Origin of the sequence: Halorubrum sp. SP9, assembly GCF_005435015.1 — an archaeon.
GTDB lineage: Archaea > Halobacteriota > Halobacteria > Halobacteriales > Haloferacaceae > Halorubrum > Halorubrum sodomense.
On the sequence record NZ_SGXU01000011.1, the window covers coordinates 1 to 55,347 of the forward strand.

Annotated in this window: 54 protein-coding genes and 1 other RNA gene (1 of these 55 only partly in view); 14 read left to right on the forward strand and 41 right to left on the reverse strand. The window is 69.6% G+C overall.

Going from position 1 to position 55,347, the window contains the following annotated elements; all coding sequences use genetic code 11:
- Positions 1-199: 199 nt before the first annotated feature.
- Positions 200-511, reverse strand: an RNA gene (gene ffs, locus EXE45_RS08175) — signal recognition particle sRNA.
- Positions 512-582: 71 nt separating this feature from the next.
- Positions 583-996, reverse strand: coding sequence for a hypothetical protein (locus EXE45_RS08180; protein ID WP_092921185.1), 414 nt, complete (start codon positions 994-996; stop codon positions 583-585).
- Positions 997-1,148: 152 nt separating this feature from the next.
- On the opposite strand from EXE45_RS08180, the gene EXE45_RS08185 reads away from it, so the two are divergent.
- The gene (locus tag EXE45_RS08185) at positions 1,149-1,607 is read left to right on the forward strand and encodes a hypothetical protein (RefSeq protein ID WP_092921184.1); all 459 of its coding nucleotides are present in this window, start codon (positions 1,149-1,151) and stop codon (positions 1,605-1,607) included.
- An 88-nt stretch (positions 1,608-1,695) separates the two neighbouring features.
- Here the strand turns inward: EXE45_RS08185 and EXE45_RS08190 are convergent, their stop codons facing one another.
- Both EXE45_RS08190 and EXE45_RS08195 read right to left on the reverse strand, forming a co-directional pair.
- Positions 1,696-2,721 carry an aldo/keto reductase gene (locus EXE45_RS08190; RefSeq protein ID WP_092921183.1) on the reverse strand — a complete coding sequence of 342 codons (1,026 nt, stop codon included), beginning with the start codon at positions 2,719-2,721 and terminating at the stop codon, positions 1,696-1,698.
- A gap of 84 nt (positions 2,722-2,805) precedes the next feature.
- Entirely contained in the window at positions 2,806-3,450 is a 645-nt protein-coding gene (locus tag EXE45_RS08195; RefSeq protein ID WP_137694024.1) for an FAD-dependent oxidoreductase, read from the reverse strand.
- A 346-nt stretch (positions 3,451-3,796) separates the two neighbouring features.
- Between EXE45_RS08195 and EXE45_RS08200 the strand changes: the two genes are divergently transcribed.
- The 4 genes from EXE45_RS08200 (at position 3,797) to EXE45_RS08215 (ending at position 9,047) form a co-directional block, all read left to right on the forward strand.
- Positions 3,797-5,554 carry a 2-oxoacid:acceptor oxidoreductase subunit alpha gene (locus EXE45_RS08200; RefSeq protein WP_092921181.1) on the forward strand — a complete coding sequence of 586 codons (1,758 nt, stop codon included), beginning with the start codon at positions 3,797-3,799 and terminating at the stop codon, positions 5,552-5,554.
- A 3-nt stretch (positions 5,555-5,557) separates the two neighbouring features.
- A complete protein-coding gene (locus EXE45_RS08205; RefSeq protein WP_092921180.1) occupies positions 5,558-6,421 on the forward strand; it encodes a 2-oxoacid:ferredoxin oxidoreductase subunit beta in 864 nt (287 codons plus the stop codon).
- A 128-nt stretch (positions 6,422-6,549) separates the two neighbouring features.
- The gene (locus tag EXE45_RS08210) at positions 6,550-7,785 is read left to right on the forward strand and encodes a digeranylgeranylglycerophospholipid reductase (protein ID WP_092921179.1); all 1,236 of its coding nucleotides are present in this window, start codon (positions 6,550-6,552) and stop codon (positions 7,783-7,785) included.
- Positions 7,786-7,883: 98 nt separating this feature from the next.
- Positions 7,884-9,047 (forward strand): acyl-CoA dehydrogenase family protein, encoded by a 1,164-nt coding sequence (locus tag EXE45_RS08215; protein WP_137694025.1) that lies wholly within the window; start codon positions 7,884-7,886, stop codon positions 9,045-9,047.
- A gap of 58 nt (positions 9,048-9,105) precedes the next feature.
- Here the strand turns inward: EXE45_RS08215 and citZ are convergent, their stop codons facing one another.
- The 5 genes from citZ to alaS form a co-directional block, all read right to left on the reverse strand.
- Positions 9,106-10,248 (reverse strand): citrate synthase, encoded by a 1,143-nt coding sequence (gene citZ, locus EXE45_RS08220; protein WP_092921177.1) that lies wholly within the window; start codon positions 10,246-10,248, stop codon positions 9,106-9,108.
- Positions 10,249-10,426: 178 nt separating this feature from the next.
- Entirely contained in the window at positions 10,427-12,316 is a 1,890-nt protein-coding gene (locus EXE45_RS08225) for a PINc/VapC family ATPase (protein ID WP_137694026.1), read from the reverse strand.
- 100 nt (positions 12,317-12,416) lie between these two features.
- Entirely contained in the window at positions 12,417-13,133 is a 717-nt protein-coding gene (locus EXE45_RS08230; protein WP_137694027.1) for a type 1 glutamine amidotransferase, read from the reverse strand.
- Positions 13,134-13,229: 96 nt separating this feature from the next.
- Positions 13,230-14,033: an alpha/beta fold hydrolase gene (locus EXE45_RS08235; RefSeq protein ID WP_137694028.1), complete on the reverse strand. Its 804-nt coding sequence runs from the start codon at positions 14,031-14,033 to the stop codon at positions 13,230-13,232.
- A gap of 21 nt (positions 14,034-14,054) precedes the next feature.
- Positions 14,055-16,835 (reverse strand): alanine--tRNA ligase, encoded by a 2,781-nt coding sequence (alaS, locus tag EXE45_RS08240; RefSeq protein WP_092921173.1) that lies wholly within the window; start codon positions 16,833-16,835, stop codon positions 14,055-14,057.
- Between the two features lie 253 nt (positions 16,836-17,088).
- On the opposite strand from alaS, the gene EXE45_RS08245 reads away from it, so the two are divergent.
- From EXE45_RS08245 to EXE45_RS08255, 3 genes are read left to right on the forward strand one after another with little or no spacing between them, the layout of a single operon-like run.
- The gene (locus EXE45_RS08245; RefSeq protein WP_137694029.1) at positions 17,089-19,059 is read left to right on the forward strand and encodes an ATP-binding protein; all 1,971 of its coding nucleotides are present in this window, start codon (positions 17,089-17,091) and stop codon (positions 19,057-19,059) included.
- Between the two features lie 59 nt (positions 19,060-19,118).
- Positions 19,119-19,397 (forward strand): signal recognition particle subunit SRP19, encoded by a 279-nt coding sequence (srp19, locus tag EXE45_RS08250; protein ID WP_092921171.1) that lies wholly within the window; start codon positions 19,119-19,121, stop codon positions 19,395-19,397.
- Between the two features lie 2 nt (positions 19,398-19,399).
- Positions 19,400-19,630 carry an H/ACA ribonucleoprotein complex subunit GAR1 gene (locus EXE45_RS08255; RefSeq protein WP_137694030.1) on the forward strand — a complete coding sequence of 77 codons (231 nt, stop codon included), beginning with the start codon at positions 19,400-19,402 and terminating at the stop codon, positions 19,628-19,630.
- A gap of 15 nt (positions 19,631-19,645) precedes the next feature.
- Here the strand turns inward: EXE45_RS08255 and EXE45_RS08260 are convergent, their stop codons facing one another.
- The 17 genes from EXE45_RS08260 to EXE45_RS08345 all read right to left on the reverse strand — a co-directional run bounded on the left by EXE45_RS08260 (position 19,646) and on the right by EXE45_RS08345 (position 36,621).
- Entirely contained in the window at positions 19,646-19,936 is a 291-nt protein-coding gene (locus EXE45_RS08260; protein ID WP_092921384.1) for a hypothetical protein, read from the reverse strand.
- A gap of 138 nt (positions 19,937-20,074) precedes the next feature.
- Positions 20,075-21,577, reverse strand: coding sequence for an NADH-quinone oxidoreductase subunit N (locus EXE45_RS08265; RefSeq protein ID WP_092921170.1), 1,503 nt, complete (start codon positions 21,575-21,577; stop codon positions 20,075-20,077).
- Entirely contained in the window at positions 21,570-23,084 is a 1,515-nt protein-coding gene (locus tag EXE45_RS08270) for a NuoM family protein (RefSeq protein WP_092921382.1), read from the reverse strand. Before EXE45_RS08270 ends, EXE45_RS08265 begins: the two co-directional genes overlap by 8 nt.
- A gap of 14 nt (positions 23,085-23,098) precedes the next feature.
- Positions 23,099-25,147, reverse strand: a complete 2,049-nt coding sequence (nuoL, locus tag EXE45_RS08275; protein ID WP_137694031.1) for an NADH-quinone oxidoreductase subunit L — start codon at positions 25,145-25,147, stop codon at positions 23,099-23,101.
- 1 nt (position 25,148) lies between these two features.
- Positions 25,149-25,469: an NADH-quinone oxidoreductase subunit NuoK gene (nuoK, locus tag EXE45_RS08280; protein ID WP_092921168.1), complete on the reverse strand. Its 321-nt coding sequence runs from the start codon at positions 25,467-25,469 to the stop codon at positions 25,149-25,151.
- On the reverse strand, positions 25,466-25,825 hold the full coding sequence (locus tag EXE45_RS08285; RefSeq protein WP_092921167.1) for a hypothetical protein: 360 nt from the start codon (positions 25,823-25,825) through the stop codon (positions 25,466-25,468). The genes nuoK and EXE45_RS08285 overlap by 4 nt, the downstream gene beginning before the upstream one ends.
- A complete protein-coding gene (locus EXE45_RS08290) occupies positions 25,822-26,088 on the reverse strand; it encodes an NADH-quinone oxidoreductase subunit J (protein WP_008440357.1) in 267 nt (88 codons plus the stop codon). The genes EXE45_RS08285 and EXE45_RS08290 overlap by 4 nt, the downstream gene beginning before the upstream one ends.
- Positions 26,089-26,137: 49 nt before the next feature.
- Entirely contained in the window at positions 26,138-26,599 is a 462-nt protein-coding gene (locus tag EXE45_RS08295; RefSeq protein WP_004596401.1) for an NADH-quinone oxidoreductase subunit I, read from the reverse strand.
- 1 nt (position 26,600) lies between these two features.
- Positions 26,601-27,674 (reverse strand): complex I subunit 1 family protein, encoded by a 1,074-nt coding sequence (locus tag EXE45_RS08300; protein ID WP_092921166.1) that lies wholly within the window; start codon positions 27,672-27,674, stop codon positions 26,601-26,603.
- On the reverse strand, positions 27,674-29,338 hold the full coding sequence (locus EXE45_RS08305; RefSeq protein WP_092921165.1) for an NADH-quinone oxidoreductase subunit D: 1,665 nt from the start codon (positions 29,336-29,338) through the stop codon (positions 27,674-27,676). Before EXE45_RS08305 ends, EXE45_RS08300 begins: the two co-directional genes overlap by 1 nt.
- The gene (locus EXE45_RS08310; protein ID WP_006629677.1) at positions 29,335-30,033 is read right to left on the reverse strand and encodes an NADH-quinone oxidoreductase subunit B; all 699 of its coding nucleotides are present in this window, start codon (positions 30,031-30,033) and stop codon (positions 29,335-29,337) included. The genes EXE45_RS08305 and EXE45_RS08310 overlap by 4 nt, the downstream gene beginning before the upstream one ends.
- Positions 30,033-30,449: an NADH-quinone oxidoreductase subunit A gene (locus EXE45_RS08315; protein ID WP_004596397.1), complete on the reverse strand. Its 417-nt coding sequence runs from the start codon at positions 30,447-30,449 to the stop codon at positions 30,033-30,035. Before EXE45_RS08315 ends, EXE45_RS08310 begins: the two co-directional genes overlap by 1 nt.
- Before the next feature lie 665 nt (positions 30,450-31,114).
- The gene (purE, locus tag EXE45_RS08325) at positions 31,115-31,723 is read right to left on the reverse strand and encodes a 5-(carboxyamino)imidazole ribonucleotide mutase (RefSeq protein ID WP_137694033.1); all 609 of its coding nucleotides are present in this window, start codon (positions 31,721-31,723) and stop codon (positions 31,115-31,117) included.
- 453 nt (positions 31,724-32,176) lie between these two features.
- Positions 32,177-33,349 (reverse strand): 5-(carboxyamino)imidazole ribonucleotide synthase, encoded by a 1,173-nt coding sequence (locus EXE45_RS08330; protein ID WP_137694034.1) that lies wholly within the window; start codon positions 33,347-33,349, stop codon positions 32,177-32,179.
- A gap of 96 nt (positions 33,350-33,445) precedes the next feature.
- Positions 33,446-34,180, reverse strand: a complete 735-nt coding sequence (locus tag EXE45_RS08335) for a hypothetical protein (protein WP_092921162.1) — start codon at positions 34,178-34,180, stop codon at positions 33,446-33,448.
- Positions 34,181-34,257: 77 nt separating this feature from the next.
- Positions 34,258-35,409 carry a cell division protein FtsZ gene (locus EXE45_RS08340; protein ID WP_137694035.1) on the reverse strand — a complete coding sequence of 384 codons (1,152 nt, stop codon included), beginning with the start codon at positions 35,407-35,409 and terminating at the stop codon, positions 34,258-34,260.
- 108 nt (positions 35,410-35,517) lie between these two features.
- Positions 35,518-36,621, reverse strand: a complete 1,104-nt coding sequence (locus EXE45_RS08345; protein WP_092921160.1) for an AI-2E family transporter — start codon at positions 36,619-36,621, stop codon at positions 35,518-35,520.
- A 117-nt stretch (positions 36,622-36,738) separates the two neighbouring features.
- On the opposite strand from EXE45_RS08345, the gene EXE45_RS08350 reads away from it, so the two are divergent.
- Positions 36,739-37,236 (forward strand): NYN domain-containing protein, encoded by a 498-nt coding sequence (locus EXE45_RS08350; RefSeq protein ID WP_137694036.1) that lies wholly within the window; start codon positions 36,739-36,741, stop codon positions 37,234-37,236.
- Between the two features lie 28 nt (positions 37,237-37,264).
- Here the strand turns inward: EXE45_RS08350 and EXE45_RS08355 are convergent, their stop codons facing one another.
- The 8 genes from EXE45_RS08355 to EXE45_RS08390 all read right to left on the reverse strand — a co-directional run bounded on the left by EXE45_RS08355 (position 37,265) and on the right by EXE45_RS08390 (position 45,084).
- Positions 37,265-38,518, reverse strand: a complete 1,254-nt coding sequence (locus tag EXE45_RS08355) for a M20/M25/M40 family metallo-hydrolase (RefSeq protein WP_137694037.1) — start codon at positions 38,516-38,518, stop codon at positions 37,265-37,267.
- Complete coding sequence (dapF, locus tag EXE45_RS08360; protein WP_137694038.1) at positions 38,515-39,480, reverse strand: diaminopimelate epimerase; 966 nt, start codon at positions 39,478-39,480, stop codon at positions 38,515-38,517. Before dapF ends, EXE45_RS08355 begins: the two co-directional genes overlap by 4 nt.
- Positions 39,477-40,892: a diaminopimelate decarboxylase gene (lysA, locus tag EXE45_RS08365; RefSeq protein WP_137694039.1), complete on the reverse strand. Its 1,416-nt coding sequence runs from the start codon at positions 40,890-40,892 to the stop codon at positions 39,477-39,479. The genes dapF and lysA overlap by 4 nt, the downstream gene beginning before the upstream one ends.
- Positions 40,889-41,728, reverse strand: coding sequence for a 2,3,4,5-tetrahydropyridine-2,6-dicarboxylate N-succinyltransferase (locus EXE45_RS08370; RefSeq protein ID WP_092921155.1), 840 nt, complete (start codon positions 41,726-41,728; stop codon positions 40,889-40,891). The genes lysA and EXE45_RS08370 overlap by 4 nt, the downstream gene beginning before the upstream one ends.
- A 57-nt stretch (positions 41,729-41,785) precedes the next feature.
- Positions 41,786-42,586 (reverse strand): 4-hydroxy-tetrahydrodipicolinate reductase, encoded by an 801-nt coding sequence (gene dapB, locus EXE45_RS08375; RefSeq protein ID WP_137694040.1) that lies wholly within the window; start codon positions 42,584-42,586, stop codon positions 41,786-41,788.
- The gene (gene dapA, locus EXE45_RS08380) at positions 42,583-43,584 is read right to left on the reverse strand and encodes a 4-hydroxy-tetrahydrodipicolinate synthase (RefSeq protein ID WP_092921153.1); all 1,002 of its coding nucleotides are present in this window, start codon (positions 43,582-43,584) and stop codon (positions 42,583-42,585) included. Before dapA ends, dapB begins: the two co-directional genes overlap by 4 nt.
- A 345-nt stretch (positions 43,585-43,929) precedes the next feature.
- Positions 43,930-44,388 carry a hypothetical protein gene (locus tag EXE45_RS08385; protein ID WP_137694041.1) on the reverse strand — a complete coding sequence of 153 codons (459 nt, stop codon included), beginning with the start codon at positions 44,386-44,388 and terminating at the stop codon, positions 43,930-43,932.
- Between the two features lie 12 nt (positions 44,389-44,400).
- Positions 44,401-45,084, reverse strand: a complete 684-nt coding sequence (locus tag EXE45_RS08390) for a haloacid dehalogenase type II (RefSeq protein ID WP_137694042.1) — start codon at positions 45,082-45,084, stop codon at positions 44,401-44,403.
- Positions 45,085-45,230: 146 nt separating this feature from the next.
- Here EXE45_RS08390 and EXE45_RS08395 point away from each other — a divergent pair, with 146 nt between their 5' ends.
- Both EXE45_RS08395 and EXE45_RS08400 read left to right on the forward strand, forming a co-directional pair.
- Positions 45,231-46,139 carry an HD domain-containing protein gene (locus tag EXE45_RS08395; RefSeq protein ID WP_137694043.1) on the forward strand — a complete coding sequence of 303 codons (909 nt, stop codon included), beginning with the start codon at positions 45,231-45,233 and terminating at the stop codon, positions 46,137-46,139.
- A 202-nt stretch (positions 46,140-46,341) separates the two neighbouring features.
- Positions 46,342-46,851: a PUA domain-containing protein gene (locus EXE45_RS08400; protein WP_137694044.1), complete on the forward strand. Its 510-nt coding sequence runs from the start codon at positions 46,342-46,344 to the stop codon at positions 46,849-46,851.
- 491 nt (positions 46,852-47,342) lie between these two features.
- On the opposite strand, the gene EXE45_RS08405 is transcribed toward EXE45_RS08400, so the two are convergent.
- From EXE45_RS08405 to EXE45_RS08430, 6 genes are all read right to left on the reverse strand, one after another.
- On the reverse strand, positions 47,343-48,359 hold the full coding sequence (locus EXE45_RS08405) for a presenilin family intramembrane aspartyl protease PSH (RefSeq protein WP_092921148.1): 1,017 nt from the start codon (positions 48,357-48,359) through the stop codon (positions 47,343-47,345).
- Positions 48,360-49,109: 750 nt separating this feature from the next.
- Complete coding sequence (locus tag EXE45_RS08410; protein ID WP_137694045.1) at positions 49,110-49,916, reverse strand: nitrilase-related carbon-nitrogen hydrolase; 807 nt, start codon at positions 49,914-49,916, stop codon at positions 49,110-49,112.
- Positions 49,913-50,344 (reverse strand): CoxG family protein, encoded by a 432-nt coding sequence (locus EXE45_RS08415; RefSeq protein WP_092921146.1) that lies wholly within the window; start codon positions 50,342-50,344, stop codon positions 49,913-49,915. The genes EXE45_RS08410 and EXE45_RS08415 overlap by 4 nt, the downstream gene beginning before the upstream one ends.
- 91 nt (positions 50,345-50,435) lie before the next feature.
- Entirely contained in the window at positions 50,436-50,663 is a 228-nt protein-coding gene (locus EXE45_RS08420; RefSeq protein ID WP_092921145.1) for a hypothetical protein, read from the reverse strand.
- A gap of 73 nt (positions 50,664-50,736) precedes the next feature.
- The gene (locus EXE45_RS08425) at positions 50,737-50,919 is read right to left on the reverse strand and encodes a hypothetical protein (protein WP_092921144.1); all 183 of its coding nucleotides are present in this window, start codon (positions 50,917-50,919) and stop codon (positions 50,737-50,739) included.
- 88 nt (positions 50,920-51,007) lie between these two features.
- Entirely contained in the window at positions 51,008-52,039 is a 1,032-nt protein-coding gene (locus tag EXE45_RS08430) for a phosphate uptake regulator PhoU (RefSeq protein WP_092921143.1), read from the reverse strand.
- A gap of 171 nt (positions 52,040-52,210) precedes the next feature.
- On the opposite strand from EXE45_RS08430, the gene EXE45_RS08435 reads away from it, so the two are divergent.
- A complete protein-coding gene (locus EXE45_RS08435) occupies positions 52,211-52,570 on the forward strand; it encodes a response regulator (RefSeq protein WP_137694046.1) in 360 nt (119 codons plus the stop codon).
- Between the two features lie 24 nt (positions 52,571-52,594).
- On the opposite strand, the gene EXE45_RS08440 is transcribed toward EXE45_RS08435, so the two are convergent.
- On the reverse strand, positions 52,595-52,975 hold the full coding sequence (locus EXE45_RS08440; protein WP_092921141.1) for a hypothetical protein: 381 nt from the start codon (positions 52,973-52,975) through the stop codon (positions 52,595-52,597).
- A gap of 181 nt (positions 52,976-53,156) precedes the next feature.
- Between EXE45_RS08440 and aglJ the strand changes: the two genes are divergently transcribed.
- Positions 53,157-54,113 (forward strand): S-layer glycoprotein N-glycosyltransferase AglJ, encoded by a 957-nt coding sequence (gene aglJ, locus EXE45_RS08445; protein WP_092921140.1) that lies wholly within the window; start codon positions 53,157-53,159, stop codon positions 54,111-54,113.
- A gap of 424 nt (positions 54,114-54,537) precedes the next feature.
- Positions 54,538-55,347, forward strand: partial view of an ABC transporter substrate-binding protein gene (locus EXE45_RS08450; RefSeq protein WP_092921139.1) — the 5' portion only. The gene runs 1,116 nt beyond the window's last position; the window shows 810 of its 1,926 coding nt (coding positions 1-810); the start codon lies at positions 54,538-54,540; the stop codon falls past the right edge of the window.

The following is a 55,347-nucleotide window of genomic DNA, read 5'->3' on the forward strand; positions in this document are numbered from 1 at the left end:
CTCGAACGACAGCGAGCGTGCGCCCGCCTCGCGACTGGGGCCTCCGGCGGTGTTCGTCGCCGATCTACTGTCGTTCATTCACAAACAGAACTCCGACCAGACAGTATTCAGTTATAAATAACTGCTCGTGAGGTCGACGCTCACGCCGGCGACCGCAACGACGTAGCGCGACCGCTCACCGAACGAAACGAAGTATGAATGACGGACAGGCGGGGTAGCCCGGCGTTCCGGCACGGGGTATCCCGATTGCCTCCTCCACCCCGCGACCCGACGAGCGACGGGCGTTCGGCGGTGGGCTGCTCGCTTCCGCGCCTGACCCGGTGCCGCCGACGAACCGCGACGGACCGCTCCTGCGAGCGGGCGCCGCGGACCGCTGTCCCCGGCGGACGAGGCTTCCACGTTGGCTCTCGGGGCCCGTGCCGGTCTGACCGGACGTGCCCGCTGTTCGGTCCCCGCTGAAGACTACCTCGCGGGTTACGAGCGGGGCCTAACCGCCCGACCTAGTCCGTTCGACGCTACTCGGGTGTCCCATAAGGGCCTTTCGTTCGGAGACCGTCGCCGCCGCGGCGCCGTTCCGGCGACCTACGACAGCAGGTCCCACGCGTACGCCGTCGCGGCGAGCGGGACGGGAACGGACAGCGCGACGACCGCGCGCGCGTGCCACACCAGCCAGAGGTGGTCGCGGAACACCGGGCTCGGCTCGACCGCCAGCGCCCAACTCGCCGCGCTCACGGTCGCCGCGAGCCCGAGAACGACCGCAACGCCGGCGAGCGTTCCGGGATCGACGTTTCCCCGTTCAACGGAGGCGATGACGACCGCGGACAGCAGCGCGAACAGCGCGATGCCGCCCCAGCCGACGACGCCGGAGGCGTAGTACGCCGCCAGCTGGCTCGCGTACTCCGGCCCCGAAATGACCGCGTACGGGGCGACGAGCGCGACCACGGTGACGACGGCGGCGGCGATCCCGACCCGACGCGAGACGGCGCGGAGGTCCATACGCGCACTCGGACCGGCGCCGCGGTAAAAGGACCGGATCGGGCGCGGCGTCGCCGGACGCAGGGGCAACGACGTCGCCGGACGCGTGGGCAACGGCGTCGCCGCTAACCCGTTCCCGTAGCGTTTTGCCGCGTCGGCACGCATACCGGAGCATGTCACTCGACGTCGACCCGCCGGAGCCCCCCGAACTCGCCGCCGTCGACCCGAACGAGTACGAGGACGCCGAGGTGGCGGGCGGGGAGTACCGCCGCGACGACCTGGAGGCGCTCCTCCGCGAGGGAGCGTGGGAGGACGCGTTCGACGAGTGGGCCGACGCGACCGACATGGACGAGTCCGACTGGGCCATCGCCGTCGACCTCGGTCTCGTCTCCCGGTTCGACTTCTTCTGGGACGACTTTGCCGACCGCGTCGGCTACCACGCGCCGGGGCTGCCCGAGGACTGGAAGGAGCGCGACCTCCACCCGGATCTGGACTCCTGGGGCACCGTCTCCGCGATAAACGCGGGGCTCACGGAACTCGGCCAGATCGTCTGTGAGACGCTAAAAGAGGAGTACATCGACTGGGAGGCCGACTTCGACGCGCCGGACGACCTCCCGGACTTCGAGACGTAACTGGGGCGACCGCGAGCCGGCCGCGCCGCCGCCGCCGGCCTCAACGCCGACGCCGACTCCGCCGCTGACGTTGGCCCCGCCGCCGCGCTCAGTGACCCCAGAGGTTCCCGTCCGGATCGTAGCGCGCGTCCATGATCCGGTCCCACTGCTCGTCCGAGAGGCCGAGGTCGGCGGCCGCAACGTTCTCGTCGAGCTGATCGACCGTCCGCGCGCCGACGATGGGAACGCAGGTGAACTCGTCCCACTCGGTGAGCCACGCCAGCGCGACCTGAGCGGGCGTCGCGTCGAGTTCGTCGGCGACCTCGCGGACCGCGTCGAGCACCTTCCAGCCGCGCTCGGAGAGGTAGAAGCGCTCGAACCGGTCATCGAAGCTCGCGCGGGAGCCGTCGGGCGCGATCACTTTCTCCGGGTCGTCCGGGTCGGCGCGCTCGTACTTCCCGGTGAGGAACCCGCCCGCGAGCGGGGAGTACGGACAGACCGCGAGGTCCTGGTCGATACAGACGTCGAGGTACTCGCTCACGTCCTCGTAGTAGCCCGCGTGGTGGAGCGGCTGGACGACGTCGAAGCTTGCGTAGTCGTTGACGTCGGCGGTCCACTGCGCCTTCGTCAGCTGCCACGCCGCCATCGTCGACGCGCCGAGGTGGTGTACCTTCCCCTCCGCGACGAGTTCGTCGAGCGCGCGCATCGTCTCCTCGATCGGCGTCTCCTCGTCCCAGCGGTGGATGTAGTAGATGTCGAGGTAGTCCGTGTCGAGGCGGTCGAGCGTCCCCTCGATCTGCGCCCGGATGTGTTTCCGTCCCAGTCCGGAGTCGTTGGGGCCGGGCTCGCCGCGCCCGTCGAACGGGAAGTACACCTTCGAGGCGACGACGTAGTCCTCGCGCTCGCGGTCCGCGAGCCACTCGCCGATGTACGTCTCGCTTTTCCCGTTCGGCGTCCCGTACACGTTGGCCGTGTCGATGAAGTTGATCCCGCGGTCCGCGGCCGCGTCGAGCAGTTCGTGCGACTCCTCGCGGCCCGTCTCCACGACGCCGTTCGTCTCGCGCCCGAACCGCCAGGTCCCGAAGCAGAGCTCCGAGACGCTGAGCCCGGTGTCGCCGAGTCGTCGGTAGTCCATGTCCGCACCTCTCGGCGGCGGTACCTAAAGCGTGTGGCACCGGCGGGCGAGGCCGCGGGGCGACGTCGGCCGTCCGGACGCCCGCTATCCGAAGTTCTCGACCTTCGCGGCGTCCGCGTCGCCCCCGGCCGCGTCGACCGCGGCCTCCGCGTCGGCGACGAGGTCCGCGAACCCGTAGACGAACACGGTCTCGCCGTCCGCGCCGATGATGACCTCGGCGACGGCGTCGGTCAGGGGGTCGCCCGCGTCGAGGAGCCGGATATCGGCGCCGCGCTCGCGGAGCGCGTCGATCCGGTCGGCGTGTGCGACGTCGTCGTCGCGGTAGACGACCGCGGCCTCGGCGCCCTCGTCGAGCGCGCGCTCGGCGATGGCGACCGCGGGGCCGACGCCGGGGCCGCCCGCGATCACGACCGCGCGCGGTTCGCCGTCGTAGTGCTGGTCGCCGTAGGGACCGGAGAGCGTCATTTCGGTGCCGGCCTCGGCGTCCGAGAGGAAGGCCGAGAACTCGCCGCCCTCCTCGGGGTCGATGCCGACCGTGACCTCGAACGTCTCGCCCACGCGCGGCGACGAGAGCGTGTAGAAGCGCGCGACCGACTCGCCGTCGATGTCGGTGCCGAGCTTCACGAACTGGCCGGGTTCGGCCGCGAACCCGTCCGGCGCCCGGAAGCGGAGGGCGTACGTGTCGGGGCCGACCGACTCGACCGCCTCGACCGTCGCTGTCGTGTCCATACCCCGGATCGGCGGGGGAGACACAAACGCCTTCCCGTCCGCGTCGGTCCTGCCCGTGTCGAAACCGGTTCCCGTGACGCGTTCGGAGCCGGACCCGACTCTCGCCGACGCCGCCGGAAGGTCGACCCGCGACCGCGGAACTTCGACGGTCGTCGAAAACCGGTCCGACGCGAGGGGTCGATCGTGAGGATTTCGGTGAACGAACGTCCAATTACAATTCTATATTGGCCGATATCGGCGCCTAAACCGACAATATTCGCGAACACAATCACGTTCGTCCAGAAACACGTCGGTGGCTCCTTCCAGAAGCCTTTTGATGAGTCCGCCGGAACCTTGCCCATAGCACATGGCCGCGGATTTCAACTGGGCTGTCGGCGGAGAGGCCGGCGACGGCATCGACTCGACGGGGAAGATCTTCGCACAGGCGCTCTCCCGCGCGGGTCGACACGTGTTCACGTCGAAGGACTTCGCATCGCGGATCCGAGGCGGGTACACCGCCTACAAGGTGCGGACCTCCGTCGACAAGGTACAGAGCGTCGTGGACCGACTCGACGTGCTCATCGCGTTGACTCCCCGGACGATCGAGGAGAACCTCGACGAGCTCCACGAGGGGTCGGTGATCATCTACGACGGCGAGCGGACGACGATGCAAGACGTCGAGATCCCGGAGGGGATGATCGGCCTCGACGTGCCGCTCAAGAGCCTGGCCGAGGAGGCCGGCGGGGCGATCATGCGGAACGTGGTCGCGCTCGGCGCAGCCTGCGAGGTGGCCGAGTTCCCCATCGAGAACCTCGACTCGGCGCTCGAGAAGCGGTTCAAGGACAAGGGCCAGAAGCTGGTCGACAACAACAAGGAGGCCGCGCGCGCCGGCCAGTCGTACGTCGCCGACGAGTACGACCACGAGTTCGACTACTCGCTGGAGACCACCGACGAGGACTACGTCCTCCTCAACGGCGACGAGGCGATCGGCATGGGCGCCATCGCGGCCGGCTGCCGCTTCTACGCCGGCTACCCGATCACGCCCGCGACAGACGTGATGACGTACCTCACCGGCCGCATCGAGCGGTACGGCGGCCACGTCGTTCAGGCGGAAGACGAGCTGTCCGCGATCAACATGGCGCTGGGCGCGGCCCGCGGCGGCGCCCGCTCGATGACGGCGACCTCCGGACCGGGGATCGACCTGATGACCGAGACGTTCGGGCTCATCGCCACCTCGGAGACGCCGCTCGTCATCTGTAACGTGATGCGCTCGGGTCCCTCGACGGGGATGCCGACGAAACAGGAGCAGGGCGATTTGAACCAGATGCTGTACGGCGGTCACGGAGAAGTGCCGCGGTTCGTCCTCGCGCCGACCACCATCGACGAGTGCTTCTGGAAGACGGTCGAGGCGTTCAACCTCGCCGAGAAGTACCAGCTCCCCGTCTACCTCACCGCCGACCTCTCGATGGCGGTCACCGAGCAGACGTTCTCCCCCGACACGTTCGACATGGACGAGGTTGAGGTCGACCGGGGCAACGTCGTCGACGAGACGACGATCGACGACCACACCAGCGACTCCGGCGGCTTCCAGCCCCACGAGATCACCGACGACGGGGTCTCGCCGCGGGCGTTCCCCGGCACCGCCGACGGCGCGCACATGTCCACCGGGCTCGAGCACGACGAGCAGGGCCGGCGGACCGAGGACACCGAGATGCGCGTCGCACAGGTCGACAAGCGCAACCGGAAGGTGGAGACCGCCCGCGAGCGCGAGGACTGGAGCCCGCGCGAGTTCGGCGACGAAGACGCCGACACCCTCGTGATCACGTGGGGGTCGAACGAGGGCGCGCTCGCGGAGGCGGTACGGATGCTCGACGAGGAGGGACACGACGTGCGGGTCCTCTCGGTCCCGTACATCTTCCCGCGGCCGGACCTCTCGGAGGACGTCGAAGCGGCCGAGACGACGGTCGTCGTCGAGTGTAACGAACAGGGGCAGTTCGCGGACCTGGTCGAACACGACGTGCTCGAACGGGTCGACCGCGTGAACAAGTACAACGGCGTGCGGTTCAAGGCCGACGAACTCGCAAGCGACATCAAGGCGACCCTCGCGGAGGGGGTGGAGGCGTAACCAATGAGCTCAGACATTCGATTCACCGACTTCAAGTCCGACAAGCAGCCGACGTGGTGCCCGGGATGCGGCGACTTCGGTACGATGAACGGGATGATGAAGGGTCTCGCGGAGACGGGCAACGACCCCGACAACACCTTCGTCGTCGCCGGCATCGGCTGTTCCGGGAAGATCGGCACGTACATGCACAGCTACGCGCTCCACGGCGTTCACGGGCGCGCGCTCCCCGTCGGGACCGGCGTCAAGATGGCCCGGCCCGACATCGAAGTGATGGTCGCCGGCGGCGACGGCGACGGCTACTCCATCGGCGCGGGCCACTTCGTCCACGCCGTCCGGCGCAACGTCGATATGACGTACGTCGTGATGGACAACCGTATCTACGGGCTGACGAAGGGACAGGCCTCCCCGACCTCTCGCGAGGACTTCGAGACGTCGACGAGCCCCGAGGGCCCCAAACAGCCCCCGGTCAATCCGCACGCGCTGGCGCTCGCCTCGGGCGCGACGTTCATCGCGCAGTCGTTCTCCTCCGACGCGCTCCGCCACCAGGAGATCATCCAGGAGGCCATCGAACACGACGGGTTCGGCTTCGTGAACGTCTACTCCCCCTGTGTCACCTTCAACGACGTCGACACGTACGACTACTTCCGCGACTCGCTGGTCGACCTGGAGGAGACGGACCACGACCCGACCGATCGCGAGGACGCGAAAGACGTCATCCTCGACAGCGAGACGGAGACCCAGGGCGTCATCTACAAGGACGAGTCGTCGGTGCCGTACCACGAGCAACACGGCGTCGACGAGGACATGTCCGTCATCCCGGAGGGCGCCCCCGAGAGCGCGACCGACCTCGTCCGCGAGTTCTACTGAGACCGCCGGACGAAACCGAGCCGATTCCGACCTCTCACGGCGGCCAAAACCGGCCGCACGAGGGTGTCCGCGCGGATTTTTCGACGGGTTTCAGCAAGCCTAATTAGGTGGGTCCGTATTTTTCGTGTATGGTTGACCGCTACGACGTCGCGATCGCCGGCGCCGGGCCGGCGGGCGCGCAGTGCGCCCGCGACCTGGCGACGCGCGACTACGACGTCGTCGTCTTGGAGACGGAGTCGGAAGACGAGTTCCCGCGACAGAGCAACAAGTCGACGGCCGGCACGTTCCCGTCGATGATGTCCTCGTTCGGGGTCCCCGACGACGTGGTGATGTCGTACACCGACGACGTGGTGCTGGAGTCGCCCAACGAGTACTACGAGAGCTACCAGCCCGGGGCGGTGTTGGAGTTCGCGGAGTTCAAGCGGTTCCTCGTCGCCGACGGCCGCGAGAACGGCGCGGAGTACCGCTTCGACGCGCGGGTCTCGCGGCCGATCCTCGACGACGACGACGTCATCGAGGGCGTGCGCTACAACGGCGACGAGGAGGTGTACGCCGACGTCGTGATCGACGCCACCGGGCCGGCCGCGCCGCTCGCGAGCGCGCTCGACGTCGTCGACCTCGAACGCGAGAACCAGGCGATCGGCATCGAGTACGAGATGGAGGGCGTCGAGATGAACCACCCCGAGTACGCGGACCTCCGGCGCGCGATGATGCTCCGGTTGGACCACGACATCGCGCCCGGGGGCTACTCGTGGATCTTCGCGACCGGCGAGGACACCGCGAAGGTGGGCCTCTGTTACATCCAGAACGACCGCCACCGCGAGTTCGCACAGGCGGGCAAGACCGTCGACGGCTACCTCGACGACTGGGTGAGTCGCGACCCCCGCTTCGCCGGCGCCGAACGCATCGACGGGAAGGTCCATCGCGGCTCCGCGCACATCCAGCGCCCGGGTCGGATGCACACGGACGGCTTCCTCGCGATCGGCGACACGGTCCCCACCATCGACCCGCTGTGGGGCGAGGGTATCCACAAGGGGATGAAGTCGGCCCGCGCCGCCGCGGCGACCGTCGACCGGTGTCTCACGGACTCGGAGCGGCGGGTGGACGCCGAGAGCCTCGCGGTCTACGAGCGGCTCTGGCACCGCGACGTGGCGCCCCGGATGCGCTCGCGGCTGATGCTCACCCGACTGCTGTACCTCGCGCCGAACGAGCGGTACGACCGGCTCATGCGTGACCTCCGTCAGGCGGACGAGAACACCCTCGAGAAGGCGAACCGGGGCGATAAGACGGCGATGGCGAAGCTCCTCCACCTCGACGACGTCCCGCTGCTCGCGAAGTTCGCCCGCGAACGAGTCGACGTCTGAGGGGGTCGACCGGACCGCGACGCGCGAGCGGCGGCGAACACGGCGGAACGGCGGCCTCGGGCGAACCGCTTTTGCCGATTCGACGCGCACGAACGGTCATGCTCGACTACGTCGGATTAGAGGCCGATCTTGACGAGGAGGCGCGGCTGATCCGCGACACCGCCCGACAGTTCGTCGACGAACAGGTCCGCCCGGAGATCGGCGACCACTTCCGCGCGGGGACGTTTCCGACGGACCTCATCGAGGAGATGGGGGATCTCGGCTTCTACGGCTCGAACCTCGACGGCTACGGGCTACCCAACGTCTCCGAGACCGCCTACGGCGTGTTGATGCAGGAGTTGGAGGCGTGCGACTCCGGCCTTCGGTCGATGGCCAGCGTCCAGGGGGCGCTCGTGATGTACCCCGTTCACGCGTACGGCAGCGACGAGCAGAAGGAGCGGTGGCTCCCCGCGCTGCGGGACGGCGAGGCGGTCGGCTGCTTCGGGCTGACGGAGCCCGAACACGGCTCGGACCCCTCGTCGATGGAGACGACCGCGGAGCGCGACGGCGACGGGTACGTGCTCGACGGCTCGAAGACCTGGATCACGAACGCCCCCATCGCGGACGTGGCGGTCGTCTGGGCGCGCGACGTCTCCGCCGAGGAGCGTCCGGTTCGCGGCTTCCTCGTGGAGACCGACCGCGACGGCGTCACCACGAACGAGATCGACGACAAGCTCTCGCTGCGGGCGTCGATCACCGGCGAGGTCAGCCTTCAGAACGCGTACGTCCCCGAGGAGAACGTCCTGCCGGGCGTGAGCGGGATGAAGGGGCCGCTGTCGTGTCTCACGCAGGCGCGCTACGGGATCGCGTGGGGCGCGGTGGGCGCCGCCCGCGACTGCTTCGAGCAGGCCCGCGAGTACGCGCTCGACCGCGAGCAGTTCGGCGGCCCGATCGCGGGGTTCCAGCTCCAACAGGAGAAGCTCGCGGAGATGGCGACGGAGATCACGACGAGCCAGCTGCTCGCCCACCGGCTCGCGGAGCTGAAAGAGCGGGGGGATCTCACGCCCCAACACGTCTCCATGGCGAAGCGGAACAACGTCCGAATGGCCCGCAATCAGTCCCGAATCGCCCGCGAGATGCTCGGCGGGAACGGGATCACGACCGACTACTCGCCGATGCGACACATGGCGAACTTCGAGACCGTCTACACCTACGAGGGGACCCACGACATCCACACGCTGGTACTCGGAGAGGACCTGACGGGGATTTCGGCGTTCGAGTGAGGAACGGGGACGACGGCGGAGTCGGAGTCGAAACGCGACCGACGGCGCTCGCGACCGCTTACCGCTCGTCGAGCGGGACGAACTCGGCGTCTTCGGGGCCGGTGTACCGGGCGCGGGGGCGGATGAGGCGGTTGTCCGCCTGGTACTCGGCGACGTGCGCGATCCACCCGCCGGCGCGACTCATCGCGAAGATGGGCGTGTACATGTCGACCGGGATGCCGAGCGAGTCGTAGACGGAGCCGGAATAGAAGTCGACGTTCGGGGCGATGCCTTTCTCGACGAGCCCCTGATCGGTGAGGTACTCCTCGATGGCGGTCGTGTAGTCGAGCCACTTCGTGTCGCCCGACGACTCGGCGAGGTCGCGGAGCTTCTCCTCTAAGATCTTCGCACGGGGGTCTTTCACCTTGTAGACGCGGTGGCCGAACCCGGGGATTCGCCCGCCGTCCTCGCGGGTGTCTTTCACCCACTGAACCGGATCCTTCGAGGAGGCGTCTATCTCGTGGAGCACCTCCATCACGTCCTGGTTGGCGCCGCCGTGGAGGGGGCCGGAGAGCGCGCCGATGCCGCCCGTGACGCCGGAGTAGACGTCCGCCATCGTCGAGCCGATCACCATCGCGGTGAACGTGGAGGCGTTGAGCCCGTGGTCGGCGTGGAGCGTGAGCGCCATGTCGAACGTCTCCTCGCTCACGGCGTCGGGCTCGGTCCCGGCGAGCATGTAGAGGAAGTTCCCGGCGTGCGAGAGGTCGGGGTCGGGGGCGACCGGCTCCTCGCCCTGCCGGACGCGCTCGAACGCGGCGAGGACCGTCGGGATCTTCGCCGTGATCCGCCGGCCCTGACGGAGGGTGGCCTCCTCGTCGCTCTCGTCGCTCTCGGGGTCGTACGCCGACAGCATCGACGTCGCGGTCCGGAGCGCGGCCATCGGTCGCTCCCCGGCGTCGGCGAGCGCGCGGACCGTCTCGATGACATCGTCGTCCACGTCGCGCTCCGCCGCGAGGTCGGCGGCGAACGCGTCGAGCTCGTCGGCGGTCGGGAGGGAGCCGTGCCACAGCAGGTACAGCACCTCCTCGTAGCTCGCGCCGCGCGCGAGGTCCTCGATGTCGTACCCGCGATACACGAGCTTACCGACCTCGCCGTCGACGTAGCTCAGATCCGACTCCGCGACGAGGACGCCCTCGAGCCCGCGTTTTAACTCGTCAGCCATACCCCGAGTTATCTAGGCCGTCAAAAAAGCGTTATCTTTCAGGAGGGATACGTTACGACGATCGTGGTGATCGACGGCGTCGAACGACGATTTGACAGGGAGCGGAAACGTCTCAGTTTCGACGATCGATTAAACGGGGCCGAGCCGAGCGCGCTCGGACGGCCTCAGTCGCCTCGCCTCACCGCGCCGGGACGACCGTCACCGTCCGGTTCCGGTCGATCGCGTCCTCCAGTTCCTCGGCGATGGCGGAGCCGCGGGAGACCTGGACCTCGCCGCCGCGGCCGACGGTAGCGGTGAAGAGGTACTCACCGTCCGCGCGCACCTCGACCGTCTCGCCGACGCCGTCGTCGACGTCGATGACGACGTGACGCGAGGTTATCTCCGGCGCGACCACCGTCCCGCGCTCGGCGCCGACCTGCCCGTCGCCGTGACCGTTCTCGGGGGCGCCGCCGCCGGAGCCGCCGCCCGACCCGCCGGGCTTCTCGTCGTGCGTGCGAACATCGATGTCGATCCCGAGGCGGTTCTCGATGTCGGCAATGCGGCCGCCGCCCTTCCCGATGACGGTGCCGATGTCGCCCTCGGTGACGTAGACGACCGCCTCGTCGTCACCGTTGAGCGTCACGTCGACCCGGCCGTGCGCGACCGACTTGATCTCGCGTTCGATCTCCTTTTTCGCGATGCGGCCGACGCCGGACTCGCTTTCGGCCTCGCCGCCGTTCTCGTCGAGCGGCACCGTGACGACCTGCCGGTTGAACGTGTAGATCTCGTACTCCGGCCGGCCCGTCTCGAAGTTCGACACCTGGATGACCGGGCGGGCGAGGTCCTCGGCCGTCAGCCCGGCGGGCACCTTCACCTCGGTGGTCACGTCGTAGACGGTGTGGACCTCGCCGGCCTCGATGTAGACGACGGTGTCGACGATCTGGGGGATCATCCCGAGCTCGACGCGGCCGACGAGCCGCTGGAGCGCGTCGATGGCGCGGGAGGCGTGGACGACGCCGACCATCCCGACGCCGGCCATCCGCATGTCCGAGAACACCTCGAAGTCGTTCGTCTTCCGCACCTCGTCGTAGATGGTGTAGTCGGGCCGGACCAAGAGCAGCGAATCGGCCGTGTTCTCCATCTCGCCGCCGAGCGCGCCGTACTGGGTGATCTCCGGACCGACCTGGAGGTCCCGCGGCTTCTCCATCGTCTTCACCGCGTAGTCGCTGTCGTTCAGGAACTCCGCGACCGCCTGCGCGAACGTCGACTTCCCGGCGCCGGGCGACCCGGAGATGAGCACGCCGCGCTTCCGCTCCGTGAACCGGTCGCGGAGTTCGTCCGCGAACTCGTAGTCGTCGAGCGTCGTCTTCGCGATGGGGCGGACGGCGGTGATCTCGATGCCGTCGGCGAACGGCGGTCGCGCCACCGCGATCCGGTAGTCGCGGAACTGGACGATGTCCATCCCGTCGTCGGAGAGCTCGATGAACCCCTGGTTCGACTGGCGGGCGAGGTCGACGATCGAGTTGGCCCACTCGCGCATCTGTCCTTCGTCCGTCGCCTCGTCGTCGATCTCGACGTAGCGCATCTCGCCGAGCGTCCCGCGCTTCGCCTTCGGGATGGTTCCCGTCTTGAGGTGGACCGACATCGTCTCGTCGGTGAAAAAGTCTCGGATGGGGAGGTCGTCGACGACGCCGCGGGCGACGGGTTCGACGTACTCAACGTCGAGCCCCTTCGCGCGGGCGACCTCGGCCTGGACCACGTCGCTCGACAGCAGCGTCGCGTCGTGGTCGGCGGCCAGGTCGCGGATCAGCGCGTCCACGTCGCCCTCGTGGGCGTTCGAGCGGGCGTCGCCGCCGGCGCGCTCGCCGACGTACCGCAGTTCGACCGTTCCGTCGTCGGCGTAGTCCGCGAGCCGCTTCAGCTCGCTCAGCCCGTCCCAGCCGGATTCGAGCCCGTCGTTCGCCTGCGACTCCAGCTCGCCGACGACCGCCTCCGGGACGAACACGGTGACCGACTCGTAGGTCCCGTCCGCGACGCGTTCGGACACGCGGCCGTCGACGACCGCGCTCGTGTCCGGTACTACGTTCATACCGCAGATCGGTCCGGGAGGCGTATAAGGGTGTTTGACCGGGAGCGCGGGCCGCGACCGCGTCGGCCACGGGGATCGGCCGTCCGCGTCGGCGGGTCGCTCAGTCGTCCGCCGCGGCCGGCTCCGCGCCGTCGGCCGCAAGCCGCTCGGCGTAGGCCGTGAAGTTCTCGAACAGCGCCTTCGCCTCGCAGGCGGCGTCGTACGCGTCGGGCGTGATCGACCCGAGGACGGTGTCCACGCGGGCGTCGCCGATCTGGTCTCGCTTGCCGTCCGTCACGTCGCGGGCGGTCTCGACGTCGTACTCGGGGTGGAACTGGACGCCCCAGCAGTGGCCGTCGCAGAACGCGTGGACGCCGCGGTCGTTCTCCGCGAGCAGCGTCGCGGAGGGCGGGAGTTCGACGACCGCGTCGCCGTGGGTCGTGAAGGCGGTGAACGACTCGTCGATCCCCTCGAACAGGGGGTCGTCGCGGACCCGGCGGATCTCGTTGTACCCGATCTCGAAGCCGTCCATTCCCGCGACGCGACCGCCGAGCGCCTCCGCGAGCACCTGGTGGCCGTAACAGACGCCGAGGACCGGGACGCCGCGCTCGGCGGCCTCGGCGACGTAGTCGACGAGCGGCGGGATCCACGCCTCGTCCCAGTAGACGGACGAGCGCGACCCCGTCACCACGACGCCGTCGAACTCGGTGTGGTCGGGGAGATCGCCGGCGGTGGCGTCGAACTCGACGAGGTCGGCGTCGATCTCCCGACGGAAGTTCCGACGGGTGTTCGCGCCGTCGTGTGCGGCGTTCAGCAGGGCGAACCGGAGGCGAGTCATCGACTGAACGGAGAGGCGAGAGCGACAAAACGGTTGCGGCGCCGGCCGCGCCGGCCGACGACGCCGACGGAGGCCCCGCGGCTTCGAACCGGCCGGCTATTCGAACGTCGCGGTCGCGTGCTCCGCGAGCCAGCCCGTGAGCAGGTCGTTGACCGCCGCCGACGCCTCGACCCCGACGAGGTGCCGAGCGCCCTCGACGGCGTGGAACTCGCCGCGCGGGAGCCCCTCCGCGAGCGTCTCGCCGGCCGTGACGGGACAGGCCGTGTCGTCGGTCCCGTGGACGACGAGCGCCGGCGTCGTGACCTCGAAGAGGCCGTCTGCCAGATCGAACCCGTCGAGCGCGGCGCGGTGCGCCTGGTACGCCTCGCGGTCGGCGTCCTCCGCGAGACGCCACTCCGCGATCCGCGAGAGGGCGTCCGGATGCGCCTCGCGGAAGTCGACCGAGAGCAGCCCGTTCAGCGACCCCTCGACCGCGGCCGGGTCGGCCGGGTCGGCCCAGACGCCGGCGGGGTTGTACGCGTCGCCCGCGGGCGGCGTGCCCACCAGCGCGAGACTCGCCGGGCGCGACGATTCGAGCGCGGCCGTCAGCGCGACCGCGCCGCCGAGGCCGTAGCCCACGAGGTGGGCGTTCCGGACCCCCTCGGCGGCACAGACCGCGTCGAGGTCGGCGGCGAGCGTCTCGACCCGGTACGGACCGGGCGGCGCGTCCGACCGCCCGACGCCGCGCGTCTCGGGCGTTATCACCATGTGCGGCCCCGCCAGCGCGGCGTGTTGCCAGCCGAACTGCCAGGCGCCGAGGCCCACGTCGCCGCAGAAGACGACCGCCTCGTCGTCCGGGCCCGCGTCGGGCGCGTCCACCTCGTACCGGATCTCGACGCCGGCGTTGGTCGCGTATGGCATATCGAACTCGCGGGGAAGGAACTAGGCCTCTTGGAGACTGCGAAGGACGTCCGGCGCCGCCGCGAGCGCGTCGTCGAGCGCGTCCGCGTCGGGTCCCCCGCCCTGCGCGAAGTCCGGCGGGCCGCCGCCCCCGCCGCCGACGCGGGCCGCGAGTTCGGACACCACCTGGCCGGCGTTCACGTCGACCCCGTCGGGCACGCCGACGACGAAGCTCGCGGAGCCGCCCGCGCCGCTGCCGATCACCGCGACCTTCCCGTCGTCGACGTGGGCGTTCGCGGTCGCGCGCAGCTCGTCGGCGTCCCCGTCGAGCCGCTGGATCACCGCGGTCGCCCCGGCGACCTCGACCGCCTCGGCGTCGGCGCCGCCGGCGGCGCGCGCGGCCGCCAGCTCCTCTTTGAGCGACTCGATCTCCTTCCCCCGCGCCTTCCACTCCTCGAAGAATCGCTCGGCGGTGTCGGGGACGTCGAGCGGGTCGACGTCTAAGACGTCGGCCGCGTCGTACAGCGCGTCCTCGGTTCGCTGAGTCGCCTCGATCGCCGCGGCCCCGGCGGCGAAGGCGATGCGCTCGACGCCGTCCTGAACCGGCTCCGTCTTCAGCACCTTCACGGCGCCGATCTCGCCGGTCCGGTCGACGTGGGTGCCCGCGCAGGCTTGGACGTCGGCGTCGCCGACGTGGATCAGGCGGACGTTCGTTCCCGGCGGAACGCCGCCCTGGTACAGGTCGAAGCCGTGTTCGGCCTCCGCCTCGTTGCGGTCGGGCCACTCCTGCCGGACGCGGACGTCGTCGCGAACCAGTTCGTTGGCGACGCGTTCGATCGCCGTCACGTCCTCCCGGGTGATACGCTCGAAGTGGCGCACGTCGAGCCGCGCGGAGTCCGTCCCCTTCTGGGCGCCCGCCTGTCGGACGTGGTCGCCGAGCACCTCGCGGGCGGCGTGGCCGATGAGGTGGGTCGCGGTGTGGTGCGCGCGGAGCCGGTCGCGGCGGTCGCCGTCCACCTGTCCGCGGACGAACTCGCCTTTCCCGGGGTCCGCGTCCGCCCGATGGAGGACGACGCCGTCGACCTCCTGGACATCGGTAACGTCGACGGTGGTCTCACCGACCGTGAGCTGCCCCCGGTCGGCCGGCTGGCCGCCGCCCTCGGGGTAGAACATCGTCTGGTCTAACACCACGTCGTACCCCTCCTCGGCCTCCAACACGTCGAGGACGACCGCCTCGAACTCCGTGCGTCCCTGGTCGTCGTAGAACAGCTTCTCGGTCTCGGGGAGGTCCGCGAGCCGCTCGTCGCGCTCGTCGCGCTCGTCCGCCGCGTCGCCCTCCTCGTGTCTGTCGGCGACGAGCGCGTAGAAGTCGTCCGGCACGTCGACGGTCGCGCCCCGCTCGTCAGCGATGTCGGCGACCATGTCGGGCTGGATCCCGTGGGAGTCGTACAGCTCTAACAGCTCCTCGGTCGGGATCGGCTCGCCGGTCCCGGCGTACTCGTCGGCGAGCTGTTCGACCTTGCGGGCGCCGCGCTCTAACGTCTGTTCGTACTTCCGCTCCTCGCTCCGAACGATCTCCCGGATCGTGTCGCGGTTCTCGTAGCCGAGCCGCTCGGCCTGCATGTCGACGAGCTCGTCGAGGGGCGCGTCGACGCCCACCTCGTCGACGAGCCGCTTCATCCGGCGTAACACCATCCGCGCGAGGTAGCCCGTGCCGACGTTCGAGGGGACGATCTCGTCGCCGAACATATACGCGAGCGTCCGCGAGTGGTCCGCGATCGCGTAGATCGACTCGAGCGGCTCGACCAGTTCGCGCAGCCGGTCGACGTCGACGTCGAGCCGGTCGGCTATCTCGCCGCGCGCCGCCTCCACGTCGTCGACGTCGTCGATGTCGAGCCGGCCGGAGAGCTTCGCGGCGCGGTGGACGATCTCGCGTTCCTCGTCCGTGCGCTCGATGCTCGCGTTGTCCTTCAGGAAGTCGATGGCGTCGGGGTAGATCGCCTCGTACACCGTCGCGGTCCCCTGGCTCATCCACGTCCATCGTTCGAGCCCGTACCCGGTGTCGACGATGTACGTGTCCATGAACGAGTACGTGTGCCCGTCTTTCATCTCGTAGTCGCCGTCGGGGTCCCGCTCCATACACATGAAGACGAGCGTCGCCAGCTCGGCACCCTTGTAGATGACCTCGATGGCGGGACCGGCGTTGCCGCCGCCGACCCACGGGTCCTCGATGTACGTGATCTCCTCGAGGTCGGCGCCGAGGGACTCGAACAGCTCGTCGCAGTACCGGACCGTCTCGTCTTTCCAGTACACCTCGCCGTGGTAGGCGTACTCTCCTTCGTCGACCGCCTCGCGCGTGTTGAACGCGTGGTGGGCCATCATCTCGAACGCCATCGTGTGCCGACCCGTCTTGCCGACGTTGTCGATGTCCTGCATCCGGATACAGGGCTGGGAGATGGTCAACGGGTTCGCCGGCGGCGGGGTCTGTCCCGACGTGACGAGCGGCTGGAAGTCGTAGATCGACGCCTGCGTCAGGAGGACGTCGTCGCGCCACCGGTTCGCGGCGACCGGGTACGGGTCGATCCGCTCGTGGCCGTGTTCTTCGAAGAAGGAGAGGAACGCCTCGCGCATCTCCGACAGCGATCGGGCCTCGGGGAACCCCGGGTCGTCGATGAAGCTGTAGTCCTCGCAGGGCGGCTCGCCGCACAGTTCGCGGTCGGCGTCGCGGGTCCAGAAGTGCGCGCCGCAGGAGGTGCACTCCTTGCGCTCGAACCCCTCCTCCTCGAAGTAGTCGAGACGGTACTCCGCTTCGAGATCGCTCATTACACGAACGTGGCCCGTGTTGCTCCAAAAGGGTTCCGGGGTCGCTCGTCGGCCGCGACGACGTCGCTCGCCGCCGCGAGACGGACTCGACCGGCGACGTTCGTCGAGAGCGCCGGCGATCGGTCTCCCGGACGGTCGAGGCGGCCTCCCGGACGCGTGAGGGTGCCACGATCGTCGGAAACGGACAACCGCGCCGGGGTTCGCCGATCGGTACGAAGATTTATACTCTCTGCGCGGCGTAACATGTATAATTGTGACTTCCGCGCTAGGCGAGCGCGCGTCGGTCCTCGTGCTCGCCGACGACCCCGAGCTGGGCGACGACGTCGGGAAGCGGCTCGGCGCCGAGCGCCGCGACTCCGCCGACGGCGAGACCGTCGCGGTCGAGACGCACGCCGCCGCCCCGGGGGGAGTGGACGAGGCCCGGCTCGTCGGGGCCGACGCGACCGTCGTCGTCGACGAGGCGGGCCTCGAACGGGTCCGGTCGGCCGACCGCGCCGGCGCCGTGGTCGCGTACGTCGACGACCCGACGGGCCGCGTCGCGACCGACCCGCTCGTGGACGCGGTCGCCGGGTCGCTCGAGGCGCTCTCGGGGACGGTGTCGTGGCTGCTCGCCCGGGACCGGCGGTCCGTCGTCCGGTCGGAGCCGACGCGGACTCCCTCCCGGATCGAACAGCTCAACGCCGGGATGACGGAGCTCGCAGCCGTCAGGTCGGTCGACGAGGCGTACCGGGCGGCCGTCGCGGTCGCCGAGCAGGTGTTCCCGGAGTACCAGTGCGTGGTCGCCGTCCGCGACGAGGAGTGGGTCGAGCCGGTCGTCGCCTCCAGCGGGACGCCGGTCGAGGACTGTGACCGCGTCCGCGTCGGCACCGGCGTGGCCGGAAAGGCCGTCCAGACCGGCGACGTCTCCATCGCCCCGAATCCGAACCCCGAGAGCCGGTTCGACACGGTTCTCACCGTCCCCGTGGGCGACGACGTGGTCTTTCAGCTGGCCGCCGACGGGGGCGACTGCGCCGATGACTTCGACGGCGACGACCGTCGGCTGGCGGAGCTGCTCGCCTCCCACCTCGAGGAGACGCTCGACCGGATCGCCGTCACCGAGACGCTCCGGACCGAGCGCGACCGGCTGCTCGCGCTGTTCACGAACGTCCCGGACCCGGCGATCGCCTACGATTACGTCGACGGCGATCCGATCGTCCGGCAGGTGAACGACGCGTTCGAGCGGACGTTCGGCTACGAGGCCGAGACGGTGCTCGACGAGTCCATCGACGACTACATCGTTCCTCCCGACTCCGGGGAGGAAGCCAGCGAGCTCAACGATCAGCTGCGGCGCGGCGAGAACGTCCGGAAGGAGGTGACGCGGACCACTACCGAGGGGCCGCGCCACTTCATCCTCCACGTCATTCCGATCCACCTCGACGCCGCCAACGCGGCGGGCTACGCCATCTACACCGACGTCACCGACCGGCGCGAGCGAGAGGAGACCCTCCGGCGGCAGAACGAGCGGCTCGACGAGTTCGCGTCCATCGTCTCCCACGACCTCCGGAACCCGCTGTCGGTCGCGGAGGGGTACGTCGACCTCGCGCGCGAGACCGGCGACGTCGACCACCTCGCGAAGGCCGCGGACGCGATAGACCGGATGGACGAGCTCGTCGCCGACCTCCTGTCGCTGGCCAGACAGGGGCGGGCTGTCGGCGAGACGGAGTCCGTCTCGCTGTCCGAGGTCGCTCGAGAAGCCTGGGAGAGCGTCGACACGGGGAGCGCGACGCTGACCGTCGAGTCGGACGCGACCCTCGACGCCAACCGGACGCGGCTGTGCGAACTGTTCGAGAACGTCTTCCGGAACAGCGTGGAACACGGTTCCGCGGGCGGCCGGACTTCGTCCGGCGACAGCGTGGACCGCGGCTCTGCGGGCGGTCAGGCGGAGCCCGACGGCAGCGCCGAGCACGACCGTGACCTCCCCGACGACCCGCTCTCGGTCCGGGTCGGTGCGGGAACGCTCCGCGACGACGGGGAGGCCGCGCCGGGGTTCTACGTCGAAGACGACGGCACCGGCCTGCCGGCGGAGGAGCGGGATCGAGTGTTCGAGAGCGGGTTCACGACCGACGAGTCGGGCACTGGGCTCGGACTCGCCATCAGCGAGCGCATCGCCGAGGCGCACGGCTGGACCGCTCACGCGCTCGCCGCCGAGGACGGCGGGGCCCGCTTCGAGTTCCGCACGGGCTGAAGATCGTCGAGCGCGCTGCGGTCCGAAACGACCTTACGCCGCGCGCGAGGGTATCCGGTATGGTCGAGAACGTCGTCTACCCCGCCTACTTCGACGCCGAGCTGTCCCGCTCGGAGGGCCGCCGCGTCCCGACGGATCTGGCGGTCGAAGCGCCGACGGTCGACGAGATCGCGAAGGCCGTCCAGCAGGTCGGCTACGACGCCGTCGTCGAGCGCGACGCCACGTACTCCCGGGAGTTCGAGGCCCGCGGCTCCGTGGCCGTCAAGGGCACCGAAGACACCGCGAAGAACGACCTCGTCCAGGCGATCGCCGCGTACCTCGGCGTCCTGCGGGAGTGACCGTGCGGCGCGTCGGTACCGTCGTCCGCACCGCTGGCGGGCTCGCGATCGCCCGCGGCGACGCCGGAGCGGACCCCCCGCGGATCGGCGCGAGCGTCGTCGACGAGTCGCTCTCGACGGTCGGCCGCGTCGTCGACGTGTTCGGGCCGGTCGACCGGCCTTACGTGGCCGTCACGCCCGGTAACGGCGTCGGACTCGCCGACCTCGTCGGCGGCAAGCTGTACGCGCGGTAGGACGGGCGAGCGGCGCTACCCCTCCGTCGCGTCGCCGCCGACAACGTCGAAGTCCGCGAGCGTCTTATCCGTGCGAGCGAGCCGCTCGGCGACAAGCAGCTTCTCCCGGCGTTCCAGTCGGTCCCAGTCGAGCTCCGCCGGCGGCGACGCCTCCAGCGACTCGAACCGCTCGATCACCGACTCGTTCGCGAACCGCTCGAACGACCCGCAGTCCGGACAGGTCATCGAGAGGTGAGAGGTGTCGAACGAGCGCGTGACGGTCTCGTCGAGGCAGTTCAGACACCGGTAGGTGCGAGTCCGGGACACGAGGGTACCGAAGCGCCGAACGAACGAGTATCTGTGGGCGCCGGCGCGCGACTCGCCGATCGGCACTCCGCGAGCGCGGCGCGGTCGCTGCGGGTGCCGAACGCGTGGAAAGCGAAAGGAGCGGGAGGGAAGCGCCGCTTAGAACAGCGCGGAGGCCGCCGCCTCGGCCGTCTCGATGACGGGGCCGAAGCCGGGTAAGAGCAGGACCGTCGCGACCGCCGCGAAGACGACCGCGGCGTACAGCGCCGTCGGCCGCACGTCGATCGCGTCGAGCGCGCTCGGCGACGCGGGGTCGTCCAAGAACAGCGCCTTCACGACCCGGCTGTAGTAGTACAGCGACACGACGCTGTTTATCGCGCCGAGTCCGGCGAGCCACAGGAACCCGTTGTCGATGGCCGCCTGGAACAGGAAGTACTTCGAGAAGAACCCGGCGAACGGCGGGAGCCCCGCCAGCGAGAACATGAACACTGCCATCGCGACGGAGGCGACCGGCGCGCGCCGCCAGAGCCCCGCGTAGTCCGCGAAGGTGCGACCGACGCCCCACCGCTCCGCCATCGCGACGAAGAGGAACGCGCCGGTGTTCATGAACCCGTAGACGAGCAGGTGCGCCATCGCGGCGCCCATGACGGTGCCGTTCGCGGGGCCGTCGACCGTGAGCGCGGCGACACCGATGAGCGCGTAGCCGGCGTGGCCGATAGAGGAGTACGCGAGCATGCGCTTGACCTCCTCCTGGACCGCGGCCGCGAAGTTACCGAGCGTCATCGTGACTGCCGCGAGAATCGCGAAGGCGAGCATCCAGTCGATGTTCGCCGCGACCGCCATCTCGATCGGGAACGCCTCGGTGAACACGCGGAACGCGACGACGAACCCGGCCGCCTTCGAGGCCGACGAGAGGAACGCGCTCACGGGGGCGGGCGCGCCCTCGTACGCCTCCGGCGCCCAGAAGTGGAACGGGACGGAGGCCGTCTTGAACGCGACGCCGCCGATCATCATCACGATGCCGACGCCGAGCACGCCGGTGAGTCCCTCGATCGACGCCGACGCGATATCACTCAGGATGAGCGACCCGGTGGCCGCGTACACGAGCGAAATGCCGAACAGGAAGATCGCCGACGAGAGCGCGCCGACGAGGAAGTACTTCAGCCCCGCCTCAACGCTCCCGCGGTTCTGCTTGAGGTACGCGACGAGCACGTACGACGGCAGCGACACCATCTCTAAGGCGACGAACACGACGGCGAGGGAGTTCGCGACCGCCAAAATCGCCATCCCGGTCGCGGCGAACGTCACGAGCGAGTAGAACGCCGCCGGGTTGTCGTGGTCGTGGAAGTAGTCGTGCGCGGCGACCAGCACCAGCGCGGTCACCGACGCGAAGATGGCGGTGAAGAACAGCGCCATCGTGTCCACCTTGATCGCGTCCGCGAACAGGAGGACCGCGCCGGAGTCCGGATTCACCGCGCCGCTCGCGGTGAGCCAGACGCTGGCCGCGAGCGCGGCGAGCGAGCCGATCGCCCCGACGACCGCCATCGACGTGTTCGACCGCGCGTCCGGCCGGATCGTGTCGACCAACAGCAGCGTGAGCCCGGTGGCGGCGAACAGCAGCGCCGGCAGCAGCGCCGTCACGGCGGGGAGACCGTTAACCATCGACCGTCACCCCCTCGACGACCGGCAGGGCGGCGTCACGGATCATCTCGAAGAAGATGTCGGGCGCGACGCCCAGCACGATGATCGCCGCCAGAAGCACCGCGAGCGGGGCGACGTCGTGGAACGCCGCAGGCCCGACGTCGTAGTCGGTCTCCAGTTCGAACGGGCCGAACAGCGTGCTCTGCATCGCCGACAGCAGGTAGCCGGCGACGATGACGATACCGAACATGGCGAGCGCCGTGAAGGCCGGCGCGTACGGGAGCGCCGGCGCGGACAGCGAGCCCACGAAGATGAAGAACTCGCCCGCGAAGCCGGCCATCAGCGGCAGCCCCATGTAGCCGAAGGCGCCGGCGACGAGGATGCCGACGGTGACCGGCATCCGGTCGGCCATGCCGGCCATGTCGCCGACCATCCGGGTGTGGGTGGCGTTGTAGATGACGCCGACCGCCATGAACATCAGCCCGGAGATGAGCCCGTGCGCGACCATCTGGAACGTCGCGCCGCCGATCCCGTACTCGGTGAAGACGATAAGCCCGAGGATGACGTACCCCATCGACGAGACGGAGGAGTACGCGACGATCCGCTTGAGGTCCTTCTGTGCCAGCGCCAGCATCGCGCCGTAGATGACGCTGACGACGGCGACCGCGGCGATCGGGACCGCGAGGATCGACGCCTGTTCGGGCAGCATCGTGAAGTTGAACCGGAGCAGCGCGTACGTCCCCATCTTCAGGAGGACGCCGGCCAGGAGCACCGACGCGGGGGTCGGCGCCTGAACGTGCGCGTCCGGCAGCCACGTGTGGAAGGGCACGATCGGGACCTTCACCGCGAACCCGAGGAACATCGCGAGGAACGCGACCATCGCGATCCGGTCCGGCGGGATGCCGAACCACGCGCTCAGGTCGCCCGCGGCGATCGCCTGCGCGATCTCTGGCAGCGCGAACGACGACACCGAGTCGCCGAGCGCGAACACGAGGCTCATGAAGCCGATGAACATCAGCAGCGACGCCGCGTTCGTGTAGACGAAGAACTTGATCGCGGCGTACTTGCGGCGCGGACCGCCCCAGATCCCGATGAGGAAGTACATCGGGACCAGCACGGCCTCCCAGAAGACGAACCAGAGGAAGAAGTCGAGCGCGGCGAACACGCCCAGCAGGTTCGCCTCCATGAACAGCATGAGCCCGTAGAACTGGCTCTGTCGCGTGTCGACGGGCGTCCACGCGCTGAGGATCGCCAGCGGCACGAGGAACGTCGTGAGCACGAACAGCGGGAGGCTGATCCCGTCGAGCCCGACGAACCACGAGACGCTGCGACCGCCGACTTCGAGCCACTCTATCCGGGTCGCGTACGCGATTTCCCCGCCGAGCAGCGCGTTTCCGCCGGCCTCGAAGCCGGACCAGAGGGAGAGGCTACCGGCGAACGGGATCAGGCTGATCGCGAACGCCAGCCGGCCGGCCCACTCGTCGGGCGCGAGGAACACCGTCAGCGCGCCGACGAAGGCGGCGGCCATGAGCGCTTCGAGTATCACAGGAACCACCCCCCGGTCGCGCCGAGCACGAGCAACAGCGCGACGAGTCCGAAGGTGAGCAGCGCGGCGTACTGCGAGACGACCCCCGACTGGAGCTTCCGGATCCGACCGCCGCCGGTCAGGCTCACCGAGGAGACGCCGTTCACGACGCCGTCGATGATCCCCTGGTCGAAGGTGTCCGCGCCGCCCGCGACGTCTTCCGTCCGATGCGCGAGCCAGACCTGCAGTTCGTCGAGGTAGTAGTTGTTGTACAGCACGTCTTTGACCCCGCCGAGTTTGGCGGTGTGTTCCGTCGGCGACGGCACGTCGTAGAGCCGCCGGGCGAGTCCGAGTCCGAGCAGCGCGAGGCCGAGCGAGACGGCCGCGCCGACGAGGACGGTGCCGACCTCACCGCCGACGAGGTACCCGCTGTTGTACGGGCCGATGTCGGCGTAGTGGTGCGAGGAGAGCCCCTCAATTCCGCCCCACTCGTTGTCGAGCCAGCGGTGGAGCAGGTCGATCCCCTCGAGGCCGAGGACCTTCTGGACCGGGACCATGTTGATGAGGCCGGTGACGACCGCGAGCGACCCGAGGACCGTCAGCGGTCCCTTCACGTTCCAGCCGACGGGTTCGGGGTCGCGGGCGGTGTCGCTCCGGGGCTCGCCGTGGAACGTCAGGAACACCATCCGGAAGGTGTAGAAGGCGGTGACCGGCACCGCGAGCAGTCCCATCAGGTAGCCGCCGAGCAGCAGCGGGTCGTTGAGGCCGTGGACGAGCGCCTCGTAGAGGATCTCGTCTTTCGACCAGAAGCCGGCGAACGGGAAGATGCCCGCGAGCGCCAGCGAGCCCGCGAGGAAGGTGTAGTAGGTGACGGGCAGCCGCGATTTAAGCCCGCCCATGTCCCACATATCCTCGTTGTGGTGCATCGCGATGATAACCGACCCGGCGCCGAGGAACAGCAGCGCCTTGAAGAACGCGTGAGTGGTCAGGTGGAAGACCGCGGCCACGTACCCGCCCGCGCCGAGCGCGAGCATCATGTAGCCGTACTGCGAGATGGTGGAGTACGCGAGCACCTGCTTCAGCTCGTCTTTCACCACGCCCATCGTCGCCGCGAACAGGGCCGTGAAGCCGCCGACGAAGGCGATGACCGCCATCGTCGTCGGCGTCAGCACGTAGAAGCCGTACATCCGCGCGACGAGGTAGACGCCGGCCGCGACCATCGTCGCGGCGTGGATGAGCGCGGAGACGGGCGTCGGGCCCTCCATCGCGTCGGGAAGCCACGTGTGAAGCGGGAACTGCGCGGACTTGCCGACGACGCCGCCGAGGACGAGCAGGCCGACGACCGTCAGCCACGTCCCGAGGTCAAGGCCGCCGGGCGTCCACGCGACCGAGCCGGAGCCGTTGAGCGCCGCGTCCGCGAGCGCCGGGAACGACTCGGGGCCGGCGAACTGCGCCGTGCCGAAGGTGGCGAACACCGCGACGACGCCGACGAGGAAGAAGTAGTCCCCGAAGCGCGTGACGAGGAACGCCTTCTTCGCGGCCGACGGCGGCCCGGGCTCCCGGAAGTGGAAGCCGATGAGCAGGTACGAGCAGAGCCCGACCAGCTCGAAGAACATGAACGCCATCAGCAGGTTGTCGGCGACGACGAAGCCGAGCATCGACGCCGTGAAGAGGCCGAGTCCGGCGTAGTAGCGCGGCAGCCCCGTCTCGCCCTCGTCGTTCATGTAGCCGAGCGAGAACACGTGTACGAGAAGCGCCACGAGCGTCACGATGACGAGCATGAGCGCCGACAGCGGGTCGATCAGGACGCCGAACGTGAGTTCGATGTCCGTCGGACCGATCCCCGCGCCGCCCTCGCTCGCCCAGTAGTACAGCGTCTCGTTGTACGCCTGCCCGCCCGCGACGGTCGCCGCGACCCATATCGACAGCAGGAACGATCCCGCCGTCGCCGCGATACCGCCGAAGGCGCCTCCCTTCGGGAGGTACCTGCCCGCGCCGAGCGCGACCAGGAACGAGAAGAACGGGAGGAGTACGATCGCCGGAACGTATGCGAATGCGTTCACCATTTTACCACCTCATCTCCGCGGGGACAGTCACGTCGGTCGTGCCGAAGTTGCGGTATAACACGAGTATGATGCCGATGCCGATCGCGACCTCGGCGGCGGCGAGCGCGATAACGAACAGCGCGAACACCTGCCCCGTGAGGTCGCCGTAGTACAGCGCGAACGCGACGAAGTTGATGTTGGCCGCGTTCATCATGAGCTCGACGCTCATGAGGAAGTACAGCGCGCTCCGCCGCGTCAGTACGCCGAACAGCCCGACACAGAACACGGCCGACGCCAACAGCAGGTACCACGACGGCGGGATCGTGGACGCGACGGCGGTCACCGCCGGTCACCCCCGTCGCGGCCGCCGTCGGTGAACGCCCCTCCGACCGCCGCGATGACCGAGCCGTCCTCCTCGCGTTTCGCGAGGTAAACGGCGCCGTCGACCGCGACGTCGAGCGCGACCGCGGCGATCAGGAACGCCGCGAGGAACCCCTCCGCGGGGACGGTCGCGACGTCGTACGCGCCGAGGTTGAAGAGGGCGTACCCGAGGTTGTGGACGATCGAGGCGTCCGCCGGGAAGCCGACCGCTTCGAAGCCGAACGTCGCCCCGTTGACCGTCGCGGCCAACACCGCGAACAGCGCGCCCACGGCGATCGCGGGCGCGATCCGGGAGCCGCGGCTCTCGTCGTTGCTCACGCGCTACTCACCTCCGTTTCCGTGTCCGATCGCGTGAGCATCACGGCGAACGTGACTAAGATGAGGACCCCGCCCACGTAGACGAGGATCTGCATGGCGGCGATGAACTCCGCCCGCAGCATCACGTAGTGTACCGCGACGCTCGTGAGGGCTCCGCCCAGAAGCAGCGCGGCGTGGAACACGTCGCGCGCCAGGACGACCCCGAGGGCGAACGCCAGCGTGACCGCGGCGAACAGCCCGAACGCGATAGTAGCATAAACCATTGTGTTTGTCTCCTATGAGAACCCCTTTGAAGATTTCGAGACGTGCCCGCTACTGGTAGTCGACCTCGCCGTCGCCCTCCCCGATCCACGCGCCGCGATCTGGGTTGCGGGACTCCAGCGGGTCGATCCCCTTGTACCACGGGACGTTCTTGAGCTGTTCTTTGTTGAACACGAAGTCGTCTTTCGTGTCCGCGGTGAACTCGAAGTTCTGGGTCAGCAGGATGGCGTCGACGGGGCAGACCTCCTCGCAGAGCCGGCAGTAGATACACTGCCCGATGTGGAGGTTGTACTGCTCGCCGTTGCGCTGGTCGTCCTGAACGATCTGGATCGTGTCGTTCGGACAGACGTTCTCGCACTGCCGACACCAGATACACCGCTCCTGGCTGAACTTGTGGACCCCGCGGAACCGCGGGCTCACCTCGGGCGCGTCCTCCGGGTATTCCACCGTGAACGTCGACCCGTCAAGCGCGTGTTTCATCGTCGTCGCCATGGATTTCATGAGTCCGATCATATCAGGCGATCACCCCCACGATTACGGCCGTGAGCACCAGGTTCGCGAACGACAGCACCAGCATTCCCTTCCAGCCGATCTCGATCAGCTGATCGATGCGGACGCGCGGCAGCGCGGCGCGGGCCCACTGCGTGAACAGGAAGAAGCCCCAGATCTTCACCACGAACCAGATGAAGCTGATGCTCTCCGGGCCCGGTCCGGAGGCGCCGCCGAGGAACGTCACGGCGAGGATCGCTCCGCCGAGGAAGATATGGACGAACTCCCCGAGGTAGAAGAGGACGAAGTACGCCGAGGAGTACTCCGTCTGGTACCCCGCGACGATCTCCGTCGGCGCCTCGGGGATGTCGAACGGGTTCCGCCCGATCTCGGCCATGTTCGCCGTGAGGAACAACACGAACGCGAACGGGTTCACGAACGCGTACCACGACGGGATCGAGACTCCGGCGATCGTCACCAGCGTCTCCGTCTGCGCGCCGACGACGCCGCTCATCTGGAGCGTCCCGGCGAAGATCACGACCGACATCGCCGTGACGATGAGCGGGATCTCGTACGCGAGGTTCTGCGCGACGGCGCGGAGGCCGCCGAGCAGCGAGTACTTGTTGTTCGACGCGTAGCCGGCCATCACCAGCGAGACGGACGCGATCGACGCGAACGCGAACACCAGCGCGAACCCGACCTCCGGGTCCGCGAGGTGGAGGTTGATCGGTCCCAGCTGCCCCATCGGGATGACGGAGAAGCCCAGAAGCGCCGAGGCCGGCAGGAGGACCGGGGCGATGTCCCACGAGGGGCGGTCGACGCCCTCGGGGATGATGAGCTCCTTCGCGAGGAGCTGGACCGCGGCCGCCGGGATGATGAGCAGGCCGTACGGGCCGATCCGGTTGACCGCGATCCGGTCGGTGAACGCGGCCGTGATCTTCCGCTTCGCCCACGGGCCCGCGACGCCCGTGAACGCGAGGATGATGTTCCCGACGACGAACGCGGCGACCAGCGAGGCCGCGACCTCGCCGATGACGCTGTCGAGCCCGAGCGTGTCGACGATGAACTCGGGGAACAGCTGCGCGGGCGCCGCGGCCATCAGCGGTCCACCTCCCCGAGCACGATGTCGAGGCTACCGAGCGCGGCGATGACGTCGGGGATGTACTCCCCGTTCGCCATCTCCGGCAGGGTCTGGAGGTTCGAGAAGCACGGCGACCGGATCTTGAAGCGGGCCGGCTTGTCCGTCCCGTCCGACCGGATGTAGATGCCGAGCTCGCCCTTCGCGCCCTCGACGGCGCGGTAGATCTCGGTGTCGTCGTCCGGGCGCAGCGTGCGTGGCACGTTCGCCTGGATCGTCCGCTCGTCCTCCGGCCAGTCCTCCAGCAGGTCGACGCACTGCTCGATGATCTTCGCCGACTCCTCGACCTCGCGCATCCGGACGAGCAGGCGGCTGAAGTTGTCGCAGCCGTCCTCGGTCACGACGTCCCAGTCGAGCTCGTCGTAGTAGCCGTACGGGTCGTCGCGGCGGAGGTCGTAGTCGACGCCGGAGCCGCGGGCGACTGGGCCGGTCGCGCCGTAGTTCTTCGCGACCTCCGGCGGGAGGATTCCGGTGTCGATCGTCCGCATCTGGAACACCTCGTTCGAGGTGATCAGGTTGTGGTACTCCTCGATCGACTCCGGGAGCTGGTCGAGGAAGTCGCGGGTGTTCGAGAAGAACTCCTCGCGGGGCTCGGGCAGGTCCCAGACGACGCCGCCGAGCCGGAAGTAATTGAACATCAGCCGCTGACCCGTCAGGTCCTCCAGCAGGTCCTGGACGCGCTCGCGGTCGTTGATGGCGTACATGAACGTCGCCGTGAAGTCGCCGTTCACGTCGAGCGCGAACGTCGCCAAGGCGAGCATGTGCGCGGCGATCCGGCACATCTCCGCGCCCATCGTGCGGATCACCTGTGCGTACTCGGGCACCTCGATGTCCGCGAGGTCCTCGGCCGCGCGGGCGTACGCCCACTCGTTGAGCAGGCCCGCCGAGATGTAGTCCCAGCGGTCCGGGTACGGCATGATCTGGTGGCGGTACGTGCCGGACTGGGCCATCTGCTCCTCGCTGCGGTGGAGGTAGCCGATGTCGGGCTCGACGTCGGCGACCTGCTCGCCGTCGAGGACCGTCTTCAGGTGGAGGACGCCGTGGGTCGCCGGGTGGTGCGGCCCGATGTTGAGGAACATCGTGTCGGACTCCGCGTCCTTGTGGTGGTCCTCGAGCGGGTTGGCGTGCTCCGGCAGCGTGGCGATCTGCGGCCGGTCCTTGTCGTAGTCCATCGACAGGGGGTGGCCCTGCCAGGTCTCCGGCAGCAGGATCCGGCGCAGGTCGGGGTGGTCGTCGTACTCGATCCCGATCAGGTCGTACGCCTCCCGCTCGTGCCAGTCGGCCGTGCGGAAGACGGGTTCGGCCGACTCGGAGACGGGGTCGTCCTTGTCGGCGGGGACGACGACGCTGACCTCCTGGGTCGGGTCGTCGTACTTCTTCAGGTGGTAGATCGACTCGTAGCGGTTCTCGTACTCCTGTGCGGAGACGACCGAGAGGTGGTCGTATCCCGCCTGCTCTTTCAGGGTCCGAAGCGTCTCCTGAACGGTGTCCGGGCGGATGACGAAGGCGGGCGCGTTCAGGTGGTCGTCGCGGCCGACGACGAGGTCGCCGAGCAGCGCCTCCAGCTCGTCGGGGGTGCGCTCGATCGCCGCGTCGTCGGCGGTGTCCGGTCGTTCGAGGCTCATGGCGAATCAGCGAAGTTGTACCGCATGACGAGCTCGTCGTCGTCGATCTGGTCGGTCAGCTTGTCGACGAGTTCGTCGCGTTCGAGGTCCGAGAACTCCTCTAGCTCGTACGGCTTGACGGTGACGGGCGCTGCCTCGCCGTTGGCGACGCGCTCTTGTAGCTTCACGACGCCGTACACGAGCGCCTCGGGGCGGGGCGGACAGCCGGGGACGTGGATGTCGATCGGGATGACCTCCTCGGCGCCTTTGATCACGTTGTACCCCTCCTGGAACGGGCCGCCGGAGATGGTACACGAGCCCATGCCGACGACGAACTTCGGCTCGGGCATCTGGTCGTAGACGCGCTTCATCCGCGGGGCGAACTTCGACACGATCGTCCCGGGGACGATCATCACGTCGGCCTGCCGCGGGGAGGCGCGAGGGACCCCGCTCCCGAACCGGTCGAGGTCGTGTTTCACCGCGTAGGTGTGCATCATCTCGATGCTGCAGCAGGCGATGCCGAACTGCAGCATGAACATCGAGGAGCCCCGACACCAGTTCAGGAACTTGTCGAACTTGGTGAGGATGAACGGCGAGGAGCCGAACGCCTCCCGGAGCCGGGAGTTGAACCGGTCCCCCTGCCCGGTCATCCGGGCGTCTCTGGTCTCGGTTACGACCTGCGATTCGTCGGTGATAAACGGTTGATCGCTGCTCATTAGTTGATGTCCTCCGTCGTCTTTCTGCTGGTCGCGCGGGGGCTGCGGGCCCAGCTGATCGCCCCCGACCGCCACGCCCAGACGAGTCCGACCGCGAGGATTCCGACGAACGCCAACATCGGCCACAGCAGGTCGGCCATCGGCACGCCGGCCTGGACGGCCGGGCGGTAGATGACCGCCCACGGGAACAGCAACACGGTCTCGATGTCGAACACGACGAACAACAGCGCGACCATGTAGTACTGGATGTTGAACCGGATCCGCGTCCCGCCCGTCGGGGTCTCGCCGGACTCGTAGGTGGTACTTTTACCGGTCTCAGGCACGCTCGGACGGAGCAACGCCGACACTGTCATCATCGCTATCGGGATGAGCAGGCCGACGACCGCCAAGGCGCCAATCGCTATCCAATCGCTCATATAGGTCTCCGTAACGTGCTGGGGTTTGGACCGCCCCCTCATAAGCGTTGAGTCTTGTGCGTCCGCGGGCGTGCGGGCCGGTATCGGCCGTTCGCGGTGGAAGCGCCGGCGAAGTGACCGGCAACCGTCGATCCGGATCGGAGGGCGAGTCGACGGAAGCGCACCGATTCGGGGGTGCGCGGTACGGAGTTTGTTTATAAGTGAGCGCCGGTGCGGTCGGCGCGTGCCGACGAGCGCCCGCAGGGCGCGATGTCGCACGCGCGAGGGAGTCGGTCGCCGTCGCTTCGCTCGGCGACCGACGAGGCTGGGGAGGCGTGAGGTGCTGTGCGTGGCGGTTCGGGGCGGGACTCAAAGGGGCAGTCGCGAGGACGACGGCGCGCGACGCAAGGACCGCAGGAACGAGTGAAACGAGTGACGAGGACCGCAGCGAGCGCACCGAGTCCTCGCGACTGGGGCTTTGGAGGTGTTCGTGTCGATCGATAGTTTATGAAAAATTCGTCGGACAGCCGAGGGGCTGGGGCTTTGGAGGCGTTCGCCGCCGATCCGGTGTCAACTACTTATAAACGAGCGGCTCGGGCTTTGGAAGCCTCTTCCGCGGTTCCGTACGCAGCCGCTTATAAACGAGTGTCTGAGAATTCATACGCAGTTACCACGTCGGCAGTTGCTTATCGGTCGCGGAACCCGTCGAGACCCAGATCGTGAAGATCGGCGGAGACGTCGGCGACGCCAGCCTTCTGCTCGTCGTGGAGTTCGACCAAGCGCTCCTCGATCGCGTCGTGTTCGCGCGCGAGCACCTGCGCGGCCGACAGCGCGGCGTTGTACGACTTCCCAGCGTCGACGGCGACGATGGGCGCCCCGGTCGGCATCCCGATGACGGAGTCGACCGACTTCTCCTGAACCGGCACGCCGATCACGGGCACCGGGTGCGCGACCGAGGCGGTCATGTTCGGGAGGTCCGCCGACTTCCCGCCCGCGCCGGCGATTATCACGTCGAGGCCCCGGTCCGTCGCCGTCTCCCCGTACGCGTACATCAGCTCCGGCGTCCGGTGCGCGGAGACGACGTAGCTCTCGTAGGTGAACCGCGCGTCCGGCGCCTCGGCGAAGTCGGTCTGCTCCGCGAAGCCGAGGTCGTCGAGCGCGTCGTAGGCGTCCTCCATGACGGGGAGGTCCGAGTCCGACCCCATGATGATCCCCACGTCCGGGGTGGTCGCCGGGTCCGCGTCGGCCGCCGCCTCCGATTCGAGCCGGTCGATCAGGTCGTCCACCGTGGTCATAGACGGAAGTTCGGCGGAGGGCTACAAGGAACTCCCGGATGCGGCGACTGCGCGAACCAGTGGGTAGCCGCGGTTGCCGTCGCGGTCGACGTCGCCGAAGCCCTGGCTGCTCACTTATAAATAACTGACAGCGGATCGGTAGCGAACACCGCCAAAGCCCCAGCCGCGAGGACTCGATGCGCTCGTTGCGCGCTTCGGTCGTTCGCTTCGCTCACTCCCTCCAGTGCTTACGTCGCGCGTCTTCGTCCTCGCGACTGCCCTTTTGAGCCCCACCCGACCGCGACCGCACCGCAACCTCACACCTCCCCAGCCTCGTCGCTGGCGGCCTTCGCTCCGCTCTGGCCGCCAGCGACTCCCTCGCGCGTGCTGACTCGCGGCCGCCGAGGGCGGCCGCTCGCAGGCACGCGCCACCGCAGTTCGTTTATAAATAGTCGTCGCCGTTGCCCCGGAAATCTACGCGTCTCGGAACGTCAGCCCGTCCCGGAGCTCCCGCGCCTGCGAGAGCAGCGCGTCGCGGTCGGCGTCTTCGGGGTCACCGACCGCCTCGGTCACCGTCAGGTGGCCCATCTTCCGGAGCGGGTACACGTCGTCCTTGCCGTACCAGTGGAGGTCGGCGTCGGGCGCGTCGAGGGTCGACTCGACGTTCCTGAGCGTGGCGGGCTGGGTCTCCTCGATGTCACCGAGCACGTTCGCGGTGACCGCGGGCGCGACGAGGTCGGTCGGGCCGAGCGGCCACCCGAGGACGGCGCGGACGTGGTTCTCGAACTGCGACGTGCGCGCGCCCTCGATCGTCCAGTGGCCGGAGTTGTGCGGGCGCGGCGCGATCTCGTTGACCAGCACCTCGCCCCCCTTCGTCTCGAACAGCTCGATCCCGTAGACCCCGCGGCCGTCGAGGACCTCCAGTACGTCGCGGGCGACCGACTCCGCCTCGGCGACGACCGCGTCGCCGGCGCGCGCCGGACTGACGCTCTCGCGGAGGATCTCCTCGCGGTGGACCGTCTCCGTGACGGGGTAGGTCCGCGTCTCGCCGTCGGCGCCCTTGAGCCCCATCACGGCGATCTCGCGCTCGAAGTCGAGGAACTCCTCGGCCATCGCGGCGCCGCCGACCGCGTCGAGCGCGGCGGCCGCCTCGTCGGGCGTCTCGACCGGGACGTTCCCGCGCCCGTCGTAGCCGCCCTCGCGGGCCTTCAGCATCACGCCGCCGAACTCCTCGACGACGCGTTCGAGCCCCTCGGCGGTCGCGACCGCGACGAACTCCGGGACGGGGATCCCGGCGTCCGCGAGCGCCTCCTTCTGGACCAGCTTGTCCTGGATCGTCTCCAGCGTGGCCGGGTCCGGGTGGACCGGCACCCCGTGTTCCTCGCTCGCGGCCGCGAGGCGGTCCGGGTCCGCGAGTTCGATCTCGAAGGTCAGGGCGTCGACGCGGGCCGCGAGCTCGTCGATCGCGTCCGCGTCGTCGAAGCCGCCGACGATCTGATCGGTCGCGACCGGCGCCGCCGGGCAGTCGGGCGTCGGGTCCAGCACGACGAGGTCGACGCCGAGCGGCGCGGCGGCCTCGGCCATCATTCGGCCCAGCTGTCCGCCGCCGACGACGCCGAGCGTCGGCCCCGGAAGGGTGATCGACATGTGGGCGTCGGTACTGGACACCGGTGAATAAGTATTACCAAAGGCGGTGACGAATACGCACGTACACGGATCAATGGGAGACGGGACCCCGCCGACTCAGACGGAGACGCGCCGGAGATCGCTTTCGAGTTCGTCGACGAACTCGTTGTACGCCTCGACGAACCCGCGGAACCGGTCGGCGTACTCTCGAACGTCGGCCGCGGACGGAGACTCGTACTGCGAGAGGAGGTAGAGACCGCCGGACCCGCCGATTCGGAGGTACGAAACCTCCCCCTCGTCGTACTTCAGCTCCCAGCGATCGCCCTCGACGCGGGCCGTGAACGTCCCGTAGTCGTCGCTCTCGTACCGGTGGACCTCGCCGGCGATGAGCGCGCAGGTGTCGCGGATCTCGTCGAGGACCCGGTCGCGCTCGGCCACCACGCCGTCGGTTGTCGCGGGCTCGGGAAACTCCGCGCTCACGCCGTCGAGGACGCCCGACAGCGACGCGACGTGATCGTTCCACGCCGCAACGAACGCCGCGTAGTCGTCGAGCGCGCTCGACAGCGCCGCCGGCTCCGGCGGCTGCTTCGTCGAGATCACGTACGTGTCCGACCCCGAGTTCGGAGAGAACAACAGGAACTCCAGCTCGCCCGCCTCGTGTTTCACCGTCCACTCGCCGCCGGGCGTCGAGAGGCTCTCGCGGCCGTAGTCGCCCCCCTGGAGCTTGGCGAGCTGATACGCGATCCGTCCCGCGTGGTCGCGCACGGCGGCGACGAGCTCGTCGCGGCGCTCCGCGACGGCCGCGGCGTCGCGAACGTCGACGTCGATCCCGAGTTCTGCCTGCGTCGTCACGGATCTACTGGGCGCGCCACGCGGTTAATCCGTTCGGGTCGGCGTCCGCGCGTTCGACCGCGCCGTCGGCGGCTCGGTCACGCGATCGTCTCGCGGAGCTCGCGGACCCGGTCCGGCTCGTCGATGCCCGAGCAGATCACGACCGCGAACACGGCGTCTCCCTCGGGGACCGGCGCGTCGCCGCTCAGGATGGCGTCCGAGCCGGTCTCCTCGGCGAGCCAGCGCCGCCCGTCAGCGATCGCCTCGCGGTTGAGCCACGCCGGCGGGCCGCCGACCACGAGCAGCGTTCGGTCGGCCCGCCCCTCCGGGACCGCGATCGTGTTCTTCCCCCGTGCCGCCTTCCGGATGACCGTCTCGATCGCCGACACCGCGGCGCTCGTGTCGACCTCGGCCGGCTCCGAGGAGCCGAACAGCCCGAGCCCGAACCGGGACCCCTCGCCGGGCGACTCCACCGCCTGCGTCGCGTGGCCGATCGCCGCGATTTCGCCGTCGCTTCCCACCGCCCGGGCGACGTCGCTCGCGTCGAGCACCTGCTGGGGCGTCTCCGCCCCCTCTGGCGTCTCACCGGCGCCGAACAGCGCCGAGATCCGTTCGACGGCGACCCCGTTGAGCCGGTCGCGAGCCCCGTCGAGCGTCTCCCCCGGACGGAGCCACGCCGCGTTGTCGAACGGGAGAACCGCCGCGCAGCGGTCCGAGAGCGCGTCGAGCGTCCGCGCGGCGTTCCGCTCGGCCAGCGGGCGGTGCGGCGCCGACGGCGACTCGCTTCCGGAGGCCGCGCTCGTCGGACTCTCTCTCCCGTCCGGTTCCTCGGTCTCGCTCGGGGTCGGAAGGAGCCCGAAGGCGTAGACCGGCGCGTCGTAGAGCCGCGAGAGCTCCTCCGCGAGCGCGGGCGCCGCGCCCGCCCCGGCCGCGCCGCCGAGGCCGACGACGATCAGGAACGCCTCCGCGAGGGACGGGCGCTGGTCGTCCATCGCCCTGCCGAGTTCGCTCGCGTGTGCGTCACCGAGGCGGCGTCCCGCGTGGAGGTCGCCGCCGAGCCCGTCGCCGCCCGCGGCGTCACCGAACCGGTACCGGCGCTCCTCGCGGAGCGCGTCCAGCGTCCCGAGCGCGTCCATGTCGGTGTCGAACGCGTTGACGCCCGCCAGGAACGGGTCGTCGTCGTGGGCGGCGGCGAGCCGGTCGGCGATCCGACCCCCGGCCCCGCCGAGGCCGATGACGTGTAGTCGCATACGTGCCCCGGTCGTCGAGCGGGGATATATGACTTCGGCTCGCCGCGGCCGATCGGTCGAGCGTTCGCGCCGCGGCAGCGACCGCGTCGACGCGGCGCCCCCGACGGCTCAGAACTCGTCCAGCCGGCGCTGATGCTCGGGGATCTCGGGCTCCCGATCCGGCCGCACGCCGAGCAGACGCAACAGCGCGGTGTCGGCGAACGTCAGCGCCAACACGAGGACGATCGGCGCGAGGAACAGCCCGTGGAAGCCGAACACGACCGGGCCGAAGATGTACGCGAGCATGAGCAGCCCGACGTGCGTCGTCTCGCCGCTGAAGTACGGCCGGAGGACGATGTCGGGGATGGTGTCGACGATCACGGCCGCGACGGCGAGGAACCCGGCGACGTACGCGAGGAGCGAGACGTCGCCGTCGAGCGCGACCGGAATCGACATCGCGGCCGCCAGCGGGACGTAGACGATCTTCATCCCGATCACGGGGATCAGGCTGGCGACCCCGGTGAGCGCACCGGCGAGCGTCGGATACGGGATCTCGACCGCGGCGGGGGCGATCGCGTTGTACGCGAGGTAGGTGACGACGGCGATGATCGCGATCGCGATGACGTTGAGGAGGTTCCCGTACAGCACCGCCTCCAGCTCGTCGTCGGCGGTCTCGAGGTACTCGCGGACGACCGCGTCGTCGTCGAAGGTGAGCAGCCAGTCGTGGAACCGGGAACCGTCGATGAGCAGGTAGTACGTGACGACGACGGTGATGAGGAGGTTTAACGCGAGCCCCGACAGCGTGCTCGCCAGCAGCGACGCCTGCTCGGAGACGAGGTCGATCAGGGGGTCGAACTGGCCGGATCGGTACGCCGCGAGCAGCTCGTCCGTCGTCGGGTTCGACAGCTCCGCGAGGTCGGCGATCACGGAGTTCTCCGCGCCGATGGTGTCGGCCACCGGATAGGTCTCGATGAACCGCCGCGCTTCCAGGACGAGCAACACCAGCGTGTATCCCACCAGTCCGATGAGCGGGACGCCGATGACCGACAGCGACACGACCGCACGCACCCGGGCCGGGAGCCGGAAGCGTTCGAGTTGGTGGTAGAAGCGCCGCGTCGAGTAGTAGAGGAAGACGGCGACGGTGAGCGGGGCGACGAACCGATAGGCCACGTAGCCGGCGACGGACGCGACCGCGAGGCCGAAGAGGGCGACGACGAACCGCTTTTCGTCCATGGCCCACGGTCTTCAGCGCCGGACATAAACCATGGTGGTCACCGGTGGAACCGCGACGCCGCGATCGCGGGCGCGACGATCCCAAAGCCCCTAACCGCGGGCGGCGAAGGGGGACGTATGACCGACATTCACCCGGACCAGCGCGTCGCGGTGTTGGCGGACTCGCAGAACCTGTATCACTCCGCACAGAGCGTTTACTCGCGGAACATCGACTACTCCGGCCTCCTCGGTGAGGCCGTTTCCGACCGGTCGCTGGTGCGTGCCATCGCGTACGTGATCCGCGCCGACTCCCCCGAGGAGGAGAGCTTCTTCGAGGCGCTCCGCGACATCGGCTTCGAGACGAAGATCAAGGAGATCAAGACGTTCGCCGACGGCTCGAAGAAGGCCGACTGGGACCTCGGAATGAGCCTCGACGCCGTCTCGCTCGCGAGCCACGTCGACACCGTCGTCCTCTGTACCGGCGACGGCGACTTCGCGCGACTCTGCTCGCACCTCCGTCACGAGGGGGTCCGGGTGGAGGCGATGGGGTTCGGCAACTCGGCCGCCGACGAACTGATCGACGCCGCCGACGACTTCGTCGACCTCGCGGAGAAGGAGGAGACGTTCCTGCTCTAGTCGGCGGCGGTACGCCCCCCTCGCGCCGCTACCCGAGCAGCGTCGCGACCGCGTCCTCGACCGCCGCCGCGGCCGCCTCCACCTCGCGAACACGCACGTACTCCCGTTCGGCGTGCGCGACCGCGCCCGCCTCGTCGGCGAGGTCCCCGGGTCCGAACACGACCGTCGGCGCCGGCGCGAAGTAGGAGGCCTCCGTCGCGGCGCCGAACGCCCGGACGTCGCCGCCGCGCTCGCTCGGCAGGCCGACAGCGTCGCCCGCCTCGCGCGCCGCGTCCGCGACCGTGCTGACGAGTTCGTGGTCCGTATCCGTCGCGAACGCCTCTAGGAACGGTGATTCCCGGTCGGTCAGAGAGACCGCCGCGTCGACGCCGCGGTCGCCGGCCGCGCCGGCAGCGAGCGACTCCCGCACCGCGTCCGCGAGCGACGACCGGAATCCCTCTGCCGTCTCCGGCGGGACGCTCCGCCGATCGACGGTGACCTCGCAGTCCGCCGGCACCTGATTCGTCGCCGCGCCGCCCTCGATGACCGTCGGGGTGAGCTTCGGCGGCCCCAATTGCGGGTGGACCGTCGCGTCCGCGTCGAACGTCCGGATCGCGGCGAGCGCGTCCTCGGCGGCCGCGACCGCGTTCGCCCCGGCGGACTCCGCGGCGTGGGCGGCCGTCCCCGACAGCTCGACCGTCGCCTGAAAACGGCCCTTCGCGGCGGGACACGCGTCGAGGCCGGTCGGCTCGCCCACGAGGAACAGGTCGCCGTCGAGCCGGTCGACGGTCCCCGGAAGCCGCCCCGTCAGCGCCGCCGCGCCGAGGGAGAGCGCCTCCTCGTCGGGCGTGAGCGCGAGCGTGACCCGGCCGCGGTCGGGGTCGGCGGCGAAGAACCCCGAGAGCAGCGCCGCGAGCGGGCCCTTCGCGTCGCAGGCGCCGCGGCCGCGGATCACTTCCCCGGCGTCTCCCTCACCCCCCTCGTTCGACGCCGACCCTCCCCGCTCGTCCCCGTGAGCTCCCCCCCGATCGAACGGGACGTGCGGCGTCACGGTGTCGAGATGGGTGTTCAACACGAGGTTCGGGCCGGCCTCGGGCGCCGGCGAGCGCCTCTCCGCGAGGACGCACCCGTCCGCGACGACCGCGGGGTCGGCGCCGCGCCGCTCTAGCAGGTCGACGACGAACTCGCGGGTCTCGTCGACAGACTCGTGCGAGGGGATCCGAACCGCGGCTTCGAGGAACGAGACCGGATCGAAGCCGGAGCCGGCGTCAGCGTCGGAACCGGCGTCGGACCCTTCGCTCATCGCGGGTCGGCGGGGAGCGTCCCCGAGAACTCGTGGGCGACCGGACCGGTGAGGGTGGCGTGGCCGGAGTCGGGGACCGTGATCTCCAGTTCGCCGCCCGGCGGGCGGCTCACGGCGTCGTCGCCGTCGATCAGCCCGAGTCGGCGGGCAACCGCGACGACCGCGACCGCGCCGGTGCCGCAGGAGCGCGTCTCGCCCTCGACGCCGCGCTCGAAGGTACGCTGGTCGAGGACCGCGGGGCCGTCGCCGGCGCCGTCGTCGACGACCGCCGCGAGGTTCACGTTCGCGCCCTCGGGGAAGACGTCGGCGTGGCGGACCGGCGGCGCGACCGCGTCGAGGTCGACCCCGTCGATCCCGTCGGGGTCGTCGCGACCGCCGTCGACGAACGCGACCGCGTGCGGAACGCCGGTGTTGACGGCGGTAACGGTCAACCCCTCGACCGCCTCGTCGATCAGCGGTTCGTCCGCGAGCGCGCCGTCGCGGGCGACCGGGACGCGGCGGGGGTCGAACGTCGGCACGCCCATCTCGATGGCGGCGGCGGTCGCGTCCGCGGTCACGGTGGCGCGCCGGGTGCCGGCCTGGGTGTCGATCATGAACTCGCGGTCGCCCGTCCGGTCGTGGGCCCACCGCGCGACGACGCGGGCGCCGTTGCCGCACATCGTCGCGGTGGAGCCGTCCGGCTGGACCAGCGTCATCACGACCCGAGTCGGGTCGAACCCCTCATCGACGCTGAGAAAGAGGACGCCGTCGGCGCCGCGTCGATCCCCGGATGCGTCGCGGTCCGCGTCGCCGTCGCGCGGGAGTGCGGCGCCGAAGTCGCCCCCGTCGACGCCCGTCTCGCGGTCGCAGTGGGCGCGCGCGAACGCCGCTCGGTCGCCGACGTCCTCGGCGGCCGCGTCGACGACGAGGAAGTCGTTGCCCGTGCCGTGGTACTTCTCGACCGGGACGGCGTGGGTGTTCATCGGTCGCCCTCCGGTCGGTCGTCGCCGTCGGGATCCGCCCCTCGCTCGACCGTCAGCAGGTCCCCGAGCGTCTCTCGACGCCGGGCGATCGTCGCGGTTCCGTCGTCGAGCGCGACCTCCGCGGGCCGCGGTCGTGAGTTGTATTGGCTCGCCATCTCGTAGCCGTACGCGCCCGCGACGCCGACCGCGAGGAGGTCCCCGCGGGCCGGGTCGGCGAGCGCTCGGTCCTTACAGAGGGTATCGCCGGTCTCACAGATAGGTCCGGCGACCGTGACAGGGGTTGCCTCCCGCTCCGCGACCGAGGGGGCGTCGCCCCCGTCGCGCGCCCGTCCGCCCCCGAGGTTGCGGATCGGGTGATAGGCGTCGTACATCGCCGGACGCAGGAGGTCGGTCATCCCCGCGTCGACGCCGACGACCGTCTCGTCCGGCGTCGGCTTCACGGTGTTCACGCGCGTCAGGAGGACGCCCGCGTCGGCGACCACGTAGCGTCCGGGCTCTATCGCGAGGTCGGTGTCCTCAGGGAGCGGCGCGACCGCCTCCCGCGTCGCCGCCGCGACCGCCGGGAGGTCGAGCGGCGGGGCGTCCTCCTCGTAGGGAACGCCGAACCCGCCGCCGACATCGACGTATTCGAGGGCGATCGGATCGGCGCTCGCGGCGGCGTCGCCGTCGCCGGCCGCGTCCGGGTCCGCGAGGTCGCGGGCCAGCTCGCCCATCCGCGCGACCAGTTCGCGGTGGCTGTCCAGCTGGTCCGGGTCGATGCCGGAGCCGGCGTGCGCGTGGATCCCGACCAGGTCGAAGCGCTCGGCCGCCTCGCGGGCCGCATCGGCGGCGCGGTCGTAGGGGATCCCGAACTTCGCCGCGCCGCCGGTGGTGACCTTCTCGTGGTGGCCCGCGCCGACGCCGGGGTTCACGCGGACGCAGACCCGGCCGTCGTAGCCGCGCTCCGCGAGGCGGTCGAGGGTGTCGACCGCGCCGACGGTGACCGTGATCCCCGGCTCCCCCGCCGCGACGCCGGCGGCGTGGTCGAGGTCGCGGGCCGGCGGATTGACCGCGGTGTAGTGCAGCCGCGAGCCGTCGAAGCCGGCCACGAGCGCGCGGTCGAGTTCGCCCGCAGAGGCGCACTCCGCGTCGAGGCCGGCGTCGCGGACGGCCTCCAGGACGGCGCGCCCGGTGTGGGCCTTGACGGCGTACCGCACGTCCGCGTCGGGGAACGCCGCGAGCAGCCGCTCGCAGTTCTCGCGGACGCGGTCGAGGTCCTGGACGTACAGGGGGGTCTCGTGGGCGGCGGCGAGCCCGTGAAGGCGCCCGGCGTCCCAGTCGCTCAGGCGGCGGACCGGCGGGTTGCCGCCGGCGGGTTCGCCCGCCGCCTCCGCGCCTGTGTCGCCCGTACCGCCCGCGTCGCGGTCGCTCATTCGCGGAGCGCGTCCTCCCGCCGCGTCGCTTCGAGGGTGTCCTCCTCGACGTGCGTCGCCACGACGGCGGGCTTGTACGCGCCGCCCTCGAAGAGCTCGTGGTCGCCGACCGACGACTCGACCATTCGAGTGAACGCGCGGCGCTCGGCCGGGAGGTGGCCGTAGAGGACCTCCTCCTCGACGAGGTCGTAGACGGGGATCCGAGGCGTGAGCAGCGTGTTCTCGCCGACGATCGAGTTCTCGCCGACGCGGAATCCCGAGGTGACCCGGCAGCCGGCGCCGAGCGAGACGCCGTCCTCGACGATCACCGGCGCGTCTTCAACGGGTTCGAGGACGCCGCCGATCAGCGTGTTGGCGCCGAGCTTGACGTTCTCGCCGAGCTGCGCGCAGGAGCCGACCGTGTCACAGGAGTCGACGAGGGTGCCGTCGCCGACGTACGCGCCCATGTTGACGAACGAGGGGCTCATCATGATACAGTCGCTGCCGAGGTACGCGCCCCGGCGGATCGCGGTCCCGTCCGGCGTGTTCCGGGTGCCGCGTTCGGCGAGGTCGTCGGTGTCGCGCAGCGGGAGCACGTCGTGGTAGGTGACGCCGCCGTACTCTCGCGGCTCCGTCTCGCGGAGGCCGAAGTTGAGCAGGATCCCCCGCTTGACCCACTCGTTGGCCTCCCACGAGGTCACGTCGTCGCCGGTCTTCTCGGCGGCGCGGACCTCGCCGGCCTCCAAGGCAGCGAGGAACTCGTCGATCACGGCCGCGTCCGCGTCGCTCGCGTCCGCGGCGGTCAGTCCGTCCTGATACCGGTTCCAGAGGTCGGCGACGTCGGCTTCGAGGCTCATTGGGTAGTGTATGGATGAGTGTCGGTATTTACTCGTCGATATGCTGATTCCCCGCAGTTATTTCTCGCCCGCGTCCAGCACGTCGCCGAACCCGTACCAGCCCGGGTCGCGGTCAGCGAGCCACGCGGCGGCGTCGAGCGCGCCCTCGGCGAACACCCCGCGGTCGCCGGCGCGGTGCGTGAGCTCGAGCGTCTCGCGGTTCCCGGCCAGCAGGACCTCGTGTTCGCCGGTCACGTCGCCCGCGCGGCGGGCGTGGACGCCGACCTCGCCCGGGCTCCGGGGGGCGTCTCCCTCGCGGCCGTGGACGCGCTCGTCGAGGTCGTCGCGGGCGTCCTCCACGTCGTCGAGGATCGACTTCGCGGTGCCGGAGGGGGCGTCGCGCTTGGCGTTGTGGTGCGTCTCCGTCAGCTCCACGTCGTAGCCGGGCAGCGCCGCGGCGGCCTCGCGGACCGCCCGGCGGAGCGCGGCGACGCCGCGCGCGAAGTTCGACGCCTTGAGGACGGGGACCGCGTCGCTCGCGGCCCGGAGGCTATCGACCTGCGCGTCCGAGAACCCGGTCGTCCCGGTGACGAGCGGGACGCCGGCGTCCGCGCAGGCCTCGGCGTACGCGACCGCCGAGTCGGGACCGGTGAAGTCGACGAGGACGTCCGGCGCCTCGCTCGCGAGCAGTTCGTCGAGGTCGTCGGCGTCGTTGACCGCGACGCCCGCCACGGGGTCGATCTCCGTGCGGTTGATCGCGACCGCGACGGCGACGGCCTCGCGGTCGGCGGCCGCCTCGATCACCTCTCGGCCCATCCGGCCGCCCGCGCCGGTGACGGCGATCCGGAGGTCACCGGCGGGGTCGCCGGCATCGCTCATTCGGCGCCCTCCGTCGCCGCGGGGTCGACGGCCGTCGGGTCGATCGTTCCCGGGGCGCGCTCGTCGTACGCGGCCAGCAGGTCGCGGAGCGACTCGCGACGGTCCTCCGAGAGCCGCGAGAGCGGTGAGCGGACGCGGGGTCCGCCCCGCCCGCGGATGTGCATCGCCTCCTTGACCGGGATCGGGTTCGTCTCGGCGAACAGCTCGCGGACGAGCGGCGAGAGCTCGTGGTGGAGCGCCCGCGCGCGGTCGTAGTCGCCCGAGAGCGCGGCGCCGACCATCGCGCAGGTGCGCTCGGGCTCGACGTTGGCGACGACGCTGATCGTGCCCGCGCCGCCGATAGAGAGGACCGGCAGCGTGAGGCCGTCGTCGCCCGACAGCACCGCGAACGCCTCGTCCCGGGTCCGCTCTATCACCTCGCTGATGAGGTTGAGGTCGCCGGAAGCAGCCTTGTACCCCCGGATGTTCGGGTGTTCCGCGAGTTCGACCGTGACGTCGACCGGGATCGACTGCCCCGTGCGGCTGGGCACGTTGTAGACGATCTGCGGGATGTCGACCTCGTCGGCGATGGTCCGGTAGTGTTCGAGGAAGCCCGCGGGTTCGGGCTTGTTGTAGTACGGAGAGATGAGGAGCAGGCCGTCGGCGCCCGCGTCGGCCGCGCGCCGCGACAGCGAGAGCGCCTCCGCGGTGTTGTTCGAGCCGGTGCCCGCGATCACCGGGATGTCGTCTAAGGCGTCGCGGACCGTCTCGATCACGGCGACGTGCTCGTCGTGGCTCATCGTCGCCGACTCGCCCGTCGAGCCGACGGGGACGACCCCGTCGACGCCGGCGCGCTCCAGGAACCGGGCGTTCGCGGCGAGCTGGTCGTGGTCGACCGCGTCGCCGTCGGTGAACGGTGTCGTCATCGCCGGATAGACGCCCTCGAAGGGGGCGTCGGTCGCTTCTCCGTCTGTCGATTCGGTCGTCGCGTACGGGGTCGTTGTCGTCGTGTCCGTCATGGGTTCGGTGTGGGTGCGTGTGGTGGGATTCGGTGTCGGTCGTGAAGCGGAACGGCCGCGCGACCGTCTCCGGTCGCGGGTCGGGGGTCGTCCGGGACGGGGTCGCCACTCCCGCCGGCGGACGGTTCACGCGCGTTTTTTCGAGAAGAGCCGCGTCGCTGGCGCCGGTTGCGGACCGCGTGCGGACGCGGAGCGGGTCACACCGCAGTATGGATCGGTCGCGCGCTTATAGGTTGTGTCTCGGGTCGAAACTGCCGCGGCGGGCGGTCGCTGGCCCGCTCCGCGGCGGCCTCTCACGCATCCGCTCCGCGGCGGCCTCTCACGCATCCGCTCCGCGGCGGCCTCTCACGCATCCGCTCCGCGGCCCCCGTCGCGAACGCACGGACGCGACGCGAGCGCGAGCGCCGCGACCGCCGTCGCGAGGTTCAATCGGATCGTCGGCCTGTCGAAGCCCGCCAGCGCCTCGACCGCCAGCCAGCCCAGCAGGGCGAGGCCGACGGCGGCCGCGGCCGCGGGCGCCCCCTTCCGACCGGCGTACACCCCGTAGCAGACGGCCGCGGAGACGAGCCCGAAGACGACGAAGAGGACGACGCCGGGGACGAGGTAGTCGTCGAACGGCGTGCGGGCCAGCGCGTCGGTCGAGAGGCCGACGATCCGGCCGGAGGGCGCGGCGATCAGGGCGGCGCCGCCGACGAGCGCCCGGACGGAGAGCTGCGCGAGCGCGGCGATCAGCAGCCACGAGACGAGCGGGCGGCCGCGGAACCGGAACCGACCGTCGGCCGCGTCGGCGTCGCGGAGTCGCATCGGGCGGCGCCGTCAGGCCCCGAGCCGGTCCGCCAGGTCGTGGAGCGTCTCGACGGTGGCGTCCGGATCGCCGCCGAACGGCTCCCACGGCGTTCCCTTCCGGTCGACCCACGCGGCCTGCATCCCGGCGTGTCGCGCTCCGAGCACGTCGAACCAGCCGGCCGTCGCGTGGACCACCTCGTCGATCGGCGTCCCGGTTCGGGCCGCGCCGTGCCGGTAGAGCTCGGCGTCGGGCTTGAACGTCTCCACCTCGTCGGCGCTGATCGCGTCCTCGATCAGGTCAGCGATGTCGGCGTGGTCGACGAGCGACGCCAGCATCTCGGGGTCGCCGTTCGAGAGGACGTAGCAGTCGTAGCCGGCGTCGCGGAGGCGGCCGATCGCGTCGCGCACGTCGTCGAACACCTCCAGCTCGTGGTACACCGCGAGGATCTCGTCGCGCTCCGCGTCCGGGAGGTCGACGCCGTGCGCGTCGAGCGCGTAGGTGAGCGCGTCGCGGTTCATCTCGTAGAACGGCTGATAGGCGTCGACCGCGTTCGCGACGAACGTGTACGCCAGCGACCGCGACCGCCACAGCCGCGACACCGGCTCGGGGTCGTCGACGCGGTCCGCGAGCGCGGCCTCGGCGGCCTCCACGTCCACGAGCGTGCTGTACGAGTCAAACGTCACCGTCGAGACGCGGTCGGCGTCGAAGGGCATGCGCGGACCCACAGCCGGCGGCGGCATAAGCGCCGGGGACGACGGCGGGGTCGTCGCCGTTCGGTCGACGAAGCCGCGGCGACTCCGTGGCCGGCAGCGCCGCGCGGCTCGCACATTTATCCCCGGTGAAGGTTTCTGGGAGACGTATGACCGACCCTGCCGACGACGCGCCCGATCCGACACCGGACGACGCGCCCGATCCGGCCGCAGACGACCTCGATACGCCCGACGAGGTCGACGCCGACACCGACGCCGACCGCCACGAGTACGACCCGGAGGCCGACCACGCGTTCCCGGACGAGCGGCTCAACGAGGTCATGTCGCGGCTCGAATCGGACGAGGAGATCGTCGCGTACCTGGAGGCGCAAAACGTCAATCCGGTCGCGCGGAAGGGGTACAACGACCACGGCGCGAAACACGTCGAGATCGTCCGCGACCGCGCGCTCCGGCTGTACGACCTGCTCAAGTCCGGCGGCGTCGAGTTCAACGGCGCCCGCCAGCAGGGGCTCGACGAGGCCGACGAGCCGGTGATCGTCGCGCTGGCCGCGACGCTCCACGACATCGGCCACGTCGTCCACCGCCACGACCACCCGTACTACTCGATCCCGCTCGCGGCCGACCTGCTCGACGACCTGCTCACCGACTTCTACGGCGTGGCCGACCGAGTCCGCGTGAAGGCCGAAGTGCTCCACGCAATCTTATGCCACCACACCGAGGAGCAGCCGCTCACACTGGAGGCCGGCGTCGTCCGGATCGCGGACGGGCTGGACATGGAACGCGGGCGCTCTCGGGTCCCCTACGAGGAGGGCGGCCGCGGGATCAACACCGTCTCCTCGCAGGCGATCGAACGCGTCTCGTTGCGCGCGGGCGACGAGACGCCCGTTCAGGTCGTGATCCGGATGAACAACGCCGCCGGCGTCTACCAGGTCGACTCCCTGTTGAAGGCGAAGATCGACGGATCGCTGCTCGAAGAGCGGATCCGGACCGTCGCGATCAACACCCACAGCGACGGGACCGACGGGAACGAGGCAATCGTCGACCGGATCGAACTCTGACGGGTCGCGTCCGGGCCGGTACGCCCCGATTCAGGGGTCCGAAGCGTGTCGCCCGCGCCGTTCCGGTGAAGCGCCCCGGCCGCGACGGTCGCCGTCCGCGCGGAGTAGTCCCGCACGAGTCCCCGCAGAGTCGGCTCCCCACGGCGGTATCGTCGCCGGACGGTGTCGCAATCGCTTTGGGCGCGCGGTCGGTATCCCGGCCATGACCGACGCCGACACGCTCGCGGACCTGCGGACCGCCGCCGACTACCAGTTCGGGGCCGGCGCGGGCGACGCCCTGTTCCCCCCGGCCGACACCCTCACCGTGCGCCGGTCGAGCGGCGGCCGCCCGCGGCAGGTGATCGACGGCGACGTCGACGACACCCCCGGCAGCAGCGAGGGCGACCGCCTCGTCTCGTACGGCACCGACGGTCGGTTCACCCTCGGGCTCGCGGGCGGGAAGCGGATCGGCGAGGCGTTCGCCGCCCCGCGACACCGGATGGTCGTCGGCGAGGAGAGCGAGCCGTTCGTGCGCGAGGGGCGCAACGCGTTCGCGAAGTTCGTCACCGCGGCCGACGACGGGATCCGCCCCGGCGACGAGGTCCTCGTCGTCGACGAGAGCGGCGCGATCTTCGGGGTCGGCCGCGCCGAGCTCTCCGGCGCGGAGGCCGAACAGCTCGGCTCCGGCGTCGCCGTGAAGACGCGCGACGGGAATCCCGCGGACGACGAATAGCGAATTTCTCGGCGGTGGCGCGTGCCTGCGAGGCCGCTCTGCGGCCGAGCAGCACGCGCGAGGGACGCCGCGAACGCCCGGAGGGCGTGAGCGGCGAGGTTGGGGAGGTGTGAGGCGCGGTTGCTGTGCGGTCGGGCGGGACTCGAAGGGGCAGCCGGGAGGGCGGCGCAGGCGTTCACGAGAGCGAAGCTCTCGTGAGCCAATCAGAACGCGAAGCGTTCTGATGACGACGTAAGCACCGCAGGGAGCGAACGGAGTGAGCGACTGAGGAGCGTGGTTCGAGAGAGCTTCGCTCTCTCGTCATCACGAGACGCCTTTGGCGTCTCGAACGACAGCGAGCGCGCGCCGCCCTCCCGGCTGGGGCTTTGGTGGTGTTCGTGGCGATCGGCAGTTTATAAACAATGTCGTCGTACAGTCTCGCGGCTGGGGCTTCGGGGGGTGTTCGTGACGCTCACTAGTTTATAAACAAATTATCGGACGCCCGAATCTATTTAAAAGAAGCCCGCGAGCCCCAGCGCTTCGATCAGCGGGATGCCGGCGACGAGCGAGCCGATCAGGTAGCCGCCGATCGCGCCGCCGTTTAAAAGTGGCAGGCCCGCGTGCGGGCGGCCCTGTATCACCCATCGCATGAGGACGAGCAGCCCCGCGAGGGTGCCGACCATCGCGAGCAGCGCAGGGAGGTTGACGCCGAGGAGCGGGACCGCGAGGTCGGCCGCCGGCGAGAACGTCGCCGCGCTCGCTATCAGCACCGTCGGGATGACGGCGTCGCCGAGGCCGATGAAGAAGGCGTCGCGGTCGCCGCCTTCGGTGGGTTCGGCGGCGTCGCTTCCGTCGTCGCACCCGTCGTCGATGTCGGAATCGGCACCGCTGTCGGGCTCCCCGTCCGTTTCCGCCTCCTCGCCCACCCCGGACGCCTCGTCGCTCGCCGACTCGCCGTCGAGCAGCGAGTACGACAGCGACAACGGGATCACCAACACGACGGGGATGTTCAGGTCCATCACGCCCTCCGCGAGCGACAGCATGTGCTCGGTGCCGTACACCGAGACCGCGTCGTAGACGGCGAGGACGGCGAGCAGAATGAGCGCCGGCAGCAGCCCGAACGAGATGCCGAACAGCCCGGCGGCGCCCGCGCCCATCAACATCCCGGCGACGTCGATCACGTACCACTCGGGGTGGACGAGCAGCCCGACGCCGACCGCGACCGCGGGGACGGCGGCCGCGAGCGGCGAGACGAGCGCGGAGAAGACGTACCACGAGAGCCACGCCGAGACGCCGACGATCAACAGCCGGATCGCCCCGTCGAAGTCGTACCGGAACGCCGCCAGCATCACGCCCGTCATCGCGACGATGGCGAGGACGTACAGCACGCTGTTCGCGGGGTTGTCGGGGTTCTCGACCGCCTGATAGCCGCTCGCGGCGAACTCGGGGACCAGCGCCAGCGCGCCCACCTGGACGACGAGGAACAGCCCGACCACGAAGGCGACGCCGCGGTACTCGCGGGGGAACATTCGACCGTCGGTTCGTCGGCCCGGGGTTTCGTCCTTGCGCTTCGGCCCCGCGCTCCGACGGCGGTCGCTGTCCGTGAAGCGAGGCACGTACCGAAAGGGGTTCGGGCTCGGTGTGGGAGCGGGTGGACCCGAACCCAAGCCGACGGACGACGGACGGTGGAAGCGAGTGGCCGACCGGCCCGCCCGGAACGGGGTGGGGCCAGTCGGATTCGTCCGCGGCGTTTGCTTCCTCCGCCGAGCGACGTAAGAACCTACCGGCCGAATTATCAGTAGAGATATTCGCGCGCGAAGGAGGCGAGTCCCGCCGCGTCGTCCCCGAATCGGTCCGGAGTTCGGTAGTGCGTCGTGGAGACAGCGACGGCTGCGTACATCGGAAGGGGACGCGACTGGGCGTCGGTGGAAGGGGAGAGAGGTGGAAGTGGGAAGGGGAGGCGGGCGAAAGGCGAAGCGGCGGCGAGAGGCGGCGGGCGGCGGGCCGGACAGCGGACCCCCAGGCTGTCCTCGGCGTCGCCGCCCGGGTGGTCGGGACGGGCGCGCGGATCGGTTAACGCCGAATCCCAACGAGAAAAGCGTCGGTCTTCGGCAAGCATCGGTACGTGCCTCAGGCGTATAAAGGTGTGAGATCCGGAGGCGCGAGATACGGACGCGCTTACCGACGGCGCGTGATGCCGGCGCCGGGCGGCGTTCGCGGAGGCGGGCGACGGGGTCACCGAGACCGCGAACCGGCAGCTTCCCGTACCAGACGCCGACTCAGCGGCGGTCGCGGAGCGCGGGGAACTCCTCGCGGACCGCCGCGACCCGCTCGGGGTCCACCGTCGCGGTCACGACCCCGGGTTCGTCGCCGACCGACGCGAGCGCGGTCCCCCAGGGGTCGTACACCGCGCTCCGGCCGCAGAGCGCGTCGTCGCCGAACCGGCCGCTCCCGTTGACGGCGGCGACGTACGTCAGGTTCTCGATGGCCCGCGCGCGGCCGAGCGTCCGCCAGTGTTCGATCCGCGGGTACGGCCACGCGCTCGGCACCAGCACGCACTCGACGCCCGCGTCGACCATCCCGCGGAACTGCTCCGGGAACCGGAGGTCGTAGCAGGTCGTCACCCCGACGGTGACGCCCCCGAGCTCGACCACCGGCGTCCGCTCGCCGGGGACCATCCGGTCCGTCTCCTCGGAGCCGTACCCGAACAGGTGGCGCTTCCGGTAGACGAGCCTGCGCTCGCCGTCCGCGTCGAACAACACGGCCGCGTTGGCGAGTCCGGACTCGGACGGCACGTCGAGCCCGTCGGCGGCCGACGCCGACAGGTCCTCGACGACCGTGCCGGCCAGCACCGCCACGTCGTGGTCGTCGGCCGCGGCCGCGAACCGGGCGAGCCGGTCGCCGGCGAGGCTCTCCGCGGCGCGGCCGTACGCGTCGAACGCGAAGTAGCCCACGTCGAACAGCTCGGGCAGGACGACCAGGTCGGCGCCGTCGGCCGCGGCCGCCCGGACGCGGTCGAGCGCCCGCTCGACGTTCTCCTCGACCTCGCCGCCTTCGACCGCCAGCTGGACGCCGGCGAGCCTCATGCGGGCGAGGCCAGCGACGCGCGGAGCGCGTCCTCCAAGTTGTCCAGTTCGGCGTCGAAGTTGCGCTTGAAGAAGGACTCGACGCCGGGGAGGCGCCCGTCGACGACGAACTCGTTCGCGAGCCGGCACCCGCCGTCGTCGGTCTCGGTGATCTCGTGTTCGCCGGTGACGCGGAACGCCCGCGACTTCCCGACGAACTTCACTCGGTTCGGGGGGTCGCGCTCCACGTCCTCCGTCTCGACGTCGATCGTGGAGCGGATCATCGGTATCGGTAGCGCGACGTGCCAGGTCGCGCTGCCGTCGTCGTGGACCTCGAAGGAGTCGACCACGCTGATGGCGTCCGCGCGCTGCTCCGCGTCCGAGATGAACGCCCACACGTCGGCCGGCGGCGCGTCGAACTCGAACGTCCGGGAGACTCGAACGGTCATACCTCCGTTTGGGGCTACGGGGGTTAAAAATGCGCGTCGGCGGAGTCGGGTGCGGGGAACGCGGCGACAGCGTCGGGGCCGGGTCGCGTCCTCAGCCGTCCGGCGTCACGCGCCAGGTCGTCGACTTGGCGCGGCCCCACTTCTCGATGTCGACGTCGTCCGACTTCTCGGCGAGCCGGGGGAGCCGCGAGCCCACCTGCTTCGCGGTGAGACCGATCGCGTCAGCGATCGTCTTCGAGCGAAGGTACCGCTCGCCACGGGTGACGCTGTCCGTGAGGTACGCGAGGATCCGCTGTTCCTCCTCGGTGTACTCGCTCATTGCCGGATATACGCGTCTGACATGCTTAACGGTTTCTCGTTTTTCACGACCGATCGGCCGGTCCGCGTCGCGATCAGTCGAACAGCTGGACCGCGCCGACGGCGAGCGTCGCGAAGACGAACGCGCCCGCGAACCCCCACGCCTTCCCCAGCTGCCCGGGGTACGCCGCCATCACAACGGCACCGACCAACGCGATGGCGCCGAGCGCGAGCGCGACGCCGACCTCCTTGTCCGACTCGATGGAACCCTCGCTCATACGAACCGCTTCGCGGGGGGCCACTTAGTTCATGCGAACCGCGCGACGCGGTCGGGCGCGAGCGACGAGCGCTGACGCCGCCACGGGGTCAGATGATCTCGACGTGTTCCGACGCCTCGTTGAGCGCGAGGTTCGCCGCGATCTCGGCGTTCCGCATGGCGTACTCCGCGGTGTGCTGGAGGCTGACGAGCACCTCGCGGGTCATGAGCAGCGTCTCGTTGTCCAGGTCGTTCGGCAGCTCGTCGAGGATCTCCTGTTCGCGGTCCTCCAGCCGCGAGAACAGGTCGCGGCACTCGACGGTGAGGTCGTAGTCGCGCTCGACGACGGCCCGGACCGCGAGCGCCGTCAGGTCGTCCACCTGATCGGTGAACTCGCGGATCTGTCGCATCGTCGCGCTGTCGACGTCGAGGGTGTGCCCCTCGGCTTCCATCACGATCTCGGCGATGTCCTCCGCGTTGTCGGCGGTGAGTTCGAGGTTCTTCGCGACCGAGCGGTAGCCGATCAGCGGGAACCCCTCCTCGAGGCCGACCGCGCGGGCGAGGTTCGGGTTCTGGTACGCGGTGAAGATGAGCCGGAGCAGGAGGACGAATATCTTGTTCGCCTGCCGCTCGCGGTTGAGCGCGCGCTGCGCGAGGTCGGGGTTACCGTGCGCGAGCGCCTTCACGCCCTCGCCCCGCATCGTCGACCCGGTGTTCTCCAGCCGTTCGAGCAGGTTGTCGAGGGTGAAGTCCTCGGGATCGACGGAACAGCGGATCGAGATGTCCTCCGGCGTCTCCTCGATGACGCCGAGGCCCATCAGCTGGGTCTCCGCCTTGTACACCGCGTTGATGTGTTCGCTGTCGAGCGCGCCCTCGCTGCGGACGTGGATCACGCGCCGTCCCAGCACGTACTGCGCCACGATCGCGCGCTCGAGCGAGCGCGCGTCGAGCCCGTCCGCGTGGATCACCGCCTCCGACTCCTCCGTGCTCACCGACTCGGGAAGCACCGTGAGCGTCCCCTTGCCGCCCATCCGCAGCGACACCTCGTCGCCCTTGTTCACGCCGTGTTCCTGCGCCCACTCGGCCGGGAGGGTCATCGCCAGCGTCGACGGCCCCAACCGCTGGACCTTCCGCGTTTCCATACGCGATCGTATCGCGGGATAGACCTTAACCTTGTTCCCATGTTCATTATATGTTTTATCGGATATACAAGGGATACCCGCCTGCCGACGCCGGGCGGAGGCCGACCGGACGGAGCGGTCGCCGCGCCGAGCGATCCGCGCGCTTATGTCGGTCAGACCGGGACGATCGGTATGACCGAGCGGGTACTCGTCGTCGACGACTCCTCCTTCCAGCGGACCGTCGTGCGGGACGCGCTGGAGGACCGATTCGAGGTCGTCGACGAGGCGGAACACGGCGCGGAGGCGGTCGAGCTCTTCGAGGCGTACGAGCCGGACGCGGTGTCGATGGACGTCGTGATGCCGGAGACGACCGGTATCGAGGCGACCGCCGCGATCAAGGAGCGCTGGCCCGGCGCGGTGATCGTGATGTGTACGAGCGTCGACCAGCAGGAGAAGATGATGGAGGCGGTGAAGGCGGGCGCCGACGGCTACGTGACGAAGCCGGTCGACGCCGCGGAGCTGGTCAGCGAGTTCGAGAGCCACCTCGGGTAGCTTCCGGGCCGCGTCGGCGCGGGGTCAGGCCGGGTCGAACAGCCGGAGGATCGAGGCGAGCGCGCTCGCCAGCTCCTCGAACCGGTCCATCTCCATCGAGTCCGTGGTCACCCACGTCCCGTGATCGTTGGCGATCACCCGCGTGAGGTACCCGTTCTCGAACACCCGAACGGTAAACAGGTAGTCGCCGAGCTGGGTGTCGGCGTACATCGACTGCGCGTGGAACCCGTGGCGCTCGTTCTCCGCGAAGCCGACCAGGTCGGCGGTCCGGCTCAGGTCGCTGCGGAGGTACAGCTGCTCGACGTCGTCCCGAGTGAAGTACGTGAGGCTCCGCAGCTCATCCCCCGTCGCCGTGCGGGCGGCGCTGAGCAGTTCGTCGACGCGTTCGTCCGGTGGGTGAGACATACAACCATGATCAATACTCACGTACATGAGCGTGTGGGTGGCCGCAGCGACGCGGCCGCCAGCGCCGAAGGCGATGTACGCCCGACGTTCGCCCCGAAGACGGGGTGGGTACCGAGCGAGGCCGAACCGGCGTCGACGGGGAGGGACAGAGTTTACCGACTCCCCCGTGATCGCTCGTCTGATGACCGACCACGACGACGTCTGCGTCCTGTTGCCGACGATGAACGAGGCCGAGACGGTCGCACGCGTCGTCAATGATTTCCGCGACGTCGGGTTCGAGAACGTCCTCGTGATCGACGGCGGCTCGACGGACGAGACGCAGTCGATCGCCCGCGAATCCGGCGCTCGCGTCGTCGAACAGTCGGGACGGGGGAAGGGGCAGGCCGTCAGGGAGGGGGTTCGCGACCACGTCGAGGCGCCGTACGTCCTGATGGCCGACGCCGACGCCACCTACGACGCCGACGACGCGGCCGCGATGCTCGAACCGCTCTTCGCCGGCGAGGCCGACCACGTTATCGGGAACCGGTTCGCCGACATGCGTCCGGGCGCGATGAGCCGCCTCAACCGGATCGGGAACCGCCTGATCAACGCCGCGTTCCGAGCGATCCACCGAAACAGCTACCGGGATATCCTCTCCGGGTACCGCGCGTTCACCCGCGAGTCGTTCGAGCGGCTTCACCTCACCGCCGACGGGTTCGGCATCGAGACAGAGATGGCCGTCGAGTGCGTCAAGAACCGCGTCTCGGTCGAGGTGGTGCCGATCACGTACCGGGAACGCCCCGGCGGGTCCGCGACGAACCTCCATCCGATCCGCGACGGCGGCGTGATATTCCTGGAGCTGTACCGGAAGGCGAAGACGAACAACCCGCTGTTCTACTTCGGGAGCGTCGGCGTGGCGTCGACCGCGGCGGGGCTTGCGTTGGGGGCGTTCGTCCTCTACCGATACCTCGCGTTCGGGATCAGTCACGAAATAATCGCCGTCGGTGCGGTCGGCGCGACCATTCTCGGGATCCAACTGCTCGTGTTCGGCGTGCTCGCGGACATGATCTACTCGCTTCACCGCGAGCAGATCGTGCGGTACGACCGGGCAATCAGCGACGAGGCGGTGACGGAGTCGTCCGCCGACGACGGCGAGTAAAGGGGAGAACCGAGAGTGAACTGGAGAACCGAGCGGGGCCGTCGTGCGGGCGAGCGGAGCGGAACTACTCCACCGACGGCGTCACCGCCCCTGACCGGCCCGGCGAACGAGTGAAACGTCGATCGACGCGATCGGGCGCAGCGAAAAGCGGTGGGATAGTCGGGGACGAGTCACGTGCGATCCCGGGAGCGGTCCGTGGGTCGTATCGAAGCGGTTCGTACGTCGGACTGGACGGCGGTTAGCAGTATAGAAGTTAAATCTAGGCAGAAATATCGGGAAAAATCTCAGATACACGAATAGACGCGTACATAGAGTGCGAATTCACCTTCTAATAAGAGGACTGTCAAGACGAATGTAAGATGAACGTCCCTGACAACTGTCCCGAAGTCTGAAGTTTTTTATACACACGCTCGTACTACACGGTATGCCACGGCGAAACATTGAGGATCGTGATGATTCCCGGCATATCGACCGGCGAGAATGGCTCTCTGCGCTCGGCCTCGCCGGCGCGGTAACGCTCGCCGGCTGTTCCGGAAACGGCGGGGGCGGCTCCGGGTCCGGCGGCGGCAACGGCTCCGACGGAATGAACGGCTCCGAGGGCGGCTCCGGCAGCGGGGGTAACCAGCTCGAACTCCCCGACTTCCCGAAGTTCGGTGTGGACCCCCTCTACGGTCGTGACGTCGCGCACACGCTGGCTGAGCGCGCTTTCGAGCAGTCGGAGTACGACTACAGCTTCGACGGGGACACGATGGTCAACCCCGACGGAGACCAGGTCGAGATCAACATCTACCACAGCACGGGGCAGGAGACCTCGCAGCTGACGGCCAACTTCATCGCGCAGGAACTCGGCCAGAACCTCGGAATCAACGTTATCGTCGAGGCCATCGACGGCACGCGGTTCAACAACGAGTACTGGACCGCCGAGCCCCAAGGGGGGACCGACACGGTCGACGGCGAGGAGGTCACGTGGGAGAACCCGACGCCGACGAACCCCGGCCCGCAGTCGGTCACGAGCAACCAGGCGTGGGACATGTCCATCGTGTTCGGGCTGAACACCTACCCGCTTAACCCGCTCACGAACTCGGCGTTCTTCGACGGCGCCACCGCGTTCTACAACCCGGTCGGCTACTACCCGCAGTTCGACGCGCAGGAGCTCTTCGATCAGGCGCAACAGGCGTCGAGCGTGGAAGAGCTCCAGCAGGCGTTCGTCGATATCTTCGAGAACATCGCCTAC

What these genes read in the sequence shown, in the direction of transcription:
- EXE45_RS08180 (WP_092921185.1), bottom strand. Translation starts at nt 996, where the DNA reads ATGGACCTCCGCGCCGTCTCGCGTCGGGTCGGGATCGCCGCCGCCGTC.
- EXE45_RS08185 (WP_092921184.1), top strand. Translation starts at nt 1,149, where the DNA reads ATGTCACTCGACGTCGACCCGCCGGAGCCCCCCGAACTCGCCGCCGTC.
- EXE45_RS08190 (WP_092921183.1), bottom strand. Translation starts at nt 2,721, where the DNA reads ATGGACTACCGACGACTCGGCGACACCGGGCTCAGCGTCTCGGAGCTC.
- EXE45_RS08195 (WP_137694024.1), bottom strand. Translation starts at nt 3,450, where the DNA reads ATGGACACGACAGCGACGGTCGAGGCGGTCGAGTCGGTCGGCCCCGAC.
- EXE45_RS08200 (WP_092921181.1), top strand. Translation starts at nt 3,797, where the DNA reads ATGGCCGCGGATTTCAACTGGGCTGTCGGCGGAGAGGCCGGCGACGGC.
- EXE45_RS08205 (WP_092921180.1), top strand. Translation starts at nt 5,558, where the DNA reads ATGAGCTCAGACATTCGATTCACCGACTTCAAGTCCGACAAGCAGCCG.
- EXE45_RS08210 (WP_092921179.1), top strand. Translation starts at nt 6,550, where the DNA reads ATGGTTGACCGCTACGACGTCGCGATCGCCGGCGCCGGGCCGGCGGGC.
- EXE45_RS08215 (WP_137694025.1), top strand. Translation starts at nt 7,884, where the DNA reads ATGCTCGACTACGTCGGATTAGAGGCCGATCTTGACGAGGAGGCGCGG.
- citZ (WP_092921177.1), bottom strand. Translation starts at nt 10,248, where the DNA reads ATGGCTGACGAGTTAAAACGCGGGCTCGAGGGCGTCCTCGTCGCGGAG.
- EXE45_RS08225 (WP_137694026.1), bottom strand. Translation starts at nt 12,316, where the DNA reads ATGAACGTAGTACCGGACACGAGCGCGGTCGTCGACGGCCGCGTGTCC.
- EXE45_RS08230 (WP_137694027.1), bottom strand. Translation starts at nt 13,133, where the DNA reads ATGACTCGCCTCCGGTTCGCCCTGCTGAACGCCGCACACGACGGCGCG.
- EXE45_RS08235 (WP_137694028.1), bottom strand. Translation starts at nt 14,033, where the DNA reads ATGCCATACGCGACCAACGCCGGCGTCGAGATCCGGTACGAGGTGGAC.
- alaS (WP_092921173.1), bottom strand. Translation starts at nt 16,835, where the DNA reads ATGAGCGATCTCGAAGCGGAGTACCGTCTCGACTACTTCGAGGAGGAG.
- srp19 (WP_092921171.1), top strand. Translation starts at nt 19,119, where the DNA reads ATGGTCGAGAACGTCGTCTACCCCGCCTACTTCGACGCCGAGCTGTCC.
- EXE45_RS08265 (WP_092921170.1), bottom strand. Translation starts at nt 21,577, where the DNA reads ATGGTTAACGGTCTCCCCGCCGTGACGGCGCTGCTGCCGGCGCTGCTG.
- EXE45_RS08270 (WP_092921382.1), bottom strand. Translation starts at nt 23,084, where the DNA reads ATGGCCGCCGCCTTCGTCGGCGCGCTGACGGTGTTCCTCGCGCCCGAC.
- nuoL (WP_137694031.1), bottom strand. Translation starts at nt 25,147, where the DNA reads ATGGTGAACGCATTCGCATACGTTCCGGCGATCGTACTCCTCCCGTTC.
- EXE45_RS08290 (WP_008440357.1), bottom strand. Translation starts at nt 26,088, where the DNA reads ATGGTTTATGCTACTATCGCGTTCGGGCTGTTCGCCGCGGTCACGCTG.
- EXE45_RS08295 (WP_004596401.1), bottom strand. Translation starts at nt 26,599, where the DNA reads ATGATCGGACTCATGAAATCCATGGCGACGACGATGAAACACGCGCTT.
- EXE45_RS08300 (WP_092921166.1), bottom strand. Translation starts at nt 27,674, where the DNA reads ATGGCCGCGGCGCCCGCGCAGCTGTTCCCCGAGTTCATCGTCGACACG.
- EXE45_RS08305 (WP_092921165.1), bottom strand. Translation starts at nt 29,338, where the DNA reads ATGAGCCTCGAACGACCGGACACCGCCGACGACGCGGCGATCGAGCGC.
- EXE45_RS08310 (WP_006629677.1), bottom strand. Translation starts at nt 30,033, where the DNA reads ATGAGCAGCGATCAACCGTTTATCACCGACGAATCGCAGGTCGTAACC.
- EXE45_RS08315 (WP_004596397.1), bottom strand. Translation starts at nt 30,449, where the DNA reads ATGAGCGATTGGATAGCGATTGGCGCCTTGGCGGTCGTCGGCCTGCTC.
- purE (WP_137694033.1), bottom strand. Translation starts at nt 31,723, where the DNA reads ATGACCACGGTGGACGACCTGATCGACCGGCTCGAATCGGAGGCGGCG.
- EXE45_RS08330 (WP_137694034.1), bottom strand. Translation starts at nt 33,349, where the DNA reads ATGTCGATCACCCTTCCGGGGCCGACGCTCGGCGTCGTCGGCGGCGGA.
- EXE45_RS08340 (WP_137694035.1), bottom strand. Translation starts at nt 35,409, where the DNA reads ATGCGACTACACGTCATCGGCCTCGGCGGGGCCGGGGGTCGGATCGCC.
- EXE45_RS08345 (WP_092921160.1), bottom strand. Translation starts at nt 36,621, where the DNA reads ATGGACGAAAAGCGGTTCGTCGTCGCCCTCTTCGGCCTCGCGGTCGCG.
- EXE45_RS08350 (WP_137694036.1), top strand. Translation starts at nt 36,739, where the DNA reads ATGACCGACATTCACCCGGACCAGCGCGTCGCGGTGTTGGCGGACTCG.
- EXE45_RS08355 (WP_137694037.1), bottom strand. Translation starts at nt 38,518, where the DNA reads ATGAGCGAAGGGTCCGACGCCGGTTCCGACGCTGACGCCGGCTCCGGC.
- dapF (WP_137694038.1), bottom strand. Translation starts at nt 39,480, where the DNA reads ATGAACACCCACGCCGTCCCGGTCGAGAAGTACCACGGCACGGGCAAC.
- lysA (WP_137694039.1), bottom strand. Translation starts at nt 40,892, where the DNA reads ATGAGCGACCGCGACGCGGGCGGTACGGGCGACACAGGCGCGGAGGCG.
- EXE45_RS08370 (WP_092921155.1), bottom strand. Translation starts at nt 41,728, where the DNA reads ATGAGCCTCGAAGCCGACGTCGCCGACCTCTGGAACCGGTATCAGGAC.
- dapB (WP_137694040.1), bottom strand. Translation starts at nt 42,586, where the DNA reads ATGAGCGATGCCGGCGACCCCGCCGGTGACCTCCGGATCGCCGTCACC.
- dapA (WP_092921153.1), bottom strand. Translation starts at nt 43,584, where the DNA reads ATGACGGACACGACGACAACGACCCCGTACGCGACGACCGAATCGACA.
- EXE45_RS08385 (WP_137694041.1), bottom strand. Translation starts at nt 44,388, where the DNA reads ATGCGACTCCGCGACGCCGACGCGGCCGACGGTCGGTTCCGGTTCCGC.
- EXE45_RS08390 (WP_137694042.1), bottom strand. Translation starts at nt 45,084, where the DNA reads ATGCCCTTCGACGCCGACCGCGTCTCGACGGTGACGTTTGACTCGTAC.
- EXE45_RS08395 (WP_137694043.1), top strand. Translation starts at nt 45,231, where the DNA reads ATGACCGACCCTGCCGACGACGCGCCCGATCCGACACCGGACGACGCG.
- EXE45_RS08400 (WP_137694044.1), top strand. Translation starts at nt 46,342, where the DNA reads ATGACCGACGCCGACACGCTCGCGGACCTGCGGACCGCCGCCGACTAC.
- EXE45_RS08405 (WP_092921148.1), bottom strand. Translation starts at nt 48,359, where the DNA reads ATGTTCCCCCGCGAGTACCGCGGCGTCGCCTTCGTGGTCGGGCTGTTC.
- EXE45_RS08410 (WP_137694045.1), bottom strand. Translation starts at nt 49,916, where the DNA reads ATGAGGCTCGCCGGCGTCCAGCTGGCGGTCGAAGGCGGCGAGGTCGAG.
- EXE45_RS08415 (WP_092921146.1), bottom strand. Translation starts at nt 50,344, where the DNA reads ATGACCGTTCGAGTCTCCCGGACGTTCGAGTTCGACGCGCCGCCGGCC.
- EXE45_RS08420 (WP_092921145.1), bottom strand. Translation starts at nt 50,663, where the DNA reads ATGAGCGAGTACACCGAGGAGGAACAGCGGATCCTCGCGTACCTCACG.
- EXE45_RS08425 (WP_092921144.1), bottom strand. Translation starts at nt 50,919, where the DNA reads ATGAGCGAGGGTTCCATCGAGTCGGACAAGGAGGTCGGCGTCGCGCTC.
- EXE45_RS08430 (WP_092921143.1), bottom strand. Translation starts at nt 52,039, where the DNA reads ATGGAAACGCGGAAGGTCCAGCGGTTGGGGCCGTCGACGCTGGCGATG.
- EXE45_RS08435 (WP_137694046.1), top strand. Translation starts at nt 52,211, where the DNA reads ATGACCGAGCGGGTACTCGTCGTCGACGACTCCTCCTTCCAGCGGACC.
- EXE45_RS08440 (WP_092921141.1), bottom strand. Translation starts at nt 52,975, where the DNA reads ATGTCTCACCCACCGGACGAACGCGTCGACGAACTGCTCAGCGCCGCC.
- aglJ (WP_092921140.1), top strand. Translation starts at nt 53,157, where the DNA reads ATGACCGACCACGACGACGTCTGCGTCCTGTTGCCGACGATGAACGAG.